The organism is Photobacterium lutimaris (assembly GCF_003025555.1).
GTDB lineage: Bacteria > Pseudomonadota > Gammaproteobacteria > Enterobacterales > Vibrionaceae > Photobacterium > Photobacterium lutimaris.
Window position 1 is genome coordinate 57,672 of record NZ_PYMH01000007.1, and the last position, 55,838, is coordinate 113,509.

A 55,838-nucleotide genomic window follows, 5' to 3' on the forward strand; every position below is an offset into this window, starting at 1 on the left:
GAAGACTTTTTCTGTCGCGGAGCTGGAAATTTACCGGATCACTTTTTATGGCCACTTTTCTCGGCCGGAAACACATCGATAAAGTGGTTGAAGTACTGCTGTAGCTGTTCAGCATCCTGGCTGAATCCGGCGGTTTCGAGCAACACGATACCGGCCTCGCAGGTGCACAGGTTGCCCGGTTGCTGGTTGCGGCGCAGTGCGTAAGCCGAATGGGTCTGCGCGGCTAACTCCAGCCGGGGAAGGGTTGCCAGCCAGGGGCTGCGGCGGATCATCTTGCGTGCTTCTTGCCAGGTCGCATCGAGCAGGATGAATAGAGGTGTTTTGCTGGTACTGAGCTGGTATGGCATGGCTGGCACGGTGTCGTCCCCAGGGAACAGCAACCACGGCTGGTACTGGGGGCTCGAAAGCATGTCGAGGAGCGCTTGGGGGGGATTGACCCGATCCCAGATGTGGCGTTGGCAGTGGGGAAGGCTTCTTTCCATCAATTGACCGGTATTGGTCTCTTTGCCCATTTCCTTGGGGTGAGTGAGCAAAACAAAGGCGTGTTGGCAGGCTAGGGTTGGCTCGGTATCGCAGATGCAATTGTGGTGGAAGCCGCAACGTGGGCAGGGTGTGGTCATGGTGGTCAGTCTGGCCTATGGGTTATGCCACGGAGTGTGGCATAACCCAAGGGAAAAGGGGAAGGCTTTCCGTGAGGGGCGCTATGGTTGGACTGGACTGAGTTTGTCGAGGGTCAGGCCATTTTCGCCCAGCTCATAGGTTTCACCGTTGATGATTTCTTGGCGGGTCGATAATTGGCCATCTTCACGGGTAAACAGCCTTTCACTGATCAGCCGGCGGCCTTGGTACTGGGCCATGGTGACTCTTATCTTGCCATCGCCAGCTTGTTGCCAGAAGCCTTTCTCGCTCAGCCCCGGTTGTCCATCACTGTAGCTGTATTCCGTGACCGCAGAGTGATCCGGCAGCAGGTTCAGGGTGGTTGTCAGGACGGTGGCGCCCAAGTCGCTGTGGCCCTGGTAACGGCCAACCCAATGCTGGGTAACGTCAGTCGCCCCAAGGGTAGCGCAGCCGGAGTATACCGTACCCTGCCAGTCAAGCGTTGCCTGCCAGCCGTAAAGGGCGTCGCTCATGGTGTCGTTGCACTGGGCCTGGGTCATGGTCAGGGTGAAATTGCGTCCCTTATAGACGTGCTGGCCTGAACGGATATCGCGGCTGGAAATCGTTTGTTGCTGGGTTGGGTAGCTGATCCGGCTGAGAGAGGCGGTGTCCCCGGCGACATCGATACTCCAGCCCGGCTCATTGCCGAAGGCCCGGGTTTTTCGCGGTGGCTGCTGGCAGCCTTGTCGCATCTCCGCTGACAGAAGGTTTATCTGCTTGACGTTGAAGCGGGCATGATAATCAGCGGCAAAGCCCTCTGCCGGTGCCGGCTCGAGATAACCGATAAATTCGCCGTACATCGGTTCGTACCCGCGTGGTGCGACCGCATTGGCGGCGGGCAGATCGCCTGCCGGCAAGTGCAGCCAGTATTGCTGGGTGCTGCCGCAAGGCTGGATACTGCGGCTTTCATGGCCGATGGTCACCTGACCGCGCAGCATGAAGGCCTGTACCTTGCCGCTGCTGGTGGCCACTTCAGGCGTGGTGAGCGCTTCTTTTTCTGGTGTTGGGCCAGCGGCCGGATCACTGGCACAGCCTGCCAGTAATAGGACGGCGGCTATGGGAGCCAGGGTAAGTTGTCGGCATATCATCGGGATCCCTCGTTGTGATAGGCTGGGTATAAAGTCAGTTATACCAGATAAATAAAAGAGTATCAGAATGGCGTATTGGTTATTCAAGACAGAGCCGGACACCTTTTCGATAGACACGCTCAAGCAGCAACAAGTTTCCTGCTGGGAAGGTGTCAGAAACTATCAGGCGCGAAATATGATGCGTGATGATATAAAGCTAGGGGATCAGGTGCTGGTTTACCACTCTTCCTGCAAGGATGTCGGTGTGGTGGGGATTGCCGAGGTTGTACGTGAGGCGTATCCGGATCATTTCCAGTTTGATCCCGAGGGGCCGTACTTCGACCCGAAATCCGATCCGGACAACCCGCGCTGGGTCATGGTGGATATCGAGTATGTCCGCCATTTGCGCTTGGTGTCCTTGAAGCGGATGAAAGCCAATCCGGCGCTGGCAGAGATGCCGCTGGTCAAGCGGGGTAATCGCCTCAGTATCATGCCGGTCTCCGAAGAGCAATGGCGGGAAATACTGCAAATGACCGGGCAGTTTTAATGGCGGCCTCCCAATGGAACAGGAAGCCTAAGTGGCTTCCTGTTGTGGTTAGCTAACCGATTTTCACTTGCGCGCTTACTTCAGCAATAGATTACCGAGGTAGTGTGCTACGGCCTCATCGTTGCAGTCGCCGATCACTTCGTTCTCGGGCAGGGCGGCTTTGACTTTGGTGTGGGAGGTCCCCATCACCAGGCCTTTACCTGCCATGCTCAGCATTTCAACATCGTTCATCCCGTCGCCGAAGGCAATACAGTCAGTCAGGGCATAGCCCTTTTCTTTGGCTACCGCCTCCAAGGCGTGGCCTTTGGACACGCCGGCATCCATGACTTCGAGACACCACGGGGTAGAAAAGGCAACATTGGCCTTGTCGCCAAACTCGGCGTTGATCTCATTTTCCCATGCCACCAATTTGTCATGATCGCGGTCGTCGCGGGTGAAGAACACTTTGGCGACACCTTCCAGCGGTGGGTTCTCGACATCGAATAGCTGGTAGCTGAAGGAGTCGTGGAAGTCGCGCAGGGTTGGGTCTTCCTCGTTCAGCAACCAATCATCATTGCGGTAGATGTGGATTTTCAGTTCCGGATCGTGCTTGGTCATCGCAATGATGCCGGCAATGACCTCGGGCTGGACATCCTGCTTGAAGATCACTTCGTTTTTGCAGTTGTGTACCCGAGCACCGTTGGAGGTGATCATGTAAGCAGGGATCCCCAGTTGCTCGCGCAGTCCCGCCACATCAATGTGGTGACGGCCGGTGGCGAAGATGAAGTCTTTACCCTGGCGGTGTAGCTGGTTGAGGGTATCTTTAGTAAACGGGGCAATCTTATGGTCCGGTGTCAGCAGGGTGCCATCCAGATCCGATGCAATAATTTGGTACATGAAACCTCTCGCGGTAGGAACAGAGGCCCAATGCCAGAGCATTGGGGGAACAGTGCAATATTAAACCAGTTCCCCCAAGAGAAAAGAGGCTATTTTAAGCGTCGGGTATTTCCGCTTTCCGGAAATGTTCAAAAGCAGAGGCCAGCGCCGGGGTGCGGTAGGTGTCGGCCTCGAACAGGAGTTCGTGGCGGGCACCCTCTATAACCTTGAACTGGCAGTCACGGTTGGCTTGTACCATGGCTTGATGGAACTGCTGATGGGCGGCATTATCGATGATAGTATCTTCACCGGCCTGCAGCAGCAGGACTGGGGTGGAAATGTTGCCGGCCTCGCTGATACAGCGCTTGGCCGCCGCCAACCCTTGCCATACCCAGCGGGCGCTGGGACCGCCGATTTTCAGCTCTGGCTTGCGCTCGTAGAGGTCGCGAAACCACTGGTAGCGCACTTTGCTTTGGGTCAGTGGGTTGCTGCCAAATGGCTTGGGGTAATAGGGTACCTGCCCCGGCGCATAACTGGGTTGGCCCTGCAGCTGCTCCATTACCCGGGCGAGTGGCGAGGCGATAGGGCGCATCCATTTGTTGATATTGATACCGTGCATCGGGGCGCTGAGTACCGCCCGCTCAATGGTGCCGGGATGGCGTGCCAGGTAAAGGCTGGTAATGGTGCCGCCCATGGAGTGGCCGAGCATAAATAGCTGTTGGTAGCCTTTGGGCTTGACCACTGACTCGATAAAGGTGTCTAAATCGCTGACGTAGTCGTCGAAATGGCCAACATGGCCCAACTCGGTATCTTCGGCCAGCCGGTCGGAAACACCTTGGCCCCGGTGATCGAGGGCAAATACATCGTAGCCCTGACGGACCAGATCATAAAACAGCTCTTGGTATTTCCAGTAGCTTTCAATCCGGCCGTTAACCACAATAATGGCTTTATCCGGGTTGTTGCCGGTCAAGGCGGCCCAGCCAATATTGGTGTGATTGCTCCCCTGGAACATGCCTTCCTGGCGCTGGTGCCACAGTTCGGTGACGGGCCCGGCCATGGTCTCTTCAAAGTCGTTTTCTTGGGATAGTTCAAAAAAAGAGGGGGGCTGGACAGTCATTTATCATCTCGGTTAACAGCATCTGGGGCAAGTATAACCCAATGTCATACAAGATGTTGCCATTAGACGTGAACAGCTGTTAACGTGTGGCGCTTTTATACGGCTAGTGACAAATTTTGTTAGAATAGCGAAAAAGGAAATGGGTTTATGGCACTTGAACTTTGGTTAGCTTACCTGGCGACGGCGATTGTGTTTAGCATCGCGCCGGGATCGGGCACTGTGAACTCAATCAGCAATGGTATGACCTATGGCTGGCGCAAGTCGCTGGCGTCAATTGCTGGGTTGCAGTTCGGTCTTGGCATATACATCGTCTTGGTCGGTATTGGCCTGGGCGCGTTGATTGCCCAGTCGGCAGCAGCCTTTGCGGTGATCAAGTGGGCCGGGGTCGGTTACCTGATCTGGCTCGGGGTGCAAAAGTGGCGTGACCGCGGTCAGCTTGATTTGGCTGGTGATACGCCGGCGACGCCGGCAAAGCAATTGTGCCGTCAGGCGGTATTGGTCAATCTGACCAACCCGAAGACCGTGGTTTTCCTGGTTGCGCTGTTTCCCCAGTTTATTGATCCTACCCAGCCGCAGGCTATACAGCTCTGGGTGTTGGGGATCACCACGGTTGCCGTGGATACTTTGGTTATGCTGGGGTACGTGATGTTGGCCTCTCGGCTTGCGGGCTATATCCGCTCGGCCAGAATCATGGCCGCCCTGAACCGCGTGTTCGGTTCGATGTTTATCGGCTGCGGGGCATTATTGGCGACGGCCAAAGCCTGAGTTTCTGGCTGCTGTTATTGGACAGCCCTGATGTGATGCGGCGTTTGTCCTCTGTTGTGGAGACTTGTTCAGAGTTATGTATTCCTATGTTGCACGCCAGCCTATCTTCAACCGTCATCAGAAGACGGCGGGATACGAGCTGTTGTTCCGGAATGGTGAGAGCAATGCCTTTCCTGCCGGCATCGATGAAAACAAGGCTACCTGTCGCTTATTGGTTAATAGCTATATTGCCGACAGTGATGGTATGGCTCAGGCCGGCAAGCGCTGTTTCATTAACTTTCCCCACCAGAGCCTGATCCGCCTGCTGCCGACCTTGCTGCCGAAAAAGCAGGTGGTGATTGAAGTGCTGGAAACGTGTGAGCCCAATGATGAGTTGCTCCTTGCGATCCGCCATTTGAACCGATTGGGATACATGATTGCCCTTGATGACTTTACCATGGACGAACGTTGGCAGCGCTTTTTGCCGTATGTCCATATCATCAAGCTAGATTTGCTCAAGGTGGGCCTGGACGCGGCATGTGATTATGTCGAGCAGAACCGCGGCCGCAAGTTGATGTTCCTGGCCGAGAAAGTCGAGAGCCACCATGACTACACCCGGGTTCATCAGGCCGGATTTCACTTTTTCCAGGGATATTACTTCAGCCGTCCCGAGCTGCTAAAAAGCCGTAACCTCAAACCTGAGCGCCTTTCTACATTGCGCCTGTTACAGGAAGTGTGTCGGGAACAGGTCGATTTCGAGCGGGTCGAGCAGATCATCGCTTCAGACTTGTCGCTGTCCTACCTGTTGCTGCGTTACGTCAACACCGCCATCGACAGGTTAAAAGTGCCGATCAGTGAATTCAGGCAGGCACTGGTTTATCTCGGCGAGGAAAAGCTCAAGGTGTTTGTCAGTGCTGTGGCAACCGCCCAGGCCTCGTTTGACAAGCCTCAAGAGCTGTATGCCTTATCACTGCAGCGTGGCCGGATGTGTGAAATCCTTGCCTCCGCCAGTGGGCAGAATATCGAAGCCAAGCCTGCCTTTATGACTGGTTTGCTTTCTATGATCGATGCCTTGTTGGATCAGCCGCTGGAGGAGTTGCTTGAGCAACTGCCCCTGCAGGCCGAGATCCGGCAGGCACTGCTGTATCAGCAAGGCGCGTTGGGCCAGCTGCTGGCATTGGCGATTGCCTATGAACAGGCGAAGTGGTGTCAGGTCAACCAGATGGGTGAGGCGCTGGGGATCGCAGCCCCAAGTATAGGCCAGAGTTACCAGCTGGCTCTCCAGTGGTCATCAAAATACGGCCTCCAGACTTCTGCCCGTTCACTTACTGCCGTGCAAACTGGCTGAGTGCCTTCACCGTTTCGGCCAGGGCTGGATTGAGCGTCCTGTTGGCTGGGTAGCATAACCCGAGCCGGCGGAACATTCGCGGCCCATCCAGCGGGACGGTGACCAGCTCCCTGGCGGTCTCCAGCACGCCAGTTGGCAGGAAGGAAATGCCGAGACCGGCCTGTACCAGGTGCATCACTTGGGTTTTATGTTCGGCCTTGGCCACCAGATTGACCGCCAATCCGTCGCAGGCCAGCAGGCCGATAGTTTGCTGGTGGGCTTCGCACGGCGGGCATTCAATAAAATCATGTTGATGGAGCTGCTCCGGCTTGACCTTGTCCAGTTTGGCCAGCGGATGGGACGGCAGCATGCACAGTACATAGTCCTCTTCCCACAGCGGCAGGAATATCTCACCATCTTGCTTGAACATATCGAGCGTCAGACGCGCATCCGCCGGCACATCATGATCCACCAATTCTAATAACACATTCGGAATATTTTCGTTCAGGCAGCTGAATATACTGGCAAGGGCTTTCTGGCTCAGGTCTGGGAAGTTGCCCAGTTTGAGCGGCAGGCATTCGGTACGCTGCTGGAACAAGGATGGCAGACGATTAACGTCCCCGAGCAACCTGACGGCCAGAGGGTAAAGATAATGGGCCTCGTCGGTCAGGTTGACCCCTTTTTTGTGGCGCTCGAACAAGGTGGTATTGAGCTCCTCTTCCAGCTGCTTGACGGCATTGGAGATCGATGGCTGGGACACATAGCAGCGCTCGGCCGCGAGGGTGATGTTCTTTTCTTCGTAGACGGCGACAAAAAAGCGCAGGAGGCGTAGGTCCATGGGATGGCTCTAGCTGGCAAGTGATGGAGCCTATGATAGCAAAGAATGCAGGCTAAGGATGCAGGCCAAGGATAGTGACTCAGGATGTGTGTGGGGGCAGAAAACACAAAGCCGGGCATAAGCCCGGCTTTGTTGACAGAGTGTAGTGTTAGCCTACGCTGTAGTAGGTCGCTGCACCTGGACCTACAGGCATACCGAATACAAATACCCACAGGTAGAACATGAGGCTCCAGCCTACGATGAAGACGATTGAGTACGGTAGCATTGTTGAGATAAGCGTACCTAAACCTAGGTTCTTCTTATAGCGTGTCGCAACAGCCAGGATCATACCAAAGTAGCTCATCATCGGTGTGATAATGTTGGTCACCGAGTCACCGATACGGTAAGCCGCCTGAATGGTTTCCGGTGCATAGCCAACCAGCATCAGCATAGGGACAAAGATCGGTGCCGTTACCGCCCACTGTGCCGATGCCGAACCTAGCATTAGGTTAATGAAGCCACACATCAGGATGAAGGCGAAGAACAGGGCAGGGCCTGTCAGGCCGATTGACTGCAGGAAGTCAGCCCCACCAACTGCGAACACCTGTCCGAAGTTAGTCCAGCTAAAGAAAGCAACGAACTGAGCGGCGAAGAATACCAGTACGATGTACATGCCCATTGAAGACATTGACTTCGACATCGCATCAATCACATCGCGGTCATTCTTCATGGTGCCGACGACTTTACCGTAGACAAAGCCAGGAACAGCGAAGAAAACGAAGATGAAGGCGACGATACCTTTCAGGAACGGTGAACCTGCAACCATGCCCGTTTCAGGGTGACGCAAGATACCATTTTCCGGCACGATGGTCAGCGCCAGCAAGCCAGCCACAACTAGGGCGGCAAGACCTGCCATTTTCAGGCCTTTCTTCTCAAGATCGGTGATTTTGCCAAGCTTGTCGCCACCGAGATCTTCACTGGCTTCTTCCGGGTTGTATTTACCCAGTTTCGGTTCAACGATTTTTTCGGTAACAAACGCACCCATGATGGTGATAGCAAAGGTTGATGCGAACATGAAGTACCAGTTAGCCTCTGGGCCAACCGAGTAGTTCGGATCGATCATTTGTGCTGCGGTCTGGGTAATGCCCGATAGTAACGGGTCAACCGTACCCAGCAGAAGGTTAGCACTGTAGCCACCGGATACACCGGCGAACGCCGCAGCTAGACCGGCTAGCGGGTGGCGGCCCAGGGAGTGGAATAGCATGGCTGCTAGCGGTACCAGTACCACGTAGCCTAGCTCAGAAGCGGTGTTTGAAATGATACCGGCGAAAATAACGACGAAGGTTACCATGCGCTTTGATGCGCCCATCACCAAACCACGCATAGCGGATGACAGCATGCCTGAGTGCTCGGCAATCGCCACACCCAACATAGCGACCAGTACGGTACCTAGTGGGGCAAAGCCGGTGAAGTTGGTTACCAAGTTAGCAACGATTCGCTGTAGGCCTTCGGCATTGAATAGGCTTACTACATGGATCATTCCGTCAGCAGCACGGCCCGCTGCGCCTTCCGGGCGTGGATCGACGACAGACACGCCGAAATAGCCGGCAATACCGGATAGCACCAGGATAGCCACACAAAAAAGGGCAAAAAGAGTGATTGGGTGTGGTAGCAGGTTGCCTAGCCACTCGACGGTATCTAGAAAACGGGTAAATAACGTTTTCTTCGGTTGTTGTTGTGTTTGCGGTGAAGCAGATGAATGCATCACGACCTCCATTTATCGTTTTAATCCCATCAATGGGTACATCTCTTGTCGCGGGGAAGGTTACGTCATTGTTAACGTCACAAACAAAATATAATTGTGTCAAAATATGTCAGATGCGTATGTTTTGTCTGGTTTATGTTAAATTCCTGTTTGTTTGTGCTGTTTGTGTGATGGTGGTTTGCTTTGTTATTGTTGATTTTTATGAAATCGGTTGTCCATTTTCGGTTTGTTAACCTTTACTCAATAACCGCAGATCAATTAATTAGAAAAAGCAGCCCGAAAAAAACGTGCTTAAATTCACAAAAAGAGTTAATTATCATCAGTCAACGCCTGGTTGATAGCATTCTATTAACCACTGGTTATCATTTTTCTCGGTGGTTCTGATTGGGATCCTGCATATCCATAGCTAAAATTTATGATAAACAGAGGTAATCGGTATTTTTCACTAAGGGATTAGGTCGATATAGTAGCGTCCATCTGCTGGTGGCCACTGGTAATAACCTGGCGGGCAAAGGGCCCGGGGGGATTTTCTCTTTCTATATATAAGGTGAAACTATGTCTAAGTCTCTTGTTGTGATCACTGGCGCAAGTTCTGGTATTGGTGAAGCGACGGCCAAAATGCTATCCGCACAGGGTCATCCGCTATTATTACTGGCCCGCCGCGTTGACCGATTGACTGCGTTGGGACTGCCAAACACAATGTGCCGCCAAGTCGATGTAACCGATGGCCCGGCATTTTCCGCCGCGATTGAGGAAGCAGAAAACCAGTTCGGACCGGTTGATTGCCTGGTGAATAACGCCGGGATGATGTTGCTTGGTCTTGCCCATGAGCAAGATCCGGCAGAATGGAAAACCATGTTCGATGTTAACGTGATGGGCCTGCTAAACGGGATCCACGCGGTACTGGCCAAAATGAAAGCCCGCCAGGGCGGGACTGTGATTAATATTAGCTCGATTGCTGGACGCAAGACGTTCCCTAACCATGCCGCTTATTGCGGTACCAAGTTTGCGGTCCATGCCATTACTGAAAATATCCGCGAAGAAGTGGCTGATGACAACGTCCGCTTTATTACGATTGCTCCTGGCGCGGTGGATACCGAGCTGTTGAGCCATACCACCAGTGATGCTATCAAGGCGGGCTATGAAGAGTGGAAAGACGGTATGGGCGGAGTGATTGCGCCGCAGGATATTGCCAATGCCATTAATTATGCTTACCAGCAGCCACAACATTTGTGTATTCGTGAAATCGTGCTGGCTGCAACTCGTCAACAGCCATAAGGTAAGCCGGATGGTGTGTGTTCTGAATGTCAGCGCGGGGTGATTTTGCCTACAAATCTACGCCTATTCAGTTACTTAATAAAAATCGCCTGCTATATTCAAAAGGGTATCCCAATGGGATACCCTTTTTAGTTTGTGCAGTGAGGGGGCAGGAGTGAGGGAGAAGGTTCGCTTTTTTGATGTGTTGCGCTGTGCCGCCGCCGTGGCCGTTGTGGTGATACACGTACTGGGGCCTTATCGCGATCAGTTTGGGGTGATGCCCGATAGCGGGTGGATCACGGCAACGACTTTCAATAGTCTCAGCCGCTGGGCGGTACCTGTTTTTATCATGATCACCGGAGCCTTGATGCTGACAGACGCCCGCCCGTTTGAGCTTGGCTATTATGTCCGCCGCCGCCTCGGCAAGGTATTGCTGCCTTTCCTGGTGTGGTCGGTGTTTTATGCTTGGTTATCCGGTGTGTCGCCAACGGGCTTTAATGGCGATGTGGTGATCGAAACGCTAAAGGCGCTGCCGGTCCATGAAACCTACTATCACCTTGGTTTTTTCTATTACTTTATCCCACTCTATTTTGTGGTGCCTTTCCTGCGCCATCTTGTCCAGCATTACGACAGGCAGGCGACGTTGGCCCTGACCTTGGTATGGCTAGCCCTGACAACCTTGTTCCTGTTCAAAATGGATGGCCCATGGAGCCATGAGCTGGTTTTGTATAGTGGTTACTTACTGTTTGGCTACTGCGTGTTCCAGTTGCGTTGGCCGAGCTTGAAGTGGCTGCTGCCTCTGGGCATGGTGGCCTTACTGCTGACCGATGCCATGGTGCTGAGCAATAGTTTTGCAGCCGGGGAATACAAGGTTGGCCGCTGGATGTCTTACAAAACGCTCAATACCGCGCTTATCGCTGCGATGATTTTTGCGCTGGGCAGGTATGTGGCAGATAAAGTCAGCGAGAGTTGGCTCGATAAATTGGCTTTTATGAGCCGCTATAGTCTTGGGATCTATTTGCTTCATCCTATCTTCTTGTGGCCGGTTAGGGCATATGACTGGTACTTCCTGCCTCCGGTGCTGATGATACCGTTTTGGACCGTGATTATTACGGCATTGGCCCTTACTGCCAGCTGGTTACTGGGCAAAAGCCCTAAAACCGCTTGGTTGGTACCCTGAGTTAAGGCTTTATTCGTCTCGGTGCAGAGCAAAATGACGGAACGTGAGGCCTTGGTAGGTCATGACTCCTTTGTCTCCCGGGTTGAGGGCATGGAAATAATGGATACCCACCATGAATTCACGCTTTGGCCCACCTTGGGTTGGTTGCACGTAAATCCAGTACTCCTCGTTGTCTTCACCCGGTCGGGCACCGATAATCGGTGAGCTTTGTTTGTCGAGGATCAGGACGTCGACTTTCCTTTCTGGGGCATTTTCCCCCACAGCGTGTTGGCGGTAGACTCGAATAAAGCAGAAAACAGCAATGGCCAGAAGGGCAATAACGATAATGGGAACACTGGTTGGCATAGGACTTCCTTGTTGGGCTCGATAGGAGCTTATTATTGGTCAAGTCTGGATCGCGGGATACGATCTGTCGTAAAAAGCGTGATCGCTGCAAGGATGGTTTCGATCGATATACGCCCCAGTCTGGTAAGGATTCCTTGGTGGTATCAGCGGCCACTGAGCGACGCGGTACTTTGCTTTAGTGCAAAGTCGAGGTAAGTTAGTAGAAAGAGTGAGCAAGGAAAGAGATTAGATGGCAAACATTGAGTTAGTGGTAACACGTTCAAGGCGGATTGAAAGCCTGTTGCGTGAACATTACCATGCTGAGGGCAAAGGCTTGCACCAGCTGATCTCTAGCTGCGAAGAACGCCTGCCACACGAAATTATTCCCAAGTTACGGTTTATTGCTTCTATCCGTAATAAAACCGTGCACGAAGAAGGTTATAAACTCGACGACAAGAAAGGGTTTATTGCGGCTTGCAATGCATGCGAAAAGGAACTTACCCCGCGAAGTGGCCGTTTTGTCTGGACGGTAGCTGCATTATTGGTCGTGGGGGTGACTGTGCTGGCGATATGGTTCTATTCCCTTCATTGGCACCGGATCGATTTGACCCCTTAAGAACCGCAACGGGGGCTGGGAGAACATCCTGGCTCATGGAATGTATTGACGAAAACAAAAAAGGTGCCGATAGGCACCTTTTTTTTGAATTTTTTTTTGCTTAATAAATCACTGGCAGCGTCATTAATCCGACAACCACTGCGATCATCATAAGGCCTTGTTTTTGTGAAGGTGTGAACATGCAGGGGCTCCTTGTTGCTGCTAAGTTGATCTTGTGAATAAGAATAGCACTTATTTTGTGCTTTCATCAAGTCGAATTGTCATATTGTTGTCATAAAAATAATTTATCGAGGCTGTTTTTGGCCTTTTGTGGCTAAATGAACTGTGTTTTTTGGTGTGGTTGAAAAGTGTTCTCATGGGTGAGTTTTCTTTTTTGCTGGGTTTATATGTTTGTTTTTAATTGGTTTTTATTGGCGTGGCATTGCCTTTTAAATTTTCATTTTTTGTTTTTTGTATTTTTGCTTTGATAATTGTCAGTAGTGGCTTTTGCTGATCGAAAATGGGGTTAATTATTATATTTTGACGGAGGGGCCGATCGTTTTGCCAGTATGCTAAGCCGTTGAACTGCATATTTACGTTGATTTTATGTATTAGCCTTAAGTCATTTGCGCTAAGTGATGTCTTGGGGTGTTGGGGGTGTTAAAATCACGTGGAATGTATTTACTTGTCATCTAAGGGTCTGTTTTTATTCGATAAAGGCAGGCGTTATAATGATGATATAAGAGGTGTTTTATTCCTTTTTGGTCACTGTGGATAGTGCTCTGGAGAGTGAATGGCGCTCAAGCGGTACCAAGTCTTTGCTATTGTGATTTTTTGAATAGACCGCCACAACGGGCTCACGGAAAATCCGCAGAGACAGTGATTAATATGATTCGCCACGACTTATTGACCTTCCTTGCTAGACAATCGCCTGTCAGATCCTAAACTGTGCTAGCCACTGAGTGCTTGGTTTTCTGCCCAGTGATAATTCCATAATAATAACGGTGAAACTATGTGGGTTTGGTTAGCCATTTCTCTTTCTGCTCTTCTACATATCACAGCGGCCTATCATGGTCCCCGCTGGCAATTTTATCTCTTCAAGCCTGTTACCTTGCTGCTGTTGCTCGTCGTCGCATGGTCGGCTGGCGATGGTGGGATCTATCATCTGGCTATTTTGTTGGGACTGGCATTGTCGATGGTGGGGGACGTCTTTTTAATGTGGCCGAAAGAGCGGTTTATCCCCGGTTTAGTGGCCTTCGCCTTGGCACATATCAGTTATTCTGCTGCATTTTGGTCCCAGCTTGAAAGCCAGATAGTCTGGTGGCTGCCTGCGATGCTGGCAGCCGCCGGTGTGATTGTCTTCCTGCTGTTACTGCCAACGCTAGGCAACATGGTGATACCAGTTGCTGTCTATATTGTGGTGATAACCCAAATGGCCTGGGCAGCAGGTGAATTTTGGTTAACCTCTTCCTCTACGCCAGCAGTGCTGGCTTTTGCCGGGGCGGCAATATTTATGTTTTCCGATCTCTGTCTGGCCATTGACCGGTTTCGAGGGCCGTTTCGATCGGCAACCACCCTGATCATGACCAGCTATTTTCTGGCCCAGTCACTATTTGTTGCCACCTTGTTGGCCCTCTAGTGGCGGGTAAATGAAACTTTCCTGTCGATGAGTGATCAAATTGGTTATCAGGCAGCAGATATGAGGACGGTTATGTCAGAAGCATGGTGCAAAGTTTATGATGCCGGTAATGCCCTTGAAGCCCATAGCCTGAAGGGCATGCTGGAAGCTAGGCAAATTGAGGTTCACCTCAGTGGTGAGGGGCTGGGAGCGGCTGCTGGTGAGCTCCCTGCCAACGTGGTTGAAGTGGGGGTGTGGGTGAAAGCTTCGCAGCAATCCTGTGCCCACTTACTGCTGGAAGAATATGAGCACGCCGATCCGTCAGGGTGGATTTGTTCGGCCTGTGGTGAGGCTAATGGCAGCCAGTTCGAATTATGTTGGCAGTGCGGGCAGGATCGTTTGGCTGAATCCTGAAACATACATATAAAATGCATTAATTTGTTTTTGGTCAAATATCCGCCAGTCGGTGGCCGCTATAATGGTGCTATTGTGCTGTATAGAGAATGCCTACGATGAAAGATAATCAAGTTCATGCCCATAACCTGTTGAATATGTTATTGGCCGCCGACACCCCATATACCTTCGCGAGCCTGAAGCAGGCGATTGTGGCTGAATATGGCGAAGATGTACGTTTCTATACGTGCAGCCAGCAAGATCTGACGTTTGATGCCTTGATGACTTTCCTGCTGGATCGGCGCAAGGTGATACAGGATGGCGAGTATGTTGCGGCAAACCGTGAGCGGATGTGCAGCCACTAGTTGTGATTTGTACTGGCTAGTGCCCACTGGCCGGTGTTGAACCATGGGTGGTAAAAATATCGCCACCCAGCCGATGCTTTGTTATACTCTGCCGCCTCCGATTGGCTTTCTGGCTGATCGTTCTTAATTCTTGCTACTTCTTTTACTTTTTCTCTATCTGAGGTCTGCTCTGTGGAAATTATTTCTGCGGCGGTCATGCTATTTCTGATCATGGATCCGCTCGGCAATTTGCCGGTTATGTTGTCTATTCTGCGGCATATTGAGCCGAAGCGCCGTCGCTTTATCATGATCCGGGAACTGCTGATTGCCTTGGTGATCTTGCTGTTGTTCCTGTTCGGCGGCCAGAAAATGCTGAACTTCCTGCATGTCTCGACAGAGACTGTCAGCATCTCCGGCGGTATCATTTTATTCTTGATAGCGATCAGGATGATCTTCCCGCAACCCGGTGGGGTAACCGGCCTTGCCGCGGGTGAAGAGCCATTTATCGTGCCGATGGCGATCCCGATGATTGCCGGACCGTCGGTATTGGCATCGCTGCTGCTGCTGTCTAATCAGGAGCCGGGACGGACCACGGACTGGGTGATTGCGGTGTTGCTGGCCTGGGGGGCATCGTTTGTGATTTTGATGTTCTATGAAGTTTTCAACCGCTTGCTTGGCGAAAAGGGACTCAAGGCGGTCGAGCGCTTGATGGGCCTATTGCTGATCATGATCTCGACCCAGATGTTCCTGGATGGGGTTCGAAAATTCTTCATGATGTCTTAACGAAAAAAGAGCAAGGTTATTAGCCTTGCTCTTTTTTTATATGCGTACTGGGTTTACATCATATGCTTGCGTCGGATATCGAGCAGGGCAAAAATGCCGAAGATCAGGATTGACCATTTTTCCCAGCGGGTCATGGTGATTTTGTCACCGAAGGCACCGAGGAAGATCAGCATTTGCAGGCCGTGCATCATGAACAGGAACCCGGTCATAATATAGAGTGCCATGGCTGCCACCCCCGGAAACGGGTGGAAAATATTGACCAGCAAAACCAGCCAGACAAAGCCGATCGCTGCTTTGGCAAGTAAAATCAGTGCTTTCATGCTTCCTCTCTTTCGAATAAGCGGTAACAGACCTGTCCCGCTGTTTTTTCCCGGTGAAGATGCCAATGTGCCGGCGTCACGGGCTCTCCGAACTCTTTTTCCGCTTCAATATAAATAACCGCATGGGGCGATAGCCAGTTGTTTTGCTCAAGCAGGGCTATTGCCTCATCAAGCAGGCCTTTGCGAAAAGGTGGGTCGATAAACACCACATCATGCGGGGTGCCGGACTGCTTTAAAAACGCCAGGCTGTCGGTATTGAGCACTTTGGCATTGTCGGCACCGAGCGTTGCCCGGTTTTTTTCCAGCTGTTCAGCCGCTTTTTTGTCGAGCTCCAGCATAGTGACATGGCTGGCACCGCGGGAAAGGGCCTCGAAGCTTAAGCTGCCGCTGCCGGTGAACAGGTCAAGGCAGCGAGACTCGATAATGTCTTGCGCCAACCAGTTGAAAACGGTCTCTTTGACTCGATCAGTGGTCGGGCGAAGGCCTTCAACGTCGTGAACGGGCAATTTACGCCCACGCCAGCGCCCGCTGATGATCCTTACGAACCCGTCACGGCCACTGTTTGGCATATTTCGCCCTGATTGTTGTCTGCGTCTTGTCATAGATTTCTTCGACCGTTTAGAAAATGATAGTATACCTAAACCCCTCGGCAGTATGCGAAAACAAGCATGCCGAAATTATGCCGCTGAGGGAATACACCTGTGTTTAGGCCGCAAATTGTACCAATCAAGCTCTAGGATTTGCCAATGGCAGAAAAAAAGAAACGCGGATTATTTTCGTGGTTGGGTTTTGGCTCTGAGGAGCAAACCGAGCAAACCGAACAAAATCAAGAACAGTCAACGGCTTCAGCGGATGCTGAAGCGGTAAAAGAACCATCAAATGAACAGCTAGATGCTGAGGCGGCAGCGCAAGCCGACGCCGAGGCAGCCGCGAAAGCGGCGGCGGAAGCTGAAGCCGAGGCTGCCGCGAAAGTGGCGGCGGAAGCTGAAGCCGAAGCTGCCGCTGAAGCCCAGGTGAAGGCTGAGGAGGAAGCCAAGGCGCAAGAGGCCCAGTTACAAGAAAGTCAGCAACAAGACGCTGACGTCCTGCAAGACAAACCGAAAAGTGAAGGCTTTTTTGCCCGCTTGATGCGCGGTCTGAAGAAAACCAAGAGCAATTTCGGCTCGGGCTTTGCCGGCTTGTTCCGTGGCAAGAAGATTGACGATGATTTGTTCGAGGAGCTGGAAGAGCAGCTGCTGGTGGCTGATGTCGGTATGGACACAACGCTGAAGATCATCGAAAACCTGACTGATAAAGCCGATCGCAAATCATTGAAAGATGGTGATGCCTTGTACGGCCTGCTAAAAGAAGAGTTAGCCGGCATGCTGGCCAAGGTCGAGCAGCCGTTGGAGGTTGATGCTGCCAAGAAGCCTTATGTAATCTTGATGGTTGGGGTTAACGGCGTCGGTAAGACCACTACCATAGGTAAACTGGCCAAGCAGTTCCAGAGCCAGGGTAAATCAGTGATGCTGGCTGCCGGTGATACCTTCCGTGCCGCGGCGGTTGAACAACTGCAAGTTTGGGGCGAGCGTAACAATGTCCCTGTTGTTGCCCAGCACACTGGGGCTGACAGTGCCTCGGTGATTTACGATGCAATCGAGTCGGCCAAGGCGAAAAACGTCGATGTGGTGATTGCCGATACGGCAGGCCGCCTGCAGAACAAAGGCAACCTGATGGAAGAGTTACGCAAGATTGTCCGCGTGATGAAGAAGGTTGACGTGCATGCGCCGCACGAAATTATGCTGACCGTCGACGCCGGTACCGGCCAAAATGCGATTAGCCAGGCCAAGTTGTTCAGTGAAGTAGCACCGGTGACCGGTATTACCCTGACCAAGCTGGACGGCACCGCCAAGGGTGGGGTGATCTTTGCCATTGCCGATCAGTTCAATATCCCAATTCGCTACATCGGTATCGGAGAGGGGATCGAGGACTTGCGCCCGTTTGCGGCAGATGAATTTATCGAAGCGCTGTTTAGTGACGAGGATTAAGGTGTGATTCGGTTTCAGCAGGTAAGTAAGGCTTATCGGGGCGGACGCCAGGCCCTGCAAAAGGTCGATTTCCATCTGCAGCCTGCAGATATGGCGTTCCTGACCGGGCACTCGGGTGCGGGTAAGAGTACCCTGCTGAAACTGATCTGTGCCATCGAGCGTCCCAGCGACGGCAAGATCATGTTCAATGGGCATGATATTACCCGTCTAGAGAATAAGCAGATCCCGTTTTTGCGCCGTAATATCGGGATCATTTTCCAGGATCACAAATTGTTGATGGATAGGACTATCTACGACAATGTCGCATTACCGCTGCGGGTCGAGTTGGCGACCGAGAACGAGATCAAGCGTCGGGTGTCGGCGGCACTCGACAAGGTCGGCTTGCTGGACAAAGCCCGTTGCCTGCCGATCCAGCTTTCGGGGGGCGAGCAGCAACGGGTAGGTATTGCCAGAGCGATTGTTAACAAACCGATGCTGTTGCTGGCGGATGAGCCGACCGGTAATCTCGATGCGGCTTTGTCTCATCAGATCATGGCACTGTTTGAGGAATTCAACCGGGTTGGGGTCACGGTCCTGATGGCGACCCACGATACCTCGCTGTTGACCACTCATCATTACCGCCGGTTGGATCTGCACCAAGGACAGTTAAGGGAGCTAGCCAGTGGCGCAAAATAAAACAGGTTTTTTTGCCTTGCACAAGCAGCAATGTAAGCAGTCACTCGCCGACATGATGCGCCGCCCGCTGGGCAACATCCTGACCTTGGCGGTTTTGGCTTTTGCCCTGACTCTGCCAACCAGTTTCTATTTGTTTGCTAAGAACGTCACCATGGTAGCCCAAGTGTGGCAGAACCCGACCCAGATGACAGTATATCTCGAGTCGGGTACGTCGGCAGGACGGGTTAATCAGCTGCATGATGAGCTGGCCCAATGGCCGGAAATTGCATTGCTCGAGTCGATTTCGCCCGAGCAGGGGTTGGTTGAATTCCGCCAGCAGGCGGGGTTTGAACAAGCCCTGAGTCTGCTTGATGACAATCCGCTGCCTGCAGTGTTGATTGTCAAGCCGATCGAGGCCTGGCAACTGGATGCCAAGGCGACCGAACTGGCCTCGCGCCTGCGTCTCCAGACCGGGGTCGACGAGGTACGGCTTGACAGTGATTGGCTCCAGCGTTTAGCTGCGATTAAGCAACTTGTCATTATTCTGGCTATGATTATCTCCGGGCTGATGCTTTTTGCTGTGTTCTTGATTGTCGGTAACACCCTGCGTTTGCAGGTGCTCAACCAGCGTGATGAAATTCAGGTCATGAAGCTGGTGGGGGCAACGGACAGTTTTATCCTGCGCCCTTACCTCTATACCGGTGTTTGGTATGGCTTGATAGGCGGTGTGGCGGCCTGGGTACTGACAGCACTAGTGGCGATGCTGCTCGATGGGGCAGTGGCCCATTTAGCGAATTTGTATGATAGCCCGTTTAGAATGATCGGCTTAGGTTGGGATGAGTCATTGATATTATTAATGATATCGGTATTCCTTGGTTTGTTGGCTGCGCGTTTATCAGCCGGACGCCATTTGAAAGAAATTGAACCTATCTGACATTTTTAACTCTACAAATAGGGTAAATTACGCGGCTTGCTTGCAATGGGTGCTGTTTTACAGGCATCATTGTCGGTTCATGCAATTTCGCATTGGTACAAAAAATAAACGAGGTTTGTTGAATGACAAAAGAGATGACTTCAATGGCTCTGGTTACTGCAGATAGTCTGGATAGCTATGTCCAGAGCGTTAACGGCTATCCTATGCTGTCGGCGGAGCAGGAGCGCGAGTTAGCTGAGCGTCTTCATTTTGATGGTGATCTTAATGCGGCAAAAGCATTGGTCATGTCCCATCTGCGCTTTGTTGTTCACATCGCTCGTGGCTATTCTGGCTACGGCTTGCCTATGGCTGATCTGGTTCAGGAAGGCAATATTGGCTTGATGAAAGCGGTCAAGCGCTTCAATCCGGAAGTTGGTGTTCGCTTGGTATCATTTGCCGTTCATTGGATAAAAGCCGAGATTCACGAGTACGTGCTACGTAACTGGCGTATCGTTAAGGTCGCGACAACCAAAGCCCAGCGCAAATTGTTCTTTAACCTGCGCAAGGCGAAGAAACGTCTGGGTTGGTTCAACAATGATGAAGTCGCGATGGTCGCGGAGCAGCTCGGTGTCGAGGCGAATGAAGTTCGTGAGATGGAATCCCGCCTCGCAGCCCAGGATCCGGCGTTTGAAATGCCGACCGAAGATGATGATCGCGGTGTTAGCTACAGTGCGCCGGCGTATTATCTTGAAGATAAGTCATCAGATGTTGCCTTGAGCGTTGAGGAAAACAACTGGGAAGCCCATGCGAATAACTGCTTGTCCAATGCGCTGTCGGATCTTGATGAGCGAAGCCAGCACATTGTGCGTTCGCGCTGGTTGGAAGACAGCAAGTCGACGTTGCAAGAGCTGGCAGAGCACTATCAGGTCTCTGCTGAGCGGATCCGCCAGCTTGAGAAAAATGCGATGAAAAAGCTCAAGGAAGCAGTGGGAGATTTTGCCTGAGGATCCTCGGTAAACTATCCACAAATCGCGAAAAGAGAAAACCAGCCATAGGCTGGTTTTTTTGTGCCTAAAATCCGAGAGATACCTCACAAAACCTTGCTGAAATGTGAGCTTGAAAGAAGTTTATCCACAGCTTTTTACATGATCCGATCTACATGTTGTGGATCCAATTTTCGTAAAACACATTATCAACGCAATTCACAGTTTTTTCCACAGCTGGTGGTATTTTAATCACCCTTAATGGGGAAGGGAAGCGCCTTTGTTGCCAGCCCTTGCCGTACGCGGCTTCGGCTTTGTTTGGCGTTTGGTCGTTATCCCTATTTTTTCGATGGGGTTGTGAGTAACTTGATCGGTTACAATAGCAAACGAAGACGGCGCGAGGTGGTTTCGGCCAAAACGGACGATCGTCACATTTTTTCCGGGCGGGGGATCCCGCCTGTTGATCAATACCAACAAGAGTCAGCGTAATTATGGATCAATTTGAACATATTTCTGCCGAGCAGGCCCACGCCCTGCTTACGCAGGAGGGTACTGAAGCGGTACTGGTGGATATCCGCGATCCCCAGTCCTATGCCCTGAGTCATCCTGAAGGCGCGTTCCACCTAACTAATGATACAATGGTGGCGTTTATGGATGAGGTTGATTTCGAGCAACCTGTGATCGTGATGTGTTACCACGGTGTCAGCAGCCAAGGGGCTGCCCAGTACTTGATCCATCAGGGCTTCGATTGTGTCTACAGCCTAGATGGTGGGTTTGAAGCCTGGAAACGCAGTGCTTTCCCGTGTATCCAGATGGCCTGATCCCAAAGTCGGCGGCGGGACAGGTATCGCTTGGCTTCATCGCCTGATGTTGCCGAAAGTCGTTCACAGTGGAGATAGATATGCACCGCTTAGCCGGATTGAACAACCCCCGCCAGGCACAGGCGTTTATTGACTATATGGCCTCGCGTGGGATTTCGCTGGTGATGGCCCCCGAACCCGAGGGGTTGTTTGCCCTGTGGCTGGAGGATGGGCAGCATTGGGTGGAGGCAGAGGCTGAGCTCAACCAGTTTCTTTCCAATCCCTCTGATCGCAAGTACCAAGCGGCATCATGGCAGGTGGCCGAGAGCCGGACCGCCAAATTCCATTACCGCAGCCCCAGCTTGCTCGGTTTGGTACGTGCCCAGGCCGGACCGCTTACACTTTTGGTAATGGCCACTTCTGTGGTGATTTACCTGCTATGGCTGCTGGGGTTGCAGCAGTCCGTATTTACCCTGATGCACTTTCCGTTAATGAAAGGGGATGAATGGCAGCTGTGGCGCTTTTTCTCCCATGCGCTGATCCACTTTTCGACCCTGCACGTGATCTTCAATTGCCTGTGGTGGTGGATCCTCGGTGGCCAGCTCGAGCGGCACAGCGGCAGTGCCAAGCTGCTCCAGGTCTTTCTGATCTCGGCGTTGATATCGGGTTTCGCCCAATTTTGGTTCCATGGCCCGAACTTTGGCGGCTTGTCCGGGGTGGTTTACGCGTTGTTGGGTTATATCTGGTGGATGGGGTGGCTCGCACCGCAGCGCGGCTTGGCTATCCCAAAACCTTATGTGGTCTTTATGCTGGCTTGGCTGGTGTTGGGGTTTGCTGATGTGCTGGGCATGTCCGTCGCCAACATGGCCCACCTTTTTGGCTTGTTCAGTGGCTGCGCCCTTGGCTGGGTGGATGCTAAATTACGCCGCTAGGTTAATGTTGGCACAAGAAAGAGGTGAATATCCGTAGTGGGGTGTTCACCTTTTTTGTTGATATATCAAGCCAGTCCATACTTTAGGTAAAATCTCCCGCATATTTCGTCAAAGGCAGCGATTTAATCTGCCTATTTGACACTATTCACATTTTCTTACCTTCATTAGAGCAATAATTTGCATACCTTGAGTGAAATTGATTACTTTCGCTCGTCTTGTACTCGTTTGTACCCATACCATCGAAAAAATACTATAAAAAGGAACATTCTATGTTTGGTCTCTTTAAACCGGCAATGCATCGGGCGCGTCTTCCCGATGGCCAGGTCGACTCCACCTACCAGCGTCTGCGTTGGCAACTTTTCGCGGGGATCTTCTTTGGTTATGCCGGCTACTACCTTGTTCGTAAAAATTTCAGCCTGGCCATGCCTTACCTTATCGAAGAGTACGGCTACAGCCGTGGTGATCTGGGCGTAGCACTGGCCGCCGTTTCGATTGCTTATGGCTTGTCGAAATTTTTGATGGGCAGTGTGTCTGACCGCTCCAACCCGCGCTATTTCCTTGCGGCCGGCTTGAGTATGTCGGCGATTGTGATGTTGTGCTTCGGCTTTATGCCTTGGGCAACGAGTAGTATTGCGGCCATGTTTATCCTGCTGTTTTTGAACGGTTGGTTCCAGGGCATGGGATGGCCTGCATGTGGCCGAACCATGGTGCACTGGTGGTCACGCAAGGAAAGGGGGGAAGTCGTTTCAGTCTGGAACGTTGCTCATAACGTGGGTGGTGGTTTGATTGGTCCGATGTTCCTGCTTGGTTTGTGGGCATTCAATGATGATTGGAGATCGGCGTTCTACGTACCGGCTTTCTTTGCTTTGTTGGTGGCCGTATTCACTCTGCTGGTAATGCGTGATACGCCGCAATCTTGTGGCCTGCCTTCAATCGAAGAGCACAAAGACGACTACCCGGATAGCTATGATGCTTCCCACGAAAAAGAGATGACCGCCAAGGAAATCTTCTTCAAGTATGTGTTTAACAACAAACTATTGTGGTTTATTGCGATTGCCAATGCCTTCGTTTACCTGATCCGCTATGGGGTATTGGACTGGGCGCCGGTGTATCTGAGCGAAGTGAAGCACTTCACCGTCGACAAATCATCTTGGGCTTACTTCCTGTACGAGTGGGCGGGTATCCCAGGTACGCTACTGTGTGGCTGGATGTCGGATAAATTCTTTAAGGGTCGCCGTGCACCTGCCGGTATTTTGTTCATGGCACTGGTGACCGTTGCGGTATTGGTTTATTGGTTCAACCCTGCTGGCAACCCGACGGTGGATATGGCGGCATTGGTCGCTATTGGCTTCCTGATTTACGGACCGGTGATGCTAATTGGTCTGTATGCACTTGAGTTGGCTCCGAAAAAAGCAGCGGGCACCGCAGCAGGCCTGACCGGTTTGTTCGGTTACCTTGGTGGGGCTGTCGCAGCTAACGCCATTCTGGGCTACACCGTTGACCATTTCGGCTGGGACGGCGGCTTTATGGTACTGACTGCATCTTGTGGTATGTCTATCTTCTTCCTGACCTTGGCATTGATTGGGGAAAGCCGCTTGCATCGTGAAAAAGAAGCTGGGCAGCTGGAACAAAATGCATGATTGGGAGCGCCATCATTGGCATCTTGATTAGACCCTAGGTAATATGACAAGGCTTCGCATTGTGCGGAGCCTTGTTGTTTTACAAGCTGATCTTGGCTGATTGATATCGATTGCATAAGACAGTTTGTTAGGTACCAGGCCACAGCGAAAGGGAGCCGCGTCAGTCGTGAAGCAGAGTAAACGTCACCAGGAAATAATTGATCTTGTCAAAACCCAAGGCTACGTCAGCACCGATGACTTGGTTGAGCGGTTTAATGTCAGCCCGCAGACTATCCGACGGGATCTCAACGAGCTGGCGGAAGATAATAAGATCCGCCGTCACCATGGTGGAGCGACTATCCCATCGAGCTCGGTGAATACCTCATACAGCACCCGTAAAGTGATGCAGCTGGCTGAAAAAGACAACATTGCCCAGGCCATGGTTGCCCATATTCCTGATGGTGCGACCTTGTTCATTGATATTGGCACAACGCCGGAAGCCGTGGCCCGTGCATTGCTCGACCATAATGACCTACGTATTGTGACCAACAACCTCAATGTCGCGAGCATTTTGACGGGCAAGGATGACTTCCGGGTGATCCTCGCCGGTGGTGAAGTGCGTAACCGTGATGGCGGTATTGTTGGTGAGGCAACATTGGATTTCATCTCCCAGTTCCGCCTCGACTTTGGCATCTTGGGGATCAGTGGCATTGATCTTGATGGTTCGCTGCTTGACTTTGATTACCACGAGGTACGGGTGAAACAGGCGATTATCGAAAATAGCCGCTGTGTGATGCTTGGGGTCGACCATACTAAGTTCGGCCGAAATGCGATGGTTAATCTGGGTGATATCAGCCAGGTTGATATGTTGTTTACCGACCACACGCCGCCGGAAGAATTGGCCAAGCGCCTGGCCGAGCATGAAACGCACATTGAAATTATCCGTTAAACCATCAATGTCATTGGCTTAGAGGCCAAATAAACACCGTTTGTATGAGCGGGCTGCTGAATAAGCAGCCCGTTTTTTTTCGCTAGAATGCCATATCGATCATGATTGTTTAAACATTCGAGCATAATAATGATGATCTTAATCAATTTATTGTCTATAGTGCTCGTAAGCGAGCGCTCATGCGCGAATTCGAACATTTTAGCGAAAGTCGTAGTCGAGGTGGGGAAATGGCAGCAAATAACGAAGTGTTGGATCTGATTGTCGTTGGTGGCGGAATCAATGGGGCCGGAATTGCCGCGGATGCCGTTGGACGCGGCCTGCGTGTCGGCCTTTATGAGGCGCAAGATTTTGCCTCGGCGACATCGTCGGCCAGTTCGAAACTGATCCATGGCGGCCTGCGCTACCTTGAGCACTATGAGTTTCGCTTGGTTGGCGAAGCGTTAGCCGAGCGAGAGGTGCTGCTAAAAAAAATCCCTCACATTGCCCGCCCGATGCGCTTTCGTCTACCGCACCGCCCCCACTTGCGTCCGGCCTGGATGATCCGTGCGGGCCTGTTTCTGTATGACCACCTTGGCAAGCGCACGACTTTGCCGGCGAGCTGCAGCCTGAAATTCGGTGCCGAATCGGTATTGGTTCCGGAAATCACCAAAGGCTTCGAATACTCAGACTGCTGGGTGGATGATGCACGGCTGGTGATCCTCAATGCGATGGAAGTCGCCCAGCGCGGAGGCGAAGTCCGTAATCGCTGCATGGTCGAAGCGGCTGAGCGGGACGGCGAGTTGTGGCGTGTCACGGTGCGCAATACCTTGACCGGCGAAGTGTTCGAGCGGCGTTGCCATGCGCTGGTCAATGCGGCTGGCCCATGGGTGAAAGCGTTTTATGATCAGAGTCTGGCACTGCCATCACCGCGCAATATTCGTTTGATCAAAGGTTCGCATATTGTGGTGCCGCGGGTCCACGGTGAGGAGCAGGCGTATATTCTGCAAAATGAAGATAACCGTATTGTGTTTGTGATCCCGTATCTTGACCGGTTCTCAATTATTGGTACCACGGACGTGGAATACAGCGGCGATCCGCGCGAAGTCGCGATTGATGAGAATGAAATCGGCTACCTGCTTGAGGTCTACAACAACCATTTCGTTAACAAGCTTGGCCGTGATGATGTCGTGTGGACCTACAGCGGGGTACGTCCGCTGTGTGATGATGAATCGGACTCGCCGCAGGCGATTACCCGGGATTACACATTGGAGCTGGAGCAGGAAGGACAGCAGGCTCCGCTACTGTCGATTTTCGGCGGTAAACTGACGACCTACCGTAAACTGGCCGAGACGGCGATGGCCAAACTGGCGCCTTTCTTTCCGCAGATGCAGCAGCCATGGACGGCGGATGCCTATTTGCCCGGCGGAGCCGCGGGCTTTGATGTCAAAGCACAGGCCGCTGAATTGCAGCAGCGTTTTTCGTGGTTGCCGGCGGTAGCCGCCGAGCGGATGGCAACCAACTACGGTAACCTTAGCCCGCAGCTGTTTGAGGGCGTTGCCTATGAGGCCGACATGGGGCAGCATTTTGGGGCCGGTTTCTATGCCAAAGAGCTGGATTACCTGCTGCGCTTTGAGTTTGTCCAGCAGGCCGACGATGTGTTGTGGCGCCGCAGTAAGCTGGGGTTGTACCTTGACCAGCATCAGCAGCAGCAAGTCGCTGACTACATTGCCAATTGGCAGTCGGTCCAAAGTGCAGCTTGATGAGTCAAACATCACCCGATAAAAAGGCGCCCTAGGCGCCTTTTTTGTGTCTGCAGAAGGGGGAGTCTTCTGCGAAACTGGCTTACTGATAGAGATACTTGGTAAACAGCAGCTCGGTCAATAGCCGTTTGTTGGTCTCGATAAGTAGCAGCTCATTGACCTTGTTCAGGCAGGCCTGGCGGATCTCTTCGCGTCCAGCCAGTGATTTGATCCTGGCTTCTGGCTGCTGGCCGATAATGCTGATGATGGCATCGCGGATCAGCGGGGCATGGTGTTCGATCTCAGGGATAAGCGTAGGGTCAGCGACCATGAGATCAATTTGCAAGCGGAGGTAACCCATTTTCTTGCCTTGGCTAACATAATTGGTCGTAATGTCTGGGGCTAGGGTGTAATAGGTATATTGGGGGTTGGCCATGGCCCCATCGTTGGCGTGGACAGACATTGGCACCAGTAAGCTAGCCAAGAGGTAAAGTAATGCGGGTAAAGTCAATTTCATTATCATGCTCATAGAGTTATTGGTTTTTATGGCTGCAAATGAGTTTCTTTCGATCGTAACGATATTCGTAGTGGTTACAGCTTGCTACAATAGTGTTTCTTCATGGTAATAAATTAACCTTGATCTACCAAGCCCTTGTCGGTAATTGGGTAGATATTTTGTTGGAAAGATGTCGAAATTCAAACAGTTGTACAAGCCATTGTTAGATAGTGCCCAATGGCTGACACCGGAAGAAACAGTCATTGAAAGGACTGAATTTGGGCATTGGTTGTTGGAGTTGGACTCCTTGTCCCGTCGGTTTGAGCGTCACTGCCGAGTATTTACCGTGTCCCTGGAAGAGCAGGGGCAGATCACCCGTGAGCGTTTGACTAATGACGAACGTGCTTTGATCGGTGACGTTGATTGCCTGCTGCGCAAAGTTGTGCTTAAGGGCGATGGGGTACCATGGGTGTTTGCCAGAACCCTGATCCCACTGACCACCCTGACAGGCCAGGAGCAGGATTTGGCTCAACTGGGGGAAATGCCACTCGGGTTTCGCGTGTTTACCGATCGCAGTGCGCGTCGTGATGCGCTGGAGATCGCCAATGTCGGTACTGAACATAAACCGGTCTGGGCCCGCCGCTCGCGGTTGTGGCTCAATGATAAACCGCTGCTGGTGGCGGAATTGTTTTTGCAGGATGCACCTATTTATAAGGAGACCCTAAGTTGGAAATGACCAAGATGAAAGCGTTCTGGCAACTGGCGCGCTTCGATCGTCCTATTGGTAGCCTGTTGCTGTTGTGGCCGACGCTGTGGGCGTTGTTTTTGGCCGCTGAAGGCATGCCCAACCCCCATGTGATGTTGGTGTTTGTGCTTGGGGTGATTTTCATGCGGGCAGCAGGGTGCGTGATCAACGATTTTGCTGACCGTAATTTCGATGGCCATGTCAAACGTACCGCCAAGCGGCCGATGCCGTCAGGTAAGGTGTCAGAGCGTGAGGCACTGGCGTTATTCGGTCTGTTGGTGTTGGTGTCATTCTTGTTGGTACTGACCATGAACACCCTGACGATCATGCTGTCGGTGGTGGCGGTGATACTGGCTGCGGCTTATCCGTTCATGAAGCGCTATACCCATCTGCCCCAACTGGTGTTGGGGATGGCATTTGGCTGGTCGATTCCGATGGCCTACGCGGCGCAGGCTGGGGAGCTGCCGGCAGTGGCGTGGTTGCTGTTTGTCGCCAATATCCTATGGACCATCGCCTATGATACCCAGTACGCGATGGTTGACCGCGATGATGATGTCAAGGTTGGGATCAAATCTACCGCAATCTTATTCGGTCGGTTCGACAAGATGATCATTGGTCTGCTGCAGCTGGGAACCTTGGTATTGCTGATTGCCGTCGGGGCGATTGAAGAGCTGTCACAGGTGTATTATTGGTGTCTTTTGCTGGCCTCGTCACTGTTTGTCTATCAGCAGATGCTGCTGCGCGGCCGTGAACGTGAGCCGTGTTTCAAGGCTTTCTTGAATAACAACTATGTCGGCATGTTGATTTGTGTCGGTATCGCCGCCAGTGTGTATCTGGCATAACGACAGCGATATTACCGCGATTGAAAAGCGCCGTTAACGGCGCTTTTTTGTATCTGTGAGCATGTGAAAAGCAGTACGAGGCAGTAGGCCGATAAAAAAAAGGCTGCAAACGGCAGCCCTTTGGGTGTGGTGGAGAGTGCGATTACTCGTCGTTGTCGCTCTCTTCGCCTCGGTCTTCGCGGTTCATGACCGCTTGGATGGTCAGCTTCACCTCCGGTGACACCAAGGCGGCTAGCTGCTCGGCCAGTTGTTCGACCGGTTGCGATACCGCGTGGCATTCCTCGTTGAGGTAGCCCTCGCTGCGCAGGGTTTTCACCAAGGCCGCAAAAACGCCCTTGTCGAAAAACTCTGGCGCATTGATACCATGCAGGCGGCTTAGGCGCTGGGCCATCATCTGGCTTTGCTGCTCGAGATCGCTCTTCATCAGCTGCGGCTCGGAGTTGAGCAGGGTCAGGGTTATGGCATAACGCTGCAGGGTTTCCGAGATCGTACGGGCCAGCAGGTGCAGTGGGCCGATACGGGTGCTGTTGAGGGTGATTTGTTCGCCGTCGCGCAATACCAATCGCTGGCGAACCAGCTCATCAACCTGTGCTTCGATCACGGTTTCCAATTCTTCTTTGTCAAAGCGTAGGAATAGCTCTGCCTGAAGGAATGGATACAGGTGGGTAACCTGCTCGATAATCTCATCCACGCTCAGTTTTTGGTGGTGGATCATGATATTGGCGATCAGCGACGGCATCGCGAACAGGTGGATGATGTTGTTGCGGTAATAGGTCATCAGGATCGCCTGCTGGCGGTTCAATGACACCATTTCTCCCAAACTGTCACGCTCGACCACGAATTTGTCCATATCGATAGCATGCTTGACCATCGCCTTGGCATCTTCATCCGGAACGGTGAATTTCTCCGAGTACGGCACGTTACGCAGCAGTTGCAGGTAGCAGTCTATTTGCTGCTCGAGATCTTCACGGCTAAGGGCGCGCTGGCGTGCTGCAAGCAGTGCCACACCACATAATGTTAGGGCATTGGTAGCTGCAGCATCGTTGATGTGGGTCATCATCTTCACCGCCAAGTCATTCACCACCGGGTTCAGCCATTGTGGGCGCTGGGGCTCGATAGGATCGATATCTTTGTGCCACTCAGGTACATGCTCGTTGAGGTAGTGGTTGAGTGGGATCGGCTCACCGAAGTTGACATAGCCTTGGCCGAGGTTACGCAGCTTGCGCAGAGTACGGATCACCTGACCGACGTTTTCTTTCTCTTTGCGCTTGCCGCGCAGTTCTTTGGCATAGGTCGCGACTTCCATGACATGCTCGTAGCCAATGTAGACCGGTACCAGGGTCACCGGGCGGTTTAGGCCACGCAGCATTGCCTGGATAGTCATCGACAGCATACCGGTTTTAGCCGGTAGCAAACGGCCCGTTCGCGAACGACCACCTTCGCTGAAGTATTCGACCGAATAGCCCTTGGCAAACAGTTCTGCCAAGTATTCGCGAAATACTGTCGAGTAAAGGCGATTGCCCTTGAAGCTACGGCGGATAAAGAAGGCACCGCCGCGGCGGAAGATCTGTCCGGCCGGGAAGAAGTTGAGGTTGATGCCTGCCGCAATATGCGGTGGCACCAAGCCTTCTTGGTATAGCACGTATGACAGCAGCAGGTAGTCCATGTGGCTGCGGTGGCAGGGCACATAGACAATCTCATGGCCATCTTGGGCCAACTTACGTACCTGCTTGGCATTGTTGATGTTGAGCCCTTGGTAGAGCTTGTTCCACAGCCAGCCGAGGAAACGTTCCCCCCGCTTGATCAGCGAGTAGGAGAAGTCAGCGGCAATCTCTTCCATCATATCGATGGCTTCTTTGCGCACCTTTTCAATCGGTACATCACGGCTTGCCGCTTCCTCTGCCACGACTTTCTCAATGGCCTTGGAGTTCAGCAGGCGATTGAACAGCACTTGGCGGTCCGGCAGTTTCGGCCCCGATGCCGCCAGCTGCTGGCGGGAGAAGTGGATGCGGGCCACCCTAGCCAGTTTATTGGCAATTGAATCGTCGGTACCGTGGTGATCGGCCATGTAGCGCAGAGAAACCGCCGGGCTTAGGCGTACCATGCAGTCGCGACCATGGCCGAGGATAGTGAAAAACTTTTCCGGGCCATTGAGCGGGCGCAGTACCGGCTTGTGATTCTCTTCCTTGCCGGGTTTGCGGCCCCACAGGATAGAAGCAGGAACCACCTGGATATCCAGTTCGCTGTCTTGCGTATGGTGCTCGAGCAGGGCGGTAAACAGGTCGATAGATTCCTGCGGCAGCGCGTTCTTATCGCCGAAGACACTCGGACCATCGGAAATATAGACATAGCGGACAAACGGCTGCCCGTTTATCTCCAGTGGAGACAAGGGATCAGGCAAGCCCAGCGCCTTGGTGCTGCTGCGCAGTGTCATCAAATCGGTATTGGAGCGGAACGGCAGGATGTAAACAATCGGGCGTTCTAGATCCAGTTCCAGATCCGCAACGGGATCGGAGGGGATTGAGTGGGTTTTAACCAGCAGAGAAAGCGGCAAATCCAGTATTTTTTGATAGATTTTCTGCCAACTTGACATATCTTTTACCAGCCTCGAATTCTTAATGCGTGGAAGGATAGCAGAAAAAAACCAGTTATAAGCAGCGAAATAGCACAGACTCGCCGTTATACGCCATTTTTATTGATTTGCCGACGCGCTTTGGTTCATTAGCTCAGAGGGAAATATCGCTGGAAGCGATCGATTACTTGCTGATGAATTTGCGCCAAAATTGTTGTTTTCCTAAACAATAACCTTTTCAAGCGTGAGAACACTGGATATACTCACAGTAGACTGTATAAAAAGACAGGGTGAGTGATGAAGCCGTTAACGCCGCGCCAACAAGAAGTCTTTGATTTGATCAAAGCAAAAATTGAAGATTCTGGAATGCCGCCAACACGTGCTGAAATAGCCCGTGAACTTGGCTTCCGTTCTGCCAATGCCGCTGAAGAGCACCTTAAGGCATTGGCCCGTAAGGAAGTGATTGAAATTATTCCTGGCGCTTCGCGCGGGATCCGCTTGCTGGGGAACCGCGAAGATGAAGAGAGCGGCCTGCCGTTGATTGGCCAGGTTGCAGCTGGTGAGCCGATTCTGGCTCAGGAGCATGTTGAAACCCATTACGAGGTCGACCCATCACTGTTCAAGCCACGTGCAGACTTTTTGCTGCGGGTTAACGGCATGAGTATGAAGGATATCGGGATCATGGACGGTGATTTGCTGGCAGTGCACAAGACCCAAGATGTCCGCAATGGTCAGGTGGTGGTGGCTCGGGTTGAAGATGATGTGACTGTCAAACGCCTTGAGCGTAAAGGTGCACAGGTTTTGCTTCATGCCGAGAACGAAGAGTTTGCCCCGATTGTGGTTGATCTCAATACCCAGCACTTGTCGATTGAAGGTATTGCTGTCGGTGTGATCCGCAATACTGACTGGATGTAACTAAATCCTACTTAATCAATCGGCATTACCGCTTTACAAGTGCTAATGATAGTCATTATCATCTCCATATCAAAAGGAGATGATAATGACTGAGACCGCCCGCCATGATATTCCCGCAGATCTGCTTCAGCCGCTTTGGCTTCGTAGCCGTGAAAGCTTGGCAGATGATCGCCTAATTTATGATCCCGTCGCTGCTGCCGCTTGTACCCAATGTAGCCTCAAGCCCGAATGCCTTCAGGGCAATGTATCCCAGCAGCAACTGCTGCACGCCAGCTTGACGCGGGTTTGCGATCGCCAAATTCAACACTTTCTCCGTCGTCACCCCGGTGGGCGGATCATCAATCTTGGCAGTGGCCTTGATACCCGTTTCTATCGGGTTGATAACGGCCGCTGTCGTTGGTTCGATATCGATGTCGGTGAGAACTTGCTGTGGCGGCAGCGCCTGTTTCACCGTAGCGAGCGCTACCGGATGCTACCTGGTTCAACCACTGATTTGTCTTGGCTGCAGGCTTTGCCGCCGATGTCCGGGGCACCGATCATGGTGCTGTGCGATCACGCCTTGCTGGCATCTAGCGAGGCCGAGCTGGCCCATGTTGTTCAGTCCATCGCCTGTCATTTTGGCCGGTTTGAACTGTGTCTGGTGGTTGCCGGGGATCTGTGCCATTCGCCGTTGTCTGGCAAAATGGGCGTCGATAAACCTCTTGGTCATGCTATGCGCGATCCGCGCCGTAAATTGCTGCAGTGGTTACCCTGGGCAACGGCGGTCGGATGCTATAGCCCGATGGATAGTGCCTGTTCGCGTTGGCGCGGCTGGCAGCGTTGGTTAGCGCGGATCCCCGGGGTGAAATTCCGCATCTTGCCGGTATTACTGCATATTCATCTGTAATTCTTAAAAGTGGCACAACGATGCTGCTAATTTGTTCCCAGTTCATGTCTAGCATGCAATATGCCAGCTTGGTTATTTTCTCTATTTATCCGTTCGATTTTTTTGCGTGATCTCACGATCCTGTCCTAAGTTAAATGTAAACAAACTGTTAATCGCCTGGCGGGGTGACACCTCATCGGCGATGTTTGCAGGGAAGACCCAGACTCATTTTGCGCTGCCCCGATGAACTATTTCGTGTTCACGGGGGTATTTGATAGGAAAAGGATAGGAGGGAGCCGGGTGATGATTCGCCATCTGATGTGCTGTCTGTTTGGTTTGCTGGTTGTGCCAGCACAGGCAGACGTTCAACCCATGCCGCTGAATATGACTCAGGGAGTGACCGAAGTCAGTCAGCGGGTGTTTGATCTCCATATGACGATTTTCTACATCTGTGTAGTGATCGGTCTGGTGGTCTTCGGGGTGATGTTCTGGTCTATCATCCACCACCGCAAGTCAAAAGGGGCGGTTGCTGCTTCCTTCCACGAAAGTACCAAGGTTGAAATCCTCTGGACGGTGATCCCGTTCGTTATCCTCATCATTATGGCAGTGCCTGCCACCAAGACGTTATTGGCAATGGAAGATACCACTCAAGCGGACATGACGGTTCAGGTCACCGGCTCGCAGTGGAAGTGGCATTACCGCTATTTCGATGAGGATGTCGAATTCTATTCCCTGCTGGCAACCAGCCAAGCCCAGATCACCAATGAACGTGAAAAGCGCAGCAATTACCTGCTAGAAGTCGATCGGCCGCTGGTGCTGCCGGTAGGCAAGAAAGTGCGTTTCCTGATCACCTCGCAAGATGTCATTCACTCCTGGTGGGTACCGGACTTTGCGGTGAAGAAAGATGCCAACCCGGGTTTTATCAACGAAGCCTGGACCCGTATCGATGAGCCCGGGATCTACCGTGGCCAGTGTGCCGAGTTGTGCGGCAAGGATCACGGCTTTATGCCGGTGGTGGTGATTGCCAAGTCACAGGCCGATTATGAAGAGTGGCTGCAAACGACCAAGGTCGCCCAGCAGCAGGCGCGGGAAGAAGAGCAGCGCCTGCTGGCGATGCAGATGGATATGGATGAATTGATGACGCTGGGCGAGCAGGTCTACAACACCCGCTGTGCGATGTGCCACCAGGCCAATGGCCAGGGCCTGCCGGGGGCATTTCCTGGCTTGGCAGGGCAGGGGCTATCGGTTGATCCCAATGCCAAGCTTGAGCACATCAGTATTGTGGTCCACGGCAAGCAGGGAACGGCGATGCAGGCATTTGGCCCGCAGTTGAGCCTCAAAGAATTGGCAGCGGTGATCACTTACGAGCGCAATGCCTGGGATAACAATACTGGAGACACCATCCAGGCTGCTGAAGTGCAGGCTGTGATGGACGGTCAGGATCTATAAGGGAGAGAGGGACGATGACGGATATGTTGCGTGAGCAAACCGAGGTCGAGGATACCCAGACCGAGCATGAGCAGCATGAGCATCATGAACACCACCAGACCGGTCTCAAGCGCTGGCTGTTTACTACCAACCACAAGGATATCGGCTCGCTGTATCTGATGTTCAGTTTCGCCATGTTCCTGATTGGCGGGGCAATGGCAATGGTGATCCGGGCCGAGCTGTTTCAGCCTGGGCTGCAGCTGGTAGAGCCTAACTTCTTCAACCAGATGACCACGGTCCACGGCCTTATCATGGTATTCGGTGCGGTGATGCCGGCGTTTACCGGGTTGGCAAACTGGATGGTCCCGCTGATGATCGGCGCGCCGGATATGGCCTTGCCGCGGATGAACAACTGGAGTTTCTGGATCCTGCCTTTTGCGTTCACCATGTTGCTGGCTTCGTTGTTTATGGAGGGAGGCGGGCCTAATTTTGGCTGGACCTTCTATGCCCCGCTGTCGACCACCTACAGCCCGGAGAGTACCGGCCTGTTTGTCTTTGCCATCCACATCATGGGGATCAGCTCGATTATGGGGGCGATTAACGTCATCGTCACCATCGTCAACATGCGGGCACCGGGCATGACTTACATGAAGATGCCGCTGTTTGTCTGGACATGGCTGATCACCGCCTTTCTGCTGATTGCCGTGATGCCGGTATTGGCTGGGGCGGTGACCATGGTGTTGACCGACAAGTACTTTGGCACCAGCTTCTTTGATGCCGCCGGCGGGGGCGATCCGGTGATGTTCCAGCATATCTTCTGGTTCTTTGGCCACCCGGAAGTGTACATCATGATTTTGCCGAGCTTCGGTATTATTTCGGCGATAGTGCCGGCTTTTTCCCGCAAGAAACTCTTCGGTTACAGCTCGATGGTCTATGCCACGGCGTCGATTGCCGGACTGAGCTTCTTGGTATGGGCCCACCATATGTTCACCACTGGGATGCCGGTGGCTGCTGAGCTGTTCTTCATGTATTGCACCATGCTGATCTCGGTGCCGACCGGGGTCAAGGTGTTCAACTGGGTGGCGACCATGTGGCGCGGCTCGTTGACCTTCGAAGTCCCGATGCTGTTTGCCATTGCCTTTATCGTCCTGTTTACCATTGGTGGCTTCTCCGGGTTGATGCTGGCTATTACCCCGGCTGACTTCCAGTACCACGATACGTACTTTGTGGTCGCCCACTTCCACTATGTGCTGGTGTCGGGGGCGATCTTCTCCATTATGGCCGCAGCGTATTACTGGTTGCCGAAATGGACCGGGTACATGTTCGATGAGAAGCTGGCCAAGTGGCACTTCTGGTGCTCGATTGTCTCGGTCAATATCCTGTTCTTCCCGATGCACTTTTTGGGCCTCGCCGGCATGCCGCGTCGGATCCCGGATTATGCGCTGCAGTTTGCCGATATCAATGCCGTGGTCAGTGTCGGCGGTTTCCTGTTTGGCCTGTCCCAGCTGATTTTCCTCGCGGTGGTGATCAAGTGTGCCCGCGGTGGCGAGAAGGCGGCTGCCAAGCCGTGGGATGGTGCTGAAGGGTTGGAATGGACGGTAGCTTCACCGGCACCGCACCATACCTTCTCAACGCCACCCAAAGTGGATTAAGCGGAGGGTTACCCATGGATAAACCTAAGACCGATCCCGCTTCAGGCTCGGGGAGTAAAAAGCAACGTTCGATCTGGTCGCTGACCTTGATGGCCGTCGCGATGTTTGGTTTCGCGTTTGCCTTGGTCCCGCTGTATGACGTGTTCTGCGACATTACCGGCATCAACGGCAAAACGGCAGATACGCAGGCTGCCGCCAGTGAGCGGGTGGATACCAGTCGCGAGATCACCGTGGAGTTTGTTTCGTATATCAATCCCGGGGTGCAGTGGACATTTGAGCCGGAGATCACGCAGTTGGTGGTCAATCCCGGCCAAACCCATACCATTACCTACCGGGCCAAGAACTTGAGCGGGCAGAGTACTGTCGGTCAGGCTGTCCCCTCGGTCAGTCCGGGGATGGGGGCCCGCTACCTGAACAAAATCGAATGTTTCTGTTTCAACCGCCAGCCGCTGGCGGGCGGTGAAACAGCCAGTTTGCCTTTGGTGTTCTATGTCGATCCGGAGCTGCCGGACGATATCAACACCTTGACCCTAGCCTATACCCTTTACAACGCCCAGCCGGATGCGCCGGCACAAACGCAATGAGGTTGAATGATGGCGAACCCTTATTCTGAACATGATCAATCCGTGACACCTCCCCACGAGAACTACTATGTGCCCGAAGCCAGTGGCTGGCCGATTATCGGTGCGATTGCCTTATTCCTGATCGCAATGGGGGCAGGGGCAACGGTGGGGGATCTCTTCGGCGGTCAGGGGCCGTGGATTTTACTGGCCGGGGTTGGCTTGCTGCTGATCATGCTGGTGGGGTGGTTCCGCGATGTGATTGCCGAATCGATGGGGGGGCTTTACAGCCGCCAGATGGATCGCTCTTTCCGCCAGGGTATGAGCTGGTTCATTTTCTCCGAAGTGATGTTCTTTGCTGCCTTCTTCGGTGCCTTGTTCTATGCCCGAATGATTGCGGTGCCATGGTTGGGTGGGGCCGGCAACAACGCCATGACCCATGAGGTGCTGTGGCCTGAGTTCATTGCCCAGTGGCCTTTGGTCATGACGCCGGGTGGCACCGAGACAACGGCAATGGGGCCGATTGGCCTGCCGCTCTACAACACCCTGATCCTGCTTGTGTCATCGGTAACGGTACATATTGCCCATACCGCACTGGAGCAGGATAACCGGCCCAAGCTCAAGCTGTTCTTGTTGTTGACCGTGTTGCTCGGTTCACTGTTCGTCTATCTGCAGGGGGTGGAGTATGTCCACGCCTATGAAGATATGGGCCTGACACTTGATGCCGGCGTTTACGGCAATACCTTCTTTATGCTGACGGGCTTCCACGGCCTGCATGTCACGCTCGGTACCCTGATTTTGTTTATTGTGTGGCTGCGGGTATTGCGGGGACATTTCACTCCCGAGAAGCATTTTGCCTTTCAGGCTGGCGCTTGGTATTGGCACTTTGTCGACGTGGTCTGGCTCGGGCTGTTTGTGTTTGTTTATATCCTGTAAGGCTAGAGGCGAAAAGGGGCCTCTAGTAAGGCCTTGGGTTGGGGGTGATGTAGCCGCTGGCCAGTGCAATCAGCAGTAGCGCGAACAGGAAGACGGAGAATAGCACCCGGCGTCCGAGGTGGCGTGACATCGGTTGGTCCTGCTTGCCTTTGAGCATTACCGGCAGGGCACGGAACAGATTCAGTACGATAAAAATCAACAGGCAAACAATCAGGGCTTTCAGCAACATAGAGGTCTCCGGTCAGGACTGGGTGAATCATGCGTCGGATAGGTTTTATTCTTTTTACTGTGGCGGTACTGATGACATTGGTCAAGTTGGGATTTTGGCAAATGACCCGCGCTCAGGAAAAAGAAAGCCTGGGTCATGCGCTGAAATTTCGCAGCGAGCAGATGTATTACAGCTTGGCGAGCTTACCGTCGGATCCGCGCTGGTACAGTTTGACCTTGAGAGGGGAATTTGATCACAGCAAGGCGGTGCTGCTGGATAATCAACTCTACCAAGGTCGCCCGGGTTACCACGTGCTTTACCCTTTTGCTGTCGATGAGGGATGGGTACTGGTGAATTTGGGCTGGATTGCGGCACCGGTATACCGGGAGCAGATCCCGGTACTACCGGAGTATCACGGTGAGGTGATGGTCAGCGGCATTATCGCCCCGCCATCTTCCTTGCTGGAATTGGCGGCTGAGGTGATGGGACAGGGGTATCCTTTGAGGGTACAGAACATCAGTATGGCGGACTTGAGTCAACACATGGATTTGTCCCTTCCACCTTGGGTGTTGCAGATAGACCCGAGCAGCCCGCTAGCACTAAACCAGACTTGGATCCCGGTGGTGATGGGACCGCATAAACATTATGCCTACGCGCTGCAGTGGTTTTTGATGGCGCTGGCGGTATCAGGGCTTGCATTTTGGTGGCTGAGACGGAGTAAACCATGAAGAAACAGGGAACGTTGCTACTACTTTTAGGTGCCTTCGCCCTGCCGGTGATTCTGGCCAAGCTGGTGCTGGATCTCAACTGGTACCAGGGTGGGGTGACCAACCGCGGTGAACTGCTGGAGTCACCTATCGCCTCTGACTGGCTGGGCGAGAGCAAGCAATGGCAATTGATTTATCTATTGCCGGATGAGTGCGGTGAACTGTGTCAGGGGGCCTTGTTCAACCTGCGGCAGGTGCCGCAGGCCGTTGGGGCCGATCAAGACCGGCTCAGCAGCGTATTGCTGATTGATGGTGACATGCTTGACGGACAACCCTCTGTTGTCAAAAAGCAGCTTTCCGGCCTCGATCAGCGCCAGGTGCCCGATTACGTGGTTAACCAGCTCAAGACTCTGGAATACGGTGGCAAGGCAATTTATATCGCCGATCCGCTCGGTAATGTGATGATGGCCTACCCTTTGGTTAAGGGGCAGGTGGCGGTATTGGCACAGGGCAAGGATGTGCTGAGGGATCTCAAGCGGCTGCTGAAAATTTCCAAAATCGGCTAGGGAGAGCATGGGATGAAACAAGATCATTATCGATTGTGGGTCGCTCTGACTTTTGCGCTGTCACTGTGTGTGATTGCCCTTGGTGCCTACACCCGTCTTACCGAGGCGGGGCTAGGCTGTCCGGATTGGCCGGGGTGCTATGGCTTTGCCGGGGTGCCGCAGAATGAAACTCAGCAAGCGCTGGCGGCATCGCGTTTCCCTGATGCGCCGCTGGAAGCTGGCAAGGCTTGGAACGAAATGCTGCATCGCTATGTCGCTGGTACTTTGGGCTTGATGATTTTAGCGCTCAATATCCTGGCGTGGCGCAAGCCTTCCCGGCCCAAGGGGCTGCCAGCCTTGCTGCTGGCGACGGTCATCTTCCAGGCCTTACTCGGGATGTGGACCGTCACCATGGTGTTGATGCCCGTGGTCGTCATGGCGCACTTGCTGGGTGGGTTTACGACCGCTTCCCTTTTGTTCCTGCTGTGGCTGCGGCTGGGCCGGACGCCGTCACATACCTCTTCAGCCCAGAGCAGCAGTGGCCTGCAGGCCTTTGCTCTGCTCGGCTTGCTGGTGGTGGTGGGCCAGATCGCGCTAGGGGGCTGGACGGCAGCCAATTACGCGGCCGTGGTTTGTACCCAGCTGCCGTTGTGTGAAGTGGATTGGCAACAGGGGTTTGACGCCTCGGCCTTTGCCTTGATCCAGCCAGAACATGATACCTATCAGTACGGGGTGCTGGATTACCAGCAGCGGGTCACTATCCATGTGACCCATAGGATGGGGGCGATGGTGACGGCTGGGGTGTTGTTTGTGCTTGCATGCTTGTTGTGGCGGCATAGAGCGCTTCGAGGAGTGGCGGTGATGATGCTGTTGGTGTTAGCCGGACAAATTGGCCTTGGCATCACCAATATTGTGGCCAGTTTGCCGTTATCAGTCGCTGTGGCCCATAACGTCACCGGCGTCTTGCTGTTGTTATCTCTGGTGGCGGTGAATATGCAGGTATACCGGATGAGGCTGGCAGGCCGATATCCCAACAATGTGGCATCCCGGATGGGTAGCTGAGAGTGACACATAGCCAAAGGAGGGCCTGAACATGGCAAAGAGTCAGGTTGTAGTTAAAGGGGGGTATAAGCCCCTGTCATCGGCAAGGGTGTGGCAGGACTATCTGACCATGACCAAGCCTAAAGTGGTTGCCATGTTGTTGCTGACAGCATTGGTCGGGATGTGTCTGGCGGTGCCGGGGATCCCGCCGCTCAAGGCGGTGGTATTCGGCTTGGTTGGGATCGGTCTGCAATCGGCAGCGGCGGCGGCCTTCAACCATGTGTTGGATCGCCGTTTTGATGCCAAGATGGCAAGGACCTATCATCGCCCGCTGGCAAAAGGCCGGGTCGAAACCCATAAAGCCGTCATTTTTGCCTGCGTGCTGATGGTGGCCGGCTTTGTGGTGCTATGGCAACTCAATGCCCTGACCGCCTGGCTGACGTTCGCCAGCTTGATTGGCTATGCCTTGGTGTATACCGTTTGGCTCAAGCATGCCACGCCGCAGAATATCGTGATCGGTGGCCTTGCCGGTGCGGCGCCGCCCTTGCTCGGTTGGACGGCGGTAACCGGTGAACTGCACTCCCATGCGCTGCTGCTGGTGATGCTGGTGTTTACCTGGACCCCGCCGCATTTCTGGGCGCTGGCTATCCATCGCCGTGATGATTATGCCAAGGCGGGGATCCCGATGCTGCCGGTGACCCACGGTATTGGCTACACCAAGACCATGGTGCTACTGTATACCTTGATGCTGGCCTTGGTGGGCCTGTTGCCCTGGCTGACCGGGATGAGCGGCGGGTTGTACTTGGCGGGTAGCAGCGTGCTGAACCTTGGGTTTATTGGCTATGCGCTCAAGCTGAAATTTGCCGATGAACCCGGCCATGCATGGGCGACTTTCAAGTATTCGATTTGGCATTTGCTGGCACTGTTCATGGTCTTGTTGGCCGATCATTGGTTGGCAGCGCTGCTGGTTTAATCGTGGATTAATGGTGGCTTACTCGCCGCATTAGGCACTCGTCGGAATATTCCCATCCTGCAGACTGGGAATAGCCCCTGTGGATTTTATCCATGGGGGCTTTTTATTTGTGTCTGAACACCAGATAATCGCGGGCCGGATATCGAGAGTTGAGGTTGTTGTGCTGCAAGCATTGCGAGATAGAACATTGCACCGTCAGGTGTTTGCCCTGGCACTGCCGATGGTGTTGTCGAACATTACGGTTCCCCTGCTGGGTTTGGTCGATGCGGCGGTGATCGGACATCTCGAGCATGCTTGGTATCTTGGTGGGGTTGCCGTCGGCGGGACCATGATCAATGTGACGTTCTGGCTGCTGGGCTTCTTGCGGATGGCCACCACCGGACTCAGCGCCCAGGCCTATGGCGCTTCTGATCGCGACGCCCAGGCAACTGTTTTTATCCAGGGTATCGCCTTGGCGTGGTTGATGGCGCTGGTGCTGATTGTGTTCCACCGGCCGGTAGCCGATCTGATCTTCCATTTCAGCTCGGCCAGCAGCGAAGTGAAAACCTATGCCGAGCAATATTTCTCGATCCGCATTTGGGGCGCGCCTGCGGCGTTGGCAAACTTTGTCATCATGGGGTGGCTGCTAGGTAGCCAGAATGCCAAGCTGCCGATGTGGCTGTTGATTGTGACCAACGTGGTCAATATCAGCTTGGATGTCCTGTTTGTCCTCGGCTTTGGCTGGAAAGTGCAGGGGGCGGCCACCGCATCGGTACTGGCCGAATACAGCGGACTGGTATTGGGACTATGGTTTGTCTCGCGCCAATGGCTGAGCCAAGCGCTGCCGGCATGGCGAAGTAAGCTGGGCAGCATGCGCAATGGCATCGCTCGACTGCTCAAGCTCAACCGCGATATCTTCCTACGTAGCCTGTGCCTGCAATTAACATTCACGTTCATGACATTCCAGGGGGCCACACTCGGTGACAATGTGGTGGCAGCCAATGCGGTACTGATGAGCTTCTTGATGCTGGTCTCCTACGCCATGGATGGGTTTGCCTATGCCATGGAGGCGATGGTTGGTAAGGCGATCGGTGCCCGTAACCGTGCCGAGCTTGGTCGCAGTTTAGTCGGCACGACGTTCTGGAGCTTGGTGATCTCCTTGGTGCTGACCTTGGCGTTTGCCATCTTCGGCCGTGACATCATTGCCCTGGTTTCTGATATTCCGGCCGTACAACAAGAAGCGGCCCAGTATGTCCCTTGGTTGGCCGCTGTGCCGCTGGTCGCGATGTGGTGTTTCTTGCTCGATGGTATCTTCATTGGGGCGACCCGGGGACGGGAGATGCGCAATAGCATGTTCGTTGCCACCTGTTGTTATTTTGCGATCTGGTGGTTGCTGGCCGGCTTTGGTAATCACGCACTCTGGGGCGCGATGCTGGGATTCATGGCTATGCGGGGGATCGGTTTGGCCGTGGTATTTGCCTATCAGTGGCAAAAAAATATTTTCCTGCAACCAACTAATACAAACAAATAGTTAGGATGAATTGACTTAATTTGCTCAATTTTGCGGCAAAAAAAGCTACCCAGGTGAGACATGATCTGTTTAAAATGCGAACAATTCTGTCACCTGGGAGGATAAATGAGAAACGCAGTATTGGCACTTTTTTTAGCGGTAATGACGATAAGTTGGGTCGCGCCAGCGACGGCCGCTATCCAGGGCAAATCATACAAGGTTACGGCAACAGCGTATAACTCGGTTCGGGCTCAGACCAACTCCAATCCATCGATAGCGGCTTGGGGGGATAGGCTCAAACCGGGGATGAAAGCCATCGCGATTTCCCGAGATTTTCTGGGCAGGGGCTTCAAGCGTGGCACCATCGTTAAAATCTCCGGCCTGCCGGGTGAATATGTGGTGCTGGACAAGATGAACAAGCGCTGGAGCAACAAGATTGATATCTACATGGGTCAGGATATCAAAGCTGCCAGGAATTGGGGGCGCCGCAATGTGACCATTACCGTTGTGAAGTCATAATGACGGTATCAAAAACCTGAAAACATAACGGTTCTAGTTAATCGCTAGAACCGCTATCTTTTCAGATTCGAGAGAATACCAAGCGTATAAGCCTTCTTTGGGAGCGGCCCTATTCCGTTTGGTATACAAAAAAGCGAGAGCCTTGGCTCTCGCTTTTTTTATGTACTTTGCTTAGAGTAAGCTGCTAGTAGTAAGAGTGCTCACCACGGGCGTGCTCGGTAACATCGCGAACGCCAGTCAGTTCACCGGCAAACTGGGCCAGTAACTCTTTTTCAATACCTTCTTTCAGGGTCACATCGACCATTGAACAGCCATTACAACCACCGCCGAACTGAAGGATAGCGACGCCATCTTCGGTAATTTCAGCCAGTGATACATGACCACCGTGACCTGCCAATTGCGGGTTAACCTGCGTTTGGATCACGTAGTCGACACGCTCCATCAGCGAGGCGTCATCAGACACCTTGCGTACCTTGGCATTCGGTGCTTTGAGCGTTAGCTGCGAGCCCATTTTGTCGGTGACAAAATCAACCTCGGCATCTTCAAGGAACGGCAAGCTCAGCTCATCAACGAAAGCTGAAAACAGGTCAAATTTGATTTCGGTGTCACTGGCTTCCACTGCTTCCGGTGGACAGTAGGACACGCCGCACTCTGCATTTTGGGTCCCAGGGTTTACCACGAATACACGGATGTTTGTCCCTTCAGGCTGCTGGGCCAGAAGTTTGCCGAAGTGCTGTTGAGCATTCTCAGTAATAGTAATCATAGACACGACGTAATACCTGACTTATTTAGTAAGATTAATTCTATTCTACTCTTTGCTGCCCTTTCTATCACCCATTAATCGTTGCAACTATGATTTCGACACAGATCTCGATGATTTTCTTGAAAACTTTCACGCAGGGGTATAGCACAGGCAGTAGATATCGACCCGCTCGACACCGTGCTGGTGCAGCAGGGTTGCCGCACCGGCAACGGTACTGCCGGTGGTAACAACATCATCGACAAGGGCAACATGACGAGGCAGCGCCTTAGCGGTAAGGGTAAAGGCCCGCTCGAGGTTATGCTGGCGCTGCGTCTTGCTGAGGCGGTGCTGAGGTGCGGTATAGCGTTGGCGTCGCAATCGACGGGTTGCAAGGCGGCTGCCGGTACGCTGGGCGATGACTTGGGCGATAAGGCTGCTTTGGTTGAAACCACGTTGTAGGCGGCGGATCGGGTGCAGGGGGATGGGCAGCAATAACGGGGCCGGATCATCGATTTGTTGCGCCAACAGCTCGCCGAGCGGAGAGGCCAGCCAGAATTGTCGTTGGAACTTGAACTGGTGGATCACCTGGCGCAAGGGAAATTGGTATTCGCCGACGCGGTAAAAGCGCTGCCATGGGCGAGGGGCATTGAGGCAATGACCGCACTGGTCGGCATCCTGCAGCAGGGTATGGCCGCAGTGGCGGCAATATGGCGGGCATGGAAAGCGAGCCAGGCAATGCTGGCACCATATAGGATGCGGCCCTGTGACAGGAAGCTGGCATAGCTGGCAGCGGTGGTCGCGGCGCAGAAAGTTGGTGAATTGAGTAATAAGCGATACCATCCGAGTCATTCCAAGGCGCAAATAAAGGAAATATAGATGACCACTGAGCTTCATTGGCAAACGCAAGGCCAAGGTTCCGATCTACTTCTCATTCATGGTTGGGGAATGAACGGTGCCGTGTGGCAGCAGGTACTGCCAACGCTGGCCCAGCATTACCGGGTGCATGTGGTTGATCTGCCGGGTTATGGACACAGTCAGCCCCATTGTGCTGCCGGCGTCGATGAAATTGCCGGTATGCTGCTGGAGCAAGCACCAGCGCAGGCAACGTGGCTGGGCTGGTCATTGGGCGGCTTGATTGCCACGACCGCCGCGCTGCAGGCGCCGGACCGGGTGCAGCAGTTGGTAACCGTCGCGAGCTCGCCGTGTTTTGCCGCGGAAAAGGCGTGGCGGGGGATCAAACCGGAAGTCCTGGCCGATTTTCGCCGTCAGCTCGATGTGGACTTTCGCACGACAATAGAGCGCTTTATGGCCTTGCAGGCGATGGGCAGCCCATCGGCCAGACAGGATATTCGCCATCTCAAGGAAGCGGTATTGTCCCGGCCCGAGCCCGAGCCGACGGCCTTGGCATTGGGGTTAGAGATGCTGGCCGAGGTGGATTTACGGCCAGAACTGGCCGCGATTTCCCAGCCCTGGCTGCGCTTGTATGGCCGGTTGGATGGCTTGGTCCCGGCCAAAGTTGCCCGTGATCTTGATAAGCTAGCCCCGCAGTCACAGCAACATGTGTTTGCTGCCGCTTCCCATGCGCCGTTCATCTCCCATCCTGATGAATTTATCGATACGCTAAAAGCATTTACGGGGTAGTATGAATTAAGCGCCTAGCATGAGTAGATATTTATGATGCTCATGACCTGTTCGGCCTAAACTTTTTGCCGTTTGGGCCGATAGCACTTTTAGAGCAAAATTTTGACGTTGTTTTTTTGCTTTAGCGCTATGGTGGAGAGGGAAAACCAACATGACAATCGGCACTATCAACAATTCGGCCACTTATACCCCGGCAAGTCTTCAGACTGCAGCGCAGCCTGATATTCGTGAGGCAAAGAATACGGCAGCCACTGGCGTGGCCAAACAAAATGATAATATGCCGGCTAGCCAGACCAAGGTGTCGATTTCAGACCAGGCACGCCAGCTGCAGGCTGATGATGCCGCGGCGCAGAAGGCCCAGCGGCAAACGGCGGAAGAAGACATCGGAGATAAGGCTGAAGCCTTTGCCTATGGTGCGTTGGGAATGGATCATCCTGATGAGGTTAAAGCCAACAGCGACGGTTTTTACAACGCCGGACAGTGGCTGGCGGCAGCGGGTACGGTTGCGACCGTTTTGCTGGCCGTTGCCTGACAGCTTGAATACGTACTGCCTATTTCAATACCGCCCGCAGCCTGATGCACAGATGACAGGAGAGATGTACCAGCATGTTAGTCACTCCCGTACAGGTGGGCGCGCCAGCTGTTGCCCCGACGATTAACCCGCCAACTGAGCAAACCGCGCGGGATAATCGTGTACGCGAGAAAATCGTCCCCACGACTGAGATGCAGTCATCTGCCCAAGAGCGGGCGCTGAGTAGTGAAGAGAAGCAGCTCAAGAAGCCATCATGGGATCCCGCCGAACACCCCAATTACCAGCAGCAAGCCGTTGAAGAAAAGCATTACGGCTATCAAGAATCGATGGAGATGCTGGTTAAGGCCCTGTCGGCTGACAGCTACCTCGCCGATGTGAATGATCTGGGGTACTCCATGCATATTAAGCTGCCGCGAGAGTTACTCGAAGCGCTGGAGCAGATCAGCCAGTCAGAGCGCACCAAGGGTGTCGTTGCCCACAAGTATGCCCAAGCCACAGTGCCCAACCCGCCAACGGAATATTTGGTGGTGTTGTAACCGTGATCCTAGAATCTAAAAAAAGCCAGCATTCTCATGCTGGCTTTTTTGTTATATCCAAAGGTTAGCCCTTTGCTATTTCTTCTTGGCGTTGGCAAAAGCGGCTGCGAATGCACCGCCCATCGCGTTGTTGCCATTGTCAGCCGGTTTGTTCTGGCGCTGACGTGACTGGTGATTGCCCTGTGGACGGTTGCCCGGTGAACGCTCGCCCTGCGGCTTGCGAGCCGGCTTGTTGTCCTGGCCCGGCTCATCGCTTAGGCGCATCGACATGCCGATGCGTTTGCGCTGCAAGTCCACTTCCATCACCTTGACCTTGACGATATCGCCGGCCTTGACCACTTCGCGCGGGTCGGAGACAAACTTGTCCGACAGCGCCGAGATATGTACCAGACCATCCTGGTGGACACCGACATCGACGAAGGCACCGAAGTTGGTGACATTGGTGATCACCCCTTCAAGTACCATGCCCGGGATCAGATCTTTGACCTCGTTGACCCCTTCGGCGAAGGTGGCGGTCTTGAACTCGGGACGCGGATCGCGGCCCGGCTTATCGAGCTCGCTGATGATATCGGTGACGGTCGGCAGGCCGAATTTCTCATCGGTGTAGTCTGCGGCCTTGACCGTGCGCAGGAACTCGCTGTTGCCGATGATCGCATCGAGCGCCTTGTCGTTGGCCGCCGCAATGTTCTTGACCACGGCATAGGATTCCGGGTGCACCGCTGAGCTATCAAGCGGGTTCTTGCCGCCCATGATCCGCAGGAAGCCAGCACACTGCTCGAAGGCTTTTGGCCCAAGACGGGAGACTTTTTTCAGCGTGGTGCGGCTGTCGAAGCGGCCGTTTTCATCGCGGTAGCTAACAATGTTCTGGGCAATGGTACCGTTGAGGCCTGCCACGCGGGTCAGCAAGGCCGGTGAGGCAGTATTAACATCGACACCCACGGCATTTACACAGTCCTCGACCACCGCATCCAGGCGCTTGGCCAGCATGCTCTGGCTGACATCATGCTGGTACTGGCCCACACCGATGGATTTCGGGTCGATTTTAACCAGCTCGGCCAGCGGATCTTGCAGGCGGCGACCGATAGATACCGCGCCACGCAGGGAGACATCCAGATTCGGGAACTCATTGGCGGCCAGCTCGGAAGCGGAGTAGACCGATGCCCCGGCTTCGCTCACCATCACGCTTTGGATCTTGAGGTTGTTGTCCTTGAGCAGACTGGCAACAAAGCTGTCTGTTTCACGTGAAGCAGTACCGTTGCCGATCGCAATCAAATCGACATCGTGCTTGATAAGCAGTGCCAGCAAGGAAGCTTCTGCTTCGGCGACACGAGCGCGGGCGGTGTGCGGATAGATAGTGGCGGTATCAAGGACTTTGCCGGTGCTATCGACAACCGCGATTTTACAGCCGGTACGCAAACCCGGATCCAGCGCCAGCGTCACGCGCGGGCCGGCCGGTGCGGCCATCAGCAAGTCCTTGAGGTTGTCGGCAAACACCTGCATCGCGCCGTCTTCGGCTTTTTCCTTCAGTGCCGCCATCAGTTCGGTTTCCAGGTGCATGGCAATTTTGATCCGCCATGCCCAGCTGATCACCTGTTTACGCCAGATATCGGCCGGCTGGGTACCCAAGGTCACCCCAAGGTGGTCGGCAATCATTACTTCGCAGTAGGAGCCGCGAACGCCTTCGTCCTGATTGGGATCGGCATTGAGGCTGATTTGCAAAAAGCCTTCGTTACGGCCACGGAATAGGGCCAAAGCGCGGTGGGAAGGGATATTCTTGAACGCTTCGTGGTACTCGAAGTAGTCCTTGAACTTGGCTCCTTCCTGCTCTTTGCCTTCCACCACCCGTGAGGTAAGCTCGGCTTGAGATAGCAGATGGCGACGAATTTTCTCCAGCAGCGTAGCATCTTCGGCAAAGCGCTCCATCAAAATGGCGCGGGCACCGTCGAGCACGGCTTTGGTATCGGCAAAGCCCTTGTCGGCATCGACATAGGCAGAAGCACTGTCGTCTGGTGTTTGGCTTGGATCGGCCCACAGCGAGTCGGCCAGCGGCTCAATACCTGCTTCAATAGCAATTTGGCCTTTGGTACGGCGCTTGGGCTTGTAAGGCAGGTAGAGATCTTCCAAGCGGGTCTTGCTGTCGGCATCGTTGATGGCCGCTTCGAGCGCGGCAGTCAGCTTGCCCTGCTCGGTAATGGACTTGATGATCACCTGGCGGCGGTCTTCGAGCTCGCGCAGGTAGCCAAGGCGAGATTCGAGGTTACGGAGCTGGGTATCATCCAGTCCGCCGGTGACTTCTTTACGGTAACGGGCCACGAAAGGCACGGTGTTACCATCATCGAGCAAAGTGATTGCGGCTGTGACTTGTTCCTGGCGAACATTCAGCTCGTTGGCAATCAACTGGTTGATCGTATTGCTCATCCGTTCATTTCTCTTGTTGTCTTGTATAGGCCCATTCTACGGGCGATTGGGGGGCAGGCAAGGTATTGCGTGTTAGCGATTTGTCAGTATCTGACAGCGTTATCAAACTGCAACTACTGATAGCGGATACTGTTGACAAACCACTCTTTTTTTCCTGCCGGCGTGTTCACTTCCACCTCGTCATCGACTTCTTTTTTCAGCAGGGCGCGGGCCATGGGTGAGTCAATCGAGATGTAGTCGTTGCGGCCGTAAATCTCGTCCGGGCCGACAATGCGGAACGCTTTGGTCTCGCCGTCGTCGTTTTCAATTTCGACAAAGGCCCCAAAGAAAATCTTGCCGTCTTGCTGCGGGGAATAATCGACAACCTTTACTTGCTCCAGGCGCTTGCGCAGATAGCGGACCCGACGGTCGATCTCGCGCAGGCGCTTCTTGTTGTACTGGTAGTCGGCATTTTCGGAGCGGTCGCCAAGGCTGGCAGCCCAAGTGACTTTTTTGGTGACTTCGGGACGCTCCTCCCTCCACAGAAAGTCGAGTTCCTTTTTGAGTTTGTCATAGCCCTCGCGGGTGATGAGGTTGGTTTTCATTGCAGGGTCCGGTTTATATCGGGGGCTGAAAGCTGAACGTGTCTTGGTTTCACATAGTCGTTCGGTACGAGGTACAGATCAAGTCTCAGCCACTCAGAATGCGTATTGTTTTGGATAGTTCATTGAATTTAGGTTAGTTTAAGAGGTAGGTAAACAAAGATTGTTGTTACGGTAACAGAGAAAAATCACCATAAAACTGGCGCTTCTGACATAAACGGTAACAATTTAGTGGTCATTTTAGCGGCAAATTTCAGCTAACCGCTGGGTACGTCGAGTAAAATACGGCCAAAGCACGATAAATTTGGTCGATGCAAGTAAGGTGAGATATGCAGGAAAATTATAAGATTCTGGTTGTTGATGATGACATGCGCCTGCGTGCGCTACTGGAGCGTTACCTGTCAGAGCAGGGCTTCCAAGTACGCAGCGTGGCCAACGGTGAGCAAATGGACCGCTTATTGTCCCGTGAAACCTTTCACCTGATGGTATTGGATTTGATGCTGCCGGGCGAAGATGGCCTATCTATTTGTCGTCGTTTACGTAACGCCAATAACATGCTGCCGATCCTGATGTTGACCGCTAAGGGCGATGAAGTGGATCGCATTGTTGGGCTGGAAGTTGGTGCTGATGACTACCTGCCTAAGCCATTCAACCCGCGTGAACTACTGGCCCGTATTCGTGCCGTATTGCGCCGCCAAACCGTTGAAGCACCGGGTGCCCCGAGTGTTGATAGCAAGGTTATCGAGTTCGGTGAATTCCGCCTTAATCTGGGGACCCGTGAAATGTTCCGTGGCGAAGAGTCAATGCCACTGACCTCGGGTGAATTTGCGGTATTGAAAGCTTTGGTGACCAATGCCCGTGAACCAATGTCCCGTGACAAGCTGATGAACATGGCCCGTGGCCGTGAATATTCGGCGATGGAGCGTTCGATTGACGTTCAAATCTCTCGTCTGCGCCGGATGATTGAAGAAGATCCAAGCCGTCCGCGTTACATCCAGACCGTTTGGGGACTGGGTTACGTGTTTGTTCCGGATGGCAGCGAGGCGTAAGCCATGCGACTGTCGCCACGCAGCACGTTTACCCGGACACTGATCCTTCTGGCTGGCTTGCTGATAGCCAGCCAGATTTTTTCTTATCTGGCTGTCCTCAATTATGCCTTGCTGCCGAGCCTGCAGCAGTTCAACCGGATCCTCGCCTATGAAGTGCGCTTGATGCTCAAGGAGGATGTGGAGCTGGCCGACGGCAACACCTTCCACCTTGATACTCCGCTGCGCCGCCAGTTGCTTGAGCAATTGGGCGTGACCTTGCACGCTGAAGACGGGACCGATCCGATCCATGACGAGGAGCTGCAGGAATTTTCCAAGGCGACCGTGATTGAGTATCTCAGCGAGGAGATGACCCAGGAGCTGGAGTCACCGACAGAGGTACGTCTGGTGCTGGGGGCGGAAAGTTATGTACTGTGGCTGAAAAGCGAGTCGATACCCGGTTACCTGATGCGGATCCCGCTCTCTGAGTTGCAGGAAGATGATTTCTCGCCGCTGTTCCACTACAGCTTGATCATTGCCTTTATGGTGATTGCGGGCGGCTGGTTGTTTATCCGGATCCAGAACCGACCGTTGGTGGCACTGGAGCAAGCTGCCTTGCAGGTGGCTAGGGGCGAAACGCCGCCAGTATTACCTGAACGTGGGGCATCGGAGATTCGCGCCGTGACCAAGGCTTTCAACAGGATGTCGGCGGGTATCAAGCAGCTTGAAGATGATCGCGCCCTGCTAATGGCGGGGGTGAGCCACGACTTGCGTACACCATTGACCCGGATCCGCTTGGCGACCGAAATGATGTCACCGGAAGATGGTTACTTGGCCGAGAGCATGATTAAGGACACCGAGGAGTGTAACGATATCATCAGCCAGTTCATGGACTACCTCAAGTCAACCAAAAAGCAGGCAGAGGAAGAGCTGGAACTTAACTATCTGCTGGAAGAAGTCGCGGAAGCCGAAGGCAGTTATGAACGCCAGATCGAGCTTGAACTGACCGAAATCCCCGGTGTTGTTGTCGGTAACGGGGTGTCAATTAAGCGTTCTATCGCCAACTTGGTGGTCAATGCCCAGCGTTATGGCAATGGTTGGGTCAAGATATCCAGTGGTACGGCTGCAGATCGCAAGAGTGCGTGGTTCTGTGTCGAGGATGACGGTCCCGGAATTGATCCCGAGCAGGTTGCAAGGATGTTCCAGCCATTGACCCGTGGGGACACGGCACGTGGTACGGACACCGAAGGGACGGGCTTGGGACTGGCGATTGTCAAACGTATCATCGACCAGTACGAAGGGGTCATTCAGGTCTCCAACCGCCGCGAAGGTGGCTTGCGGGTGCAGATCAGCTTGCCCTTGCTCGTTAAGAAGTTGCCGGTCAAAAAGTAACGGTTTATCGCCTTAACCAAGGCTGTGTGACGTAAAAAAAGCGAAGGTGATATCACCTTCGCTTTTTTATTGCCTGGCATTCGGTCCGCTCTTTAGGCATTTGAATAGTTCTCCCGCTGGCCGAGCCAGCGGTCGATAATCGCCTTGGCGTTGTCCGGGTAGTTATCGTGCAGGTAGCGGGCCAGTTTCTGGACCTGGGGGATCAGGTGCTGGTCACGGATCAGATCGGCGACTTTGAAATCGGCCACACCGGTTTGCTTGGTGCCGAGCAATTCGCCGGGACCGCGAATTTCCAAATCGCGTTGGGCAATCACAAAGCCATCGCTGCTCTCGCGCAGTACCCCCAGTCGTTTCTGTGCCGTTTTCGATAGCGGGGCGTGGTAGAGCAGCACACAGTGGCTGGCGACATTGCCTCGGCCAACCCGGCCGCGTAACTGGTGCAGCTGGGCCAATCCGAGCCGTTCGGGGTTTTCAATGACCATCAGGCTGGAGTTGGGGACGTCGACGCCCACTTCGATAACTGTGGTGGCAACCAAGAGGTGCAGCTCGCCATCCTTGAAGCGCTTCATCACTTGTTGTTTTTCTGCCGGTTTCATTCTGCCATGGACCAAGCCGATATTGAGCTCCGGCAACTGGGCCGTTAGCTCGTCGGCGGTATCGGAGGCGGCTTGCGCTTCCAGGACCTCGGACTCATCAATCAGGGTACAGACCCAGTAGGCCTGACGGCCTTCATTGAGGCAGGCTGAGCGAATGCGTTCGATGATTTCCTGGCGGCGTGAGTCGGGCAGGGCCACGGTTTGGATCGGGGTACGGCCCGGTGGCAGCTCATCAATGACCGAGGTTTCCAAGTCGGCATAGGCGGTCATCGCCAAGGTCCGCGGAATCGGGGTCGCGGTCATGATCAACTGGTGCGGATAACAACCACCGTTGGCCCCTTTCTCGCGCAGCTCTAGGCGCTGGTGGACCCCGAAGCGGTGCTGTTCGTCGATAATGACCAACGTGAGGTTATTGAATACCACCTGATCCTGGAACAGGGCGTGGGTACCCACCACCATTTTGGCGTCGCCACTTTCGATGCGGGCTAATTCTTTGTCGCGGGCCTTGCCCTTGAGCTTGCCGGCTAGCCAACCGACTTCAATGTCCATTGGGTTGAGCCAGGTGGCAAAGTTGATGGCATGCTGTTCGGCCAGCAATTCGGTTGGTGCCATTAGGGCCACTTGATAGCCATGCTCGATCGCACGCAGTGCGGCCAGGGCGGCAACCAGGGTTTTACCCGAGCCTACATCACCCTGAACCAAGCGCATCATCGGGTGTGGCACGGCAAGATCGCGTTCGATATCGGCGACCACCCTTTGCTGGGCACCGGTTGGGGTGAACGGCAGGCTTTTTAGCAGCTTGTCTTTGAGCGTATTGCTTTCGGCAAGCGGCCAGGCGGCATGGCGTTGACTCTTGTGGCGTACAGCCAGCATCGACAGGTTTTGTGCCAGCAGCTCTTCGAGGATCAGACGCTGTTGGGCCGGGTGCTTGCCTTCTTCGAGTTGGTCGAGCGATACATCCGGTGTTGGCCGGTGCATCACGTGCAGCGCTTGGGAGAGGGTCATCTGGCGGTCGTACAGGCCTTCCGGTAGCAATTCGCGCACCGCAGATTTGTCGAGCAGGCGCATGGCTTGATCGGTCAAGTTACGCAAGGTCAACTGGCGTAGGCCATCGGTGGTCGGGTAAACCGGCGTCAGGGTTTCTTCGGTGCTGAGTTCGGTAGGCTCGGAGAATACCTTGTAGTCGGGGTGGATGATCTCCAGCCCGTACTTGCCGCGCTTGATCTCGCCGTAGGCCTTGACCTGCTTGCCTTCGCTCAGGCTGTTTTTCATCGCCGCGTTGAAGTTGAAAAAGCGCAGGGTGGCACTGCCGCTCTGGTCACTGATCTTGACGGTCAGCATCCGGCGTTTGCCAAAGGCGATGTTGCTGCTGAGCACCTCGCCCTGAATCGTCAGGTGCTGACCGGCCATCGCACTGGCAATCGGCCAGATCCGGGTGCGGTCTTCGTAGCGGAGCGGTAGGTGGAAGAGGAGATCCTGCACCGTGTGCAGACCGATTTTTTCCAGTTTTTCTGCCATTTTGGCACCGACCCCCGACAGTTCTGTCAGGGCAATGGTATCGAGAAGTTTTCCGCTCATCGCTACATCCGTTTATGGTAAGGTCTTTTTCTTTTTCGGCTCGGTGGCCTGCATGATGCTCCACCACTGGTCATCGGCAGCAATTTGGCCGTTCTCGTCCAGTGGCGGATAAGGCAGCCCCTTGCGGCGGGCAACCTTGGCCAGTACCGGGTGGCCGCGTTCGAACAGGATGCGGTGAACCACATCATCGGGCAGCGGGGTTTTATCTCTGTTATACATACCGGCATTTTGGCGCTGGCGCTGGGCTTCATACAAGATCAGGGCACTGGCCACTGAGACATTCAGTGACTGTACCATACCTACCATCGGGATGATGATATCCTGATCGGCCATCGACAGGGCTTCAGCGGTGATCCCATTTTTCTCGCCACCCAAGATAACAGCGGTTGGTTTGGTGTAGTCGATCTCACGAAAATCAACCGCAGTATCGGACAGGTTGGTTGCCAATACCTGCATCCCTTGCGCTTTTAGTGCACTGACCGCATCGACCATCGTGTCGTGGGTTTCGAGCTCGACCCAGTTGCGGGCGCCGGCCGACGTGTGGCCCAGCACTTTCATGCCGTCTTTCGGCCATACGGCATGGACTTTGTGGATCCCGACGGCATCGGCGGTACGGACAATCGCCGAGACGTTATTGGGTTTGTGGACTTCTTCCATGCACACCGTCAAGTCTGGCTGGCGGGTGGCAAGGACCTCGTGGATACGTTGGAAGCGTTCTGGGCTCATTGTTATATGTTACCTAAAGAAAACGCCCGAGAACGGGCGTTTGTAATTTTTGACGGGCCAAGCGAGATGCTGGCGCGATTAATTTTTCTGACGTGAAACACGCACCACATTGGGCATGACCCGGATCCGGCGCATGATATCGGCCAGATGGATACGTCCCTTGGTGGTCAGGCGCACGGTAATGGTGTACAGGCGACCGTCTTTCTCTTCCGTTGCCAGACCCTGGATATTCGATCCGGTTGCCGCAATGGTATTGGTCAAGTCGGCCAGTGCACCTTGGTGGTTTTGCATATCGACCTTGAGCGAGGTGACAAATTCCTGCTCGAAGTCCTCGCTCCACTCAACCGCCATGTATTTGTCCGGCTCTTTCTGGTAACCACGGATGTTGGCACATTCCTCGCGGTGGATCACCAAGCCTTTACCTGGACTGACATGGGCCATGATCGGGTCACCGTGGATAGGGTGACAGCAGTTGGCAAAGGTCAGCAAGATACCGTCAGCGCCGCGAATTGGCAGGCGTTGATCCGATTCTTTGTTTGTCAGTTCATCGGCGCTGCCCAGTAGGCGGCGGGCAATGACCACACTCATCAGCTCACCCAGACCAATTTCGGCCAGCAAGTCTTCGAGGTTTGCCAGGCGAAGATCAGTCAGTACCTGATGCAGGTTATCTTCATCAATTTGGTCGATGTTGATAGCACCAAGGGCATGGTTGAGCAGGCGGCGGCCAAGAGTGATGGACTCTTCGCGGCGCATGGTCTTGAGCACCTGACGGATCTTGGTGCGGGCGCGGGACGTCACCACGTAGTTGAGCCAAGCGGCATTCGGGCGGGCACCCGGTGCGCTGATGATCTCAATGGTCTGGCCGTTTTTCAGCGGTTTGCTCAGCGGGTACGGCTGGCGCTCGACACGGGCACCGACACAGGCATTGCCGACATCGGTATGTACCGCGTAGGCAAAATCGACCGCGGTGGCCCCGACAGGCAATTCAACAATCCGGCCTTTCGGCGTAAAGACGTAGATTTCATCCGGGAACAGATCCGACTTAACGTTTTCAATGAACTCGAACGAGCTACCGGCGCTCTGCTGAAGCTCAAGCAGGCTCTGCATCCAGCGCTGGGCTTTGACCTGCGCCGTGGTGCCTGAGCTCTCGCCGTCTTTGTAGGCCCAGTGGGCAGCGACACCTTTGTCGGCCATCTGGTCCATATCTTCGGTACGGATCTGAACTTCCACCGGGACCCCGTGCGGACCGACCAATGAGGTATGCAGCGATTGG

57 protein-coding genes (1 of these 57 only partly in view) are annotated in these 55,838 nt (G+C 53.6%); 38 read left to right on the top strand and 19 right to left on the bottom strand.

Translation table 11 applies throughout. From position 1 onward, the window contains the following. Positions 1-38: 38 nt before the first annotated feature. Positions 39-620, bottom strand: coding sequence for a tRNA-uridine aminocarboxypropyltransferase (locus C9I99_RS14955; protein WP_107349696.1), 582 nt, complete (start codon positions 618-620; stop codon positions 39-41). An 81-nt stretch (positions 621-701) separates the two neighbouring features. Beyond that, complete coding sequence (locus tag C9I99_RS14960) at positions 702-1,745, bottom strand: COG3650 family protein (RefSeq protein ID WP_107349697.1); 1,044 nt, start codon at positions 1,743-1,745, stop codon at positions 702-704. Between the two features lie 67 nt (positions 1,746-1,812). On the opposite strand from C9I99_RS14960, the gene C9I99_RS14965 reads away from it, so the two are divergent. Continuing rightward, positions 1,813-2,271, top strand: a complete 459-nt coding sequence (locus tag C9I99_RS14965) for an EVE domain-containing protein (RefSeq protein WP_107349698.1) — start codon at positions 1,813-1,815, stop codon at positions 2,269-2,271. A gap of 75 nt (positions 2,272-2,346) precedes the next feature. Here the strand turns inward: C9I99_RS14965 and C9I99_RS14970 are convergent, their stop codons facing one another. Both C9I99_RS14970 and C9I99_RS14975 read right to left on the bottom strand, forming a co-directional pair. Then, positions 2,347-3,147 carry a Cof-type HAD-IIB family hydrolase gene (locus tag C9I99_RS14970; RefSeq protein ID WP_107349699.1) on the bottom strand — a complete coding sequence of 267 codons (801 nt, stop codon included), beginning with the start codon at positions 3,145-3,147 and terminating at the stop codon, positions 2,347-2,349. A gap of 94 nt (positions 3,148-3,241) precedes the next feature. Further along, complete coding sequence (locus C9I99_RS14975; protein WP_107349700.1) at positions 3,242-4,243, bottom strand: alpha/beta fold hydrolase; 1,002 nt, start codon at positions 4,241-4,243, stop codon at positions 3,242-3,244. A gap of 147 nt (positions 4,244-4,390) precedes the next feature. Here C9I99_RS14975 and rhtB point away from each other — a divergent pair, with 147 nt between their 5' ends. Next, on the top strand, positions 4,391-5,008 hold the full coding sequence (rhtB, locus tag C9I99_RS14980) for a homoserine/homoserine lactone efflux protein (RefSeq protein WP_107349701.1): 618 nt from the start codon (positions 4,391-4,393) through the stop codon (positions 5,006-5,008). A 76-nt stretch (positions 5,009-5,084) separates the two neighbouring features. Further along, positions 5,085-6,335, top strand: a complete 1,251-nt coding sequence (locus C9I99_RS14985; RefSeq protein WP_107349702.1) for an EAL and HDOD domain-containing protein — start codon at positions 5,085-5,087, stop codon at positions 6,333-6,335. Here the strand turns inward: C9I99_RS14985 and C9I99_RS14990 are convergent. Next, complete coding sequence (locus C9I99_RS14990; RefSeq protein ID WP_107349703.1) at positions 6,313-7,152, bottom strand: LysR family transcriptional regulator; 840 nt, start codon at positions 7,150-7,152, stop codon at positions 6,313-6,315. The genes C9I99_RS14985 and C9I99_RS14990 overlap by 23 nt on opposite strands. A gap of 148 nt (positions 7,153-7,300) precedes the next feature. After that, positions 7,301-8,896, bottom strand: a complete 1,596-nt coding sequence (locus C9I99_RS14995) for an AbgT family transporter (protein ID WP_107349704.1) — start codon at positions 8,894-8,896, stop codon at positions 7,301-7,303. A 555-nt stretch (positions 8,897-9,451) separates the two neighbouring features. On the opposite strand from C9I99_RS14995, the gene C9I99_RS15000 reads away from it, so the two are divergent. Both C9I99_RS15000 and C9I99_RS15005 read left to right on the top strand, forming a co-directional pair. Beyond that, positions 9,452-10,174, top strand: a complete 723-nt coding sequence (locus tag C9I99_RS15000; protein WP_107349705.1) for an SDR family oxidoreductase — start codon at positions 9,452-9,454, stop codon at positions 10,172-10,174. A gap of 154 nt (positions 10,175-10,328) precedes the next feature. Next, positions 10,329-11,333 carry an acyltransferase gene (locus C9I99_RS15005; protein WP_107349706.1) on the top strand — a complete coding sequence of 335 codons (1,005 nt, stop codon included), beginning with the start codon at positions 10,329-10,331 and terminating at the stop codon, positions 11,331-11,333. A gap of 9 nt (positions 11,334-11,342) precedes the next feature. On the opposite strand, the gene C9I99_RS15010 is transcribed toward C9I99_RS15005, so the two are convergent. Then, positions 11,343-11,678 carry a DUF2500 domain-containing protein gene (locus C9I99_RS15010; RefSeq protein WP_107349707.1) on the bottom strand — a complete coding sequence of 112 codons (336 nt, stop codon included), beginning with the start codon at positions 11,676-11,678 and terminating at the stop codon, positions 11,343-11,345. Between the two features lie 229 nt (positions 11,679-11,907). Here C9I99_RS15010 and C9I99_RS15015 point away from each other — a divergent pair, with 229 nt between their 5' ends. The 5 genes from C9I99_RS15015 (at position 11,908) to C9I99_RS15045 (ending at position 15,390) form a co-directional block, all read left to right on the top strand. Beyond that, positions 11,908-12,273 carry a DUF4145 domain-containing protein gene (locus C9I99_RS15015; protein ID WP_107349708.1) on the top strand — a complete coding sequence of 122 codons (366 nt, stop codon included), beginning with the start codon at positions 11,908-11,910 and terminating at the stop codon, positions 12,271-12,273. Between the two features lie 991 nt (positions 12,274-13,264). After that, complete coding sequence (locus tag C9I99_RS15025; protein ID WP_107349709.1) at positions 13,265-13,891, top strand: lysoplasmalogenase; 627 nt, start codon at positions 13,265-13,267, stop codon at positions 13,889-13,891. Between the two features lie 27 nt (positions 13,892-13,918). Then, entirely contained in the window at positions 13,919-14,284 is a 366-nt protein-coding gene (locus tag C9I99_RS15030; RefSeq protein WP_338069667.1) for a putative signal transducing protein, read from the top strand. A gap of 98 nt (positions 14,285-14,382) precedes the next feature. Beyond that, entirely contained in the window at positions 14,383-14,628 is a 246-nt protein-coding gene (locus C9I99_RS15035) for a YecH family metal-binding protein (RefSeq protein ID WP_107349710.1), read from the top strand. 171 nt (positions 14,629-14,799) lie between these two features. Further along, positions 14,800-15,390: a YhgN family NAAT transporter gene (locus C9I99_RS15045; protein ID WP_107349712.1), complete on the top strand. Its 591-nt coding sequence runs from the start codon at positions 14,800-14,802 to the stop codon at positions 15,388-15,390. Positions 15,391-15,443: 53 nt separating this feature from the next. Here C9I99_RS15045 and C9I99_RS15050 read toward each other — a convergent pair whose 3' ends face one another. Together C9I99_RS15050 and rsmD are read right to left on the bottom strand one after the other, a co-directional pair. Beyond that, positions 15,444-15,710: a DUF1145 domain-containing protein gene (locus C9I99_RS15050; RefSeq protein ID WP_107349713.1), complete on the bottom strand. Its 267-nt coding sequence runs from the start codon at positions 15,708-15,710 to the stop codon at positions 15,444-15,446. Beyond that, on the bottom strand, positions 15,707-16,312 hold the full coding sequence (gene rsmD, locus C9I99_RS15055) for a 16S rRNA (guanine(966)-N(2))-methyltransferase RsmD (protein ID WP_107349714.1): 606 nt from the start codon (positions 16,310-16,312) through the stop codon (positions 15,707-15,709). Before rsmD ends, C9I99_RS15050 begins: the two co-directional genes overlap by 4 nt. Before the next feature lie 144 nt (positions 16,313-16,456). Here rsmD and ftsY point away from each other — a divergent pair, with 144 nt between their 5' ends. The 9 genes from ftsY (at position 16,457) to glpD (ending at position 26,326) form a co-directional block, all read left to right on the top strand. Continuing rightward, positions 16,457-17,737 carry a signal recognition particle-docking protein FtsY gene (gene ftsY / locus C9I99_RS15060; protein ID WP_107349715.1) on the top strand — a complete coding sequence of 427 codons (1,281 nt, stop codon included), beginning with the start codon at positions 16,457-16,459 and terminating at the stop codon, positions 17,735-17,737. A 3-nt stretch (positions 17,738-17,740) separates the two neighbouring features. Further along, positions 17,741-18,412 (top strand): cell division ATP-binding protein FtsE, encoded by a 672-nt coding sequence (gene ftsE / locus C9I99_RS15065; RefSeq protein ID WP_107349716.1) that lies wholly within the window; start codon positions 17,741-17,743, stop codon positions 18,410-18,412. Next, entirely contained in the window at positions 18,399-19,325 is a 927-nt protein-coding gene (ftsX, locus tag C9I99_RS15070) for a permease-like cell division protein FtsX (RefSeq protein WP_107349717.1), read from the top strand. The genes ftsE and ftsX overlap by 14 nt, the downstream gene beginning before the upstream one ends. A 122-nt stretch (positions 19,326-19,447) precedes the next feature. Continuing rightward, positions 19,448-20,308: an RNA polymerase sigma factor RpoH gene (gene rpoH / locus C9I99_RS15075; protein WP_107349718.1), complete on the top strand. Its 861-nt coding sequence runs from the start codon at positions 19,448-19,450 to the stop codon at positions 20,306-20,308. A 470-nt stretch (positions 20,309-20,778) separates the two neighbouring features. Continuing rightward, the gene (gene glpE / locus C9I99_RS15080) at positions 20,779-21,108 is read left to right on the top strand and encodes a thiosulfate sulfurtransferase GlpE (RefSeq protein ID WP_107349719.1); all 330 of its coding nucleotides are present in this window, start codon (positions 20,779-20,781) and stop codon (positions 21,106-21,108) included. An 80-nt stretch (positions 21,109-21,188) separates the two neighbouring features. Continuing rightward, positions 21,189-22,019 carry a rhomboid family intramembrane serine protease GlpG gene (gene glpG / locus C9I99_RS15085; RefSeq protein ID WP_107349720.1) on the top strand — a complete coding sequence of 277 codons (831 nt, stop codon included), beginning with the start codon at positions 21,189-21,191 and terminating at the stop codon, positions 22,017-22,019. 269 nt (positions 22,020-22,288) lie between these two features. Next, positions 22,289-23,659: a glycerol-3-phosphate transporter gene (gene glpT, locus C9I99_RS15090; protein WP_107349721.1), complete on the top strand. Its 1,371-nt coding sequence runs from the start codon at positions 22,289-22,291 to the stop codon at positions 23,657-23,659. 166 nt (positions 23,660-23,825) lie between these two features. Beyond that, positions 23,826-24,587: a DeoR/GlpR family transcriptional regulator gene (locus tag C9I99_RS15095; RefSeq protein WP_107349722.1), complete on the top strand. Its 762-nt coding sequence runs from the start codon at positions 23,826-23,828 to the stop codon at positions 24,585-24,587. A 227-nt stretch (positions 24,588-24,814) separates the two neighbouring features. After that, on the top strand, positions 24,815-26,326 hold the full coding sequence (gene glpD / locus C9I99_RS15105; protein ID WP_107349724.1) for a glycerol-3-phosphate dehydrogenase: 1,512 nt from the start codon (positions 24,815-24,817) through the stop codon (positions 26,324-26,326). A gap of 82 nt (positions 26,327-26,408) precedes the next feature. On the opposite strand, the gene C9I99_RS15110 is transcribed toward glpD, so the two are convergent. Continuing rightward, positions 26,409-26,828 (bottom strand): flagellar basal body-associated protein FliL, encoded by a 420-nt coding sequence (locus C9I99_RS15110; protein WP_420849252.1) that lies wholly within the window; start codon positions 26,826-26,828, stop codon positions 26,409-26,411. Positions 26,829-26,991: 163 nt separating this feature from the next. Here C9I99_RS15110 and C9I99_RS15115 point away from each other — a divergent pair, with 163 nt between their 5' ends. Next, positions 26,992-27,537 (top strand): chorismate lyase, encoded by a 546-nt coding sequence (locus C9I99_RS15115; protein ID WP_107349726.1) that lies wholly within the window; start codon positions 26,992-26,994, stop codon positions 27,535-27,537. Beyond that, positions 27,534-28,388 (top strand): 4-hydroxybenzoate octaprenyltransferase, encoded by an 855-nt coding sequence (gene ubiA, locus C9I99_RS15120; RefSeq protein WP_107349727.1) that lies wholly within the window; start codon positions 27,534-27,536, stop codon positions 28,386-28,388. Before C9I99_RS15115 ends, ubiA begins: the two co-directional genes overlap by 4 nt. Positions 28,389-28,530: 142 nt before the next feature. Here ubiA and plsB read toward each other — a convergent pair whose 3' ends face one another. Beyond that, positions 28,531-30,981 carry a glycerol-3-phosphate 1-O-acyltransferase PlsB gene (gene plsB / locus C9I99_RS15125; RefSeq protein WP_107349728.1) on the bottom strand — a complete coding sequence of 817 codons (2,451 nt, stop codon included), beginning with the start codon at positions 30,979-30,981 and terminating at the stop codon, positions 28,531-28,533. A gap of 276 nt (positions 30,982-31,257) precedes the next feature. On the opposite strand from plsB, the gene lexA reads away from it, so the two are divergent. From lexA to C9I99_RS15155, 6 genes are all read left to right on the top strand, one after another. After that, positions 31,258-31,875 (top strand): transcriptional repressor LexA, encoded by a 618-nt coding sequence (lexA, locus tag C9I99_RS15130; protein ID WP_107349729.1) that lies wholly within the window; start codon positions 31,258-31,260, stop codon positions 31,873-31,875. Between the two features lie 85 nt (positions 31,876-31,960). Beyond that, positions 31,961-32,761, top strand: a complete 801-nt coding sequence (locus C9I99_RS15135; protein ID WP_107349730.1) for a class I SAM-dependent methyltransferase — start codon at positions 31,961-31,963, stop codon at positions 32,759-32,761. 282 nt (positions 32,762-33,043) lie between these two features. Next, complete coding sequence (gene coxB, locus C9I99_RS15140; RefSeq protein WP_107349731.1) at positions 33,044-34,189, top strand: cytochrome c oxidase subunit II; 1,146 nt, start codon at positions 33,044-33,046, stop codon at positions 34,187-34,189. A 14-nt stretch (positions 34,190-34,203) separates the two neighbouring features. Then, positions 34,204-35,820, top strand: a complete 1,617-nt coding sequence (gene ctaD, locus C9I99_RS15145) for a cytochrome c oxidase subunit I (protein WP_107349732.1) — start codon at positions 34,204-34,206, stop codon at positions 35,818-35,820. A 14-nt stretch (positions 35,821-35,834) separates the two neighbouring features. Then, complete coding sequence (locus C9I99_RS15150; protein WP_107349733.1) at positions 35,835-36,404, top strand: cytochrome c oxidase assembly protein; 570 nt, start codon at positions 35,835-35,837, stop codon at positions 36,402-36,404. A gap of 9 nt (positions 36,405-36,413) precedes the next feature. Continuing rightward, positions 36,414-37,316 (top strand): cytochrome c oxidase subunit 3, encoded by a 903-nt coding sequence (locus C9I99_RS15155; protein WP_107349894.1) that lies wholly within the window; start codon positions 36,414-36,416, stop codon positions 37,314-37,316. 22 nt (positions 37,317-37,338) lie between these two features. On the opposite strand, the gene C9I99_RS15160 is transcribed toward C9I99_RS15155, so the two are convergent. Next, positions 37,339-37,545 (bottom strand): DUF2909 domain-containing protein, encoded by a 207-nt coding sequence (locus tag C9I99_RS15160; protein WP_039457142.1) that lies wholly within the window; start codon positions 37,543-37,545, stop codon positions 37,339-37,341. Positions 37,546-37,574: 29 nt separating this feature from the next. Between C9I99_RS15160 and C9I99_RS15165 the strand changes: the two genes are divergently transcribed. From C9I99_RS15165 to C9I99_RS15190, 6 genes are all read left to right on the top strand, one after another. Next, positions 37,575-38,252 carry an SURF1 family protein gene (locus C9I99_RS15165; protein ID WP_107349734.1) on the top strand — a complete coding sequence of 226 codons (678 nt, stop codon included), beginning with the start codon at positions 37,575-37,577 and terminating at the stop codon, positions 38,250-38,252. After that, positions 38,249-38,797: a cytochrome oxidase gene (locus tag C9I99_RS15170; protein WP_107349735.1), complete on the top strand. Its 549-nt coding sequence runs from the start codon at positions 38,249-38,251 to the stop codon at positions 38,795-38,797. The genes C9I99_RS15165 and C9I99_RS15170 overlap by 4 nt, the downstream gene beginning before the upstream one ends. 12 nt (positions 38,798-38,809) lie before the next feature. Beyond that, the gene (locus C9I99_RS15175; RefSeq protein ID WP_107349736.1) at positions 38,810-39,838 is read left to right on the top strand and encodes a COX15/CtaA family protein; all 1,029 of its coding nucleotides are present in this window, start codon (positions 38,810-38,812) and stop codon (positions 39,836-39,838) included. 31 nt (positions 39,839-39,869) lie between these two features. Beyond that, a complete protein-coding gene (cyoE, locus tag C9I99_RS15180; RefSeq protein ID WP_107349737.1) occupies positions 39,870-40,790 on the top strand; it encodes a heme o synthase in 921 nt (306 codons plus the stop codon). Between the two features lie 160 nt (positions 40,791-40,950). Beyond that, on the top strand, positions 40,951-42,300 hold the full coding sequence (gene dinF, locus C9I99_RS15185) for an MATE family efflux transporter DinF (protein WP_107349895.1): 1,350 nt from the start codon (positions 40,951-40,953) through the stop codon (positions 42,298-42,300). Between the two features lie 105 nt (positions 42,301-42,405). Further along, the gene (locus C9I99_RS15190; RefSeq protein WP_107349738.1) at positions 42,406-42,798 is read left to right on the top strand and encodes a 3D domain-containing protein; all 393 of its coding nucleotides are present in this window, start codon (positions 42,406-42,408) and stop codon (positions 42,796-42,798) included. Between the two features lie 184 nt (positions 42,799-42,982). Here C9I99_RS15190 and nfuA read toward each other — a convergent pair whose 3' ends face one another. Further along, on the bottom strand, positions 42,983-43,561 hold the full coding sequence (nfuA, locus tag C9I99_RS15195; RefSeq protein WP_107349739.1) for a Fe-S biogenesis protein NfuA: 579 nt from the start codon (positions 43,559-43,561) through the stop codon (positions 42,983-42,985). A gap of 129 nt (positions 43,562-43,690) precedes the next feature. Continuing rightward, entirely contained in the window at positions 43,691-44,380 is a 690-nt protein-coding gene (locus tag C9I99_RS15200) for a ComF family protein (RefSeq protein ID WP_107349740.1), read from the bottom strand. Positions 44,381-44,416: 36 nt separating this feature from the next. On the opposite strand from C9I99_RS15200, the gene bioH reads away from it, so the two are divergent. The 3 genes from bioH (at position 44,417) to C9I99_RS15215 (ending at position 46,249) form a co-directional block, all read left to right on the top strand. Further along, a complete protein-coding gene (bioH, locus tag C9I99_RS15205) occupies positions 44,417-45,181 on the top strand; it encodes a pimeloyl-ACP methyl ester esterase BioH (protein WP_107349741.1) in 765 nt (254 codons plus the stop codon). 151 nt (positions 45,182-45,332) lie between these two features. Next, positions 45,333-45,713, top strand: coding sequence for a hypothetical protein (locus tag C9I99_RS15210; protein WP_107349742.1), 381 nt, complete (start codon positions 45,333-45,335; stop codon positions 45,711-45,713). 74 nt (positions 45,714-45,787) lie between these two features. Beyond that, positions 45,788-46,249, top strand: a complete 462-nt coding sequence (locus C9I99_RS15215; RefSeq protein WP_107349743.1) for an ATP-dependent Lon protease — start codon at positions 45,788-45,790, stop codon at positions 46,247-46,249. A 75-nt stretch (positions 46,250-46,324) separates the two neighbouring features. Here C9I99_RS15215 and C9I99_RS15220 read toward each other — a convergent pair whose 3' ends face one another. Together C9I99_RS15220 and greB are read right to left on the bottom strand one after the other, a co-directional pair. Beyond that, positions 46,325-48,667: a Tex family protein gene (locus tag C9I99_RS15220; protein WP_107349744.1), complete on the bottom strand. Its 2,343-nt coding sequence runs from the start codon at positions 48,665-48,667 to the stop codon at positions 46,325-46,327. Positions 48,668-48,780: 113 nt separating this feature from the next. Beyond that, entirely contained in the window at positions 48,781-49,251 is a 471-nt protein-coding gene (gene greB, locus C9I99_RS15225; RefSeq protein WP_107349745.1) for a transcription elongation factor GreB, read from the bottom strand. Between the two features lie 326 nt (positions 49,252-49,577). On the opposite strand from greB, the gene ompR reads away from it, so the two are divergent. Next, positions 49,578-50,297 carry an osmolarity response regulator transcription factor OmpR gene (gene ompR, locus C9I99_RS15230; protein ID WP_107349746.1) on the top strand — a complete coding sequence of 240 codons (720 nt, stop codon included), beginning with the start codon at positions 49,578-49,580 and terminating at the stop codon, positions 50,295-50,297. Between the two features lie 3 nt (positions 50,298-50,300). After that, positions 50,301-51,665, top strand: a complete 1,365-nt coding sequence (gene envZ, locus C9I99_RS15235; protein ID WP_107349747.1) for a two-component system sensor histidine kinase EnvZ — start codon at positions 50,301-50,303, stop codon at positions 51,663-51,665. 92 nt (positions 51,666-51,757) lie between these two features. Here the strand turns inward: envZ and recG are convergent, their stop codons facing one another. The 3 genes from recG to spoT form a co-directional block, all read right to left on the bottom strand. Further along, a complete protein-coding gene (gene recG / locus C9I99_RS15240; protein WP_107349748.1) occupies positions 51,758-53,839 on the bottom strand; it encodes an ATP-dependent DNA helicase RecG in 2,082 nt (693 codons plus the stop codon). Positions 53,840-53,851: 12 nt separating this feature from the next. Beyond that, positions 53,852-54,565 (bottom strand): tRNA (guanosine(18)-2'-O)-methyltransferase TrmH, encoded by a 714-nt coding sequence (trmH, locus tag C9I99_RS15245; RefSeq protein WP_107349749.1) that lies wholly within the window; start codon positions 54,563-54,565, stop codon positions 53,852-53,854. A gap of 78 nt (positions 54,566-54,643) precedes the next feature. Beyond that, positions 54,644-55,838, bottom strand: the 3' portion of a protein-coding gene (gene spoT / locus C9I99_RS15250) for a bifunctional GTP diphosphokinase/guanosine-3',5'-bis pyrophosphate 3'-pyrophosphohydrolase (RefSeq protein WP_107349750.1). The gene runs 908 nt beyond the window's last position; the window shows 1,195 of its 2,103 coding nt (coding positions 909-2,103); its start codon lies beyond the right edge, outside the window; its stop codon occupies positions 54,644-54,646.

What these genes read in the sequence shown, in the direction of transcription:
- C9I99_RS15010 (WP_107349707.1), bottom strand. Translation starts at nt 11,678, where the DNA reads ATGCCAACCAGTGTTCCCATTATCGTTATTGCCCTTCTGGCCATTGCT.
- C9I99_RS15050 (WP_107349713.1), bottom strand. Translation starts at nt 15,710, where the DNA reads ATGAAAGCACTGATTTTACTTGCCAAAGCAGCGATCGGCTTTGTCTGG.
- glpD (WP_107349724.1), top strand. Translation starts at nt 24,815, where the DNA reads ATGGCAGCAAATAACGAAGTGTTGGATCTGATTGTCGTTGGTGGCGGA.
- C9I99_RS15030 (WP_338069667.1), top strand. Translation starts at nt 13,919, where the DNA reads ATGAGTGATCAAATTGGTTATCAGGCAGCAGATATGAGGACGGTTATG.
- C9I99_RS15035 (WP_107349710.1), top strand. Translation starts at nt 14,383, where the DNA reads ATGAAAGATAATCAAGTTCATGCCCATAACCTGTTGAATATGTTATTG.
- C9I99_RS14960 (WP_107349697.1), bottom strand. Translation starts at nt 1,745, where the DNA reads ATGATATGCCGACAACTTACCCTGGCTCCCATAGCCGCCGTCCTATTA.
- glpG (WP_107349720.1), top strand. Translation starts at nt 21,189, where the DNA reads ATGCACCGCTTAGCCGGATTGAACAACCCCCGCCAGGCACAGGCGTTT.
- plsB (WP_107349728.1), bottom strand. Translation starts at nt 30,981, where the DNA reads ATGTCAAGTTGGCAGAAAATCTATCAAAAAATACTGGATTTGCCGCTT.
- C9I99_RS15155 (WP_107349894.1), top strand. Translation starts at nt 36,414, where the DNA reads ATGGCGAACCCTTATTCTGAACATGATCAATCCGTGACACCTCCCCAC.
- C9I99_RS15190 (WP_107349738.1), top strand. Translation starts at nt 42,406, where the DNA reads ATGAGAAACGCAGTATTGGCACTTTTTTTAGCGGTAATGACGATAAGT.
- coxB (WP_107349731.1), top strand. Translation starts at nt 33,044, where the DNA reads ATGATTCGCCATCTGATGTGCTGTCTGTTTGGTTTGCTGGTTGTGCCA.
- C9I99_RS15115 (WP_107349726.1), top strand. Translation starts at nt 26,992, where the DNA reads ATGTCGAAATTCAAACAGTTGTACAAGCCATTGTTAGATAGTGCCCAA.
- C9I99_RS15220 (WP_107349744.1), bottom strand. Translation starts at nt 48,667, where the DNA reads ATGAGCAATACGATCAACCAGTTGATTGCCAACGAGCTGAATGTTCGC.
- bioH (WP_107349741.1), top strand. Translation starts at nt 44,417, where the DNA reads ATGACCACTGAGCTTCATTGGCAAACGCAAGGCCAAGGTTCCGATCTA.
- ctaD (WP_107349732.1), top strand. Translation starts at nt 34,204, where the DNA reads ATGACGGATATGTTGCGTGAGCAAACCGAGGTCGAGGATACCCAGACC.
- C9I99_RS15200 (WP_107349740.1), bottom strand. Translation starts at nt 44,380, where the DNA reads ATGGTATCGCTTATTACTCAATTCACCAACTTTCTGCGCCGCGACCAC.
- nfuA (WP_107349739.1), bottom strand. Translation starts at nt 43,561, where the DNA reads ATGATTACTATTACTGAGAATGCTCAACAGCACTTCGGCAAACTTCTG.
- envZ (WP_107349747.1), top strand. Translation starts at nt 50,301, where the DNA reads ATGCGACTGTCGCCACGCAGCACGTTTACCCGGACACTGATCCTTCTG.
- rpoH (WP_107349718.1), top strand. Translation starts at nt 19,448, where the DNA reads ATGACAAAAGAGATGACTTCAATGGCTCTGGTTACTGCAGATAGTCTG.
- C9I99_RS15150 (WP_107349733.1), top strand. Translation starts at nt 35,835, where the DNA reads ATGGATAAACCTAAGACCGATCCCGCTTCAGGCTCGGGGAGTAAAAAG.
- C9I99_RS15135 (WP_107349730.1), top strand. Translation starts at nt 31,961, where the DNA reads ATGACTGAGACCGCCCGCCATGATATTCCCGCAGATCTGCTTCAGCCG.
- ftsY (WP_107349715.1), top strand. Translation starts at nt 16,457, where the DNA reads ATGGCAGAAAAAAAGAAACGCGGATTATTTTCGTGGTTGGGTTTTGGC.
- lexA (WP_107349729.1), top strand. Translation starts at nt 31,258, where the DNA reads ATGAAGCCGTTAACGCCGCGCCAACAAGAAGTCTTTGATTTGATCAAA.
- C9I99_RS15160 (WP_039457142.1), bottom strand. Translation starts at nt 37,545, where the DNA reads ATGTTGCTGAAAGCCCTGATTGTTTGCCTGTTGATTTTTATCGTACTG.
- C9I99_RS15170 (WP_107349735.1), top strand. Translation starts at nt 38,249, where the DNA reads ATGAAGAAACAGGGAACGTTGCTACTACTTTTAGGTGCCTTCGCCCTG.
- rhtB (WP_107349701.1), top strand. Translation starts at nt 4,391, where the DNA reads ATGGCACTTGAACTTTGGTTAGCTTACCTGGCGACGGCGATTGTGTTT.
- rsmD (WP_107349714.1), bottom strand. Translation starts at nt 16,312, where the DNA reads ATGACAAGACGCAGACAACAATCAGGGCGAAATATGCCAAACAGTGGC.
- C9I99_RS14955 (WP_107349696.1), bottom strand. Translation starts at nt 620, where the DNA reads ATGACCACACCCTGCCCACGTTGCGGCTTCCACCACAATTGCATCTGC.
- recG (WP_107349748.1), bottom strand. Translation starts at nt 53,839, where the DNA reads ATGAGCGGAAAACTTCTCGATACCATTGCCCTGACAGAACTGTCGGGG.
- C9I99_RS15165 (WP_107349734.1), top strand. Translation starts at nt 37,575, where the DNA reads ATGCGTCGGATAGGTTTTATTCTTTTTACTGTGGCGGTACTGATGACA.
- C9I99_RS14970 (WP_107349699.1), bottom strand. Translation starts at nt 3,147, where the DNA reads ATGTACCAAATTATTGCATCGGATCTGGATGGCACCCTGCTGACACCG.
- cyoE (WP_107349737.1), top strand. Translation starts at nt 39,870, where the DNA reads ATGGCAAAGAGTCAGGTTGTAGTTAAAGGGGGGTATAAGCCCCTGTCA.
- C9I99_RS14995 (WP_107349704.1), bottom strand. Translation starts at nt 8,896, where the DNA reads ATGCATTCATCTGCTTCACCGCAAACACAACAACAACCGAAGAAAACG.
- C9I99_RS14975 (WP_107349700.1), bottom strand. Translation starts at nt 4,243, where the DNA reads ATGACTGTCCAGCCCCCCTCTTTTTTTGAACTATCCCAAGAAAACGAC.
- C9I99_RS15000 (WP_107349705.1), top strand. Translation starts at nt 9,452, where the DNA reads ATGTCTAAGTCTCTTGTTGTGATCACTGGCGCAAGTTCTGGTATTGGT.
- C9I99_RS15215 (WP_107349743.1), top strand. Translation starts at nt 45,788, where the DNA reads ATGTTAGTCACTCCCGTACAGGTGGGCGCGCCAGCTGTTGCCCCGACG.
- C9I99_RS14985 (WP_107349702.1), top strand. Translation starts at nt 5,085, where the DNA reads ATGTATTCCTATGTTGCACGCCAGCCTATCTTCAACCGTCATCAGAAG.
- C9I99_RS15110 (WP_420849252.1), bottom strand. Translation starts at nt 26,828, where the DNA reads ATGATAATGAAATTGACTTTACCCGCATTACTTTACCTCTTGGCTAGC.
- greB (WP_107349745.1), bottom strand. Translation starts at nt 49,251, where the DNA reads ATGAAAACCAACCTCATCACCCGCGAGGGCTATGACAAACTCAAAAAG.
- C9I99_RS15015 (WP_107349708.1), top strand. Translation starts at nt 11,908, where the DNA reads ATGGCAAACATTGAGTTAGTGGTAACACGTTCAAGGCGGATTGAAAGC.
- C9I99_RS15210 (WP_107349742.1), top strand. Translation starts at nt 45,333, where the DNA reads ATGACAATCGGCACTATCAACAATTCGGCCACTTATACCCCGGCAAGT.
- C9I99_RS15175 (WP_107349736.1), top strand. Translation starts at nt 38,810, where the DNA reads ATGAAACAAGATCATTATCGATTGTGGGTCGCTCTGACTTTTGCGCTG.
- C9I99_RS14965 (WP_107349698.1), top strand. Translation starts at nt 1,813, where the DNA reads ATGGCGTATTGGTTATTCAAGACAGAGCCGGACACCTTTTCGATAGAC.
- C9I99_RS15025 (WP_107349709.1), top strand. Translation starts at nt 13,265, where the DNA reads ATGTGGGTTTGGTTAGCCATTTCTCTTTCTGCTCTTCTACATATCACA.
- ompR (WP_107349746.1), top strand. Translation starts at nt 49,578, where the DNA reads ATGCAGGAAAATTATAAGATTCTGGTTGTTGATGATGACATGCGCCTG.
- trmH (WP_107349749.1), bottom strand. Translation starts at nt 54,565, where the DNA reads ATGAGCCCAGAACGCTTCCAACGTATCCACGAGGTCCTTGCCACCCGC.
- glpT (WP_107349721.1), top strand. Translation starts at nt 22,289, where the DNA reads ATGTTTGGTCTCTTTAAACCGGCAATGCATCGGGCGCGTCTTCCCGAT.
- C9I99_RS14990 (WP_107349703.1), bottom strand. Translation starts at nt 7,152, where the DNA reads ATGGACCTACGCCTCCTGCGCTTTTTTGTCGCCGTCTACGAAGAAAAG.
- ubiA (WP_107349727.1), top strand. Translation starts at nt 27,534, where the DNA reads ATGACCAAGATGAAAGCGTTCTGGCAACTGGCGCGCTTCGATCGTCCT.
- glpE (WP_107349719.1), top strand. Translation starts at nt 20,779, where the DNA reads ATGGATCAATTTGAACATATTTCTGCCGAGCAGGCCCACGCCCTGCTT.